The sequence below is a fragment of the Planctomycetota bacterium genome (genome assembly GCA_016207825.1).
In the GTDB taxonomy this organism is placed as follows: domain Bacteria; phylum Planctomycetota; class MHYJ01; order JACQXL01; family JACQZI01; genus JACQZI01.
The window spans coordinates 1-53034 of record JACQZI010000037.1; the positions used below are offsets into that span (position 1 = coordinate 1).

The following is a 53034-nucleotide window of genomic DNA, read 5'->3' on the forward strand; positions in this document are numbered from 1 at the left end:
CCCTATACCCCCTAGCCTATCCCTATCCGGGGTATGCCGAGCGCGAAAAGGGAGTATATAGAATTTCTATTTAAGGGGAACAAAAATAGTTATGCCCTCCTTACAGGGTATCACCACCCCCTCTACCCACCTCCCCTATACTCCCCTCCCTACCCCCATTCGGGGTGAGTAGAAAAACCGGAATAGGGGGTGCGACGGTAAAACGAATCCCCGTCTTTGCGCTGGGACGGCTAAAGCTCGTATATTAATTTCTATTTCAATATAATTAAATTTATCAGGCAGGGAAATAGGATCGGGACACCTGATTGAAAGAACAAGTGGAGGCGCGAGTAGTGAGGGGGGCGGCCTTTGGGTCGCCCCAACTTCATTTATTTTAATGGAGACAGGATATCTGTCAGATTGGGTTTGCCGATTTCTTCGGTCTCGTAACTGACAAATAAATAGGGCTTATTCAGCTTCAGATACCTTCCCAAATCCGTCGGGGTCGCCATTAGGACCAAATCGCACGGCACGGCGTTAATCGAATCTTCCATGTCCTTCATCTGTTTGGGGGTATAGCCGATTGCCGGCAGGACCGAAGATGTCTGTTTGTATTTTTCGAACGTGTCTTTTATCTCGCCTTTGGCATAAGGTCGCGGGTCAATGATTTCCTTGGCTCCGTATTTCTTCGCCGCAAGATACCCGGCGCCATAGCCCATTTCACCGTGGGTAACGGTCGGGCCGTCTTCGATAACGAGGACTCGTTTCCCCTTGACCTGTTCCTGGTCCGGGACGTAGATTATTGAATTCGCCTTGACGATTTTCGCCTTCGGGTTATATTTCCGGGCATTGGCTTCCACGGAGGCTATCTCTTCCGGCTTGGCGGAATCGACTTTATTGATGATGATGACATCCGCCAGTTCGAAATTCACCCTGCCCGGATAATAGCTTAGTTCATGGCCTGCCCTCAAGGGGTCGGCAACGGTGATATAGATATTGGGCTTGAAGAATGGAATATCGTTATTTCCGCCATCCCAGATGACGACGTCCGCTTCCTTTTCCGCGGCGCGCAGGACCTTTTCGTAATCCACCCCGGCGAATACTATGATGCCGTTCCTGATATGGGGTTCGTAATCTTCCCTTTCCTCGATAGTGCATTTATGCTTATCAAGATCGGCGACGGTTTCATAGCGCTGGACCGTTTGCTCGACCAGATTCCCGTAGGGCATCGGGTGGCGGCAGACAGCTACTTTCTTACCCATGGATTTAAGGATTTTCACGACACATCTGGAGACCGGACTTTTACCCGCGCCGGTCCGGACCGCGCAGACCGCCACGATTGGCTTGGTGGATTTTACCATGAGTCCCTCGGTTTTGGGTAACGTGAAGACAGCCCCAGCCTGTTCCACTTTTTTTCTCTGGACATCGATATAATTATAGGAAACGTCGCTGTAGGCAAAGACGACTTCTTCTACTTTATCCTGTTTAATAAGGTCGGTCAGCATTTTTTCCGGCTTTATGGGGATGCCCTGGGGATATAAATTGCCAGCCAATTCCGGCGGATAGCGCCGGTCGTCTATATGGGGAATCTGGGTTGCCGTAAAAGTGGTCACGTGGATTTGGGGATTATTGCGATAAAGCATGTTAAAAAGGTGGAAATCCTTGCCTGCGGCGCCCATAATTAATACGTTTTTAGTCATAGTCTGTCACTCCTTCCCGCAAGGCGGGATTTCGGGAACGCCCGATTACAGGAACCCCCCTGAATGGGCGCACTCGATTGAGATTATTAGTTTAAAGACAAGAGATTTTATACTGGGAAAAGCCTAAAAGCAAGGAAAATCCGAGTGTTTTTTGTTGCCCCGCAAAGCGGCTTTTCCTATAATCAAGGGCAAGATATGCCAAAATTACTGATTATCGAAGGCATGGGCAAGGGAACCACTTACGAGATAAGCGGAAACACCTCTTTGGGCAGGGCCTCCTCCAACCTTATCCAACTTTTCGGCAAGCAAATCTCGCGCAATCACAGCATCATAGTTAAAAAGGGTAGTAATTTCATCATTCGTGATTTGAACAGCCGCAACGGCATTTTCGTAAACAGCAAGAAGGTTGAAGAACAGGTTTTAAAGGAAGGTGATGAAATAGCCATCGGGACGGTGAAAATGATATACGAGCCTTCTTTTGACATAAAGACCGCTTACGGGAAAGAGGATAGTTTAATCGTCCTTCCGGATGAAGAATCCGTAGCGACCTCCATGATTACCACGTCCATTCCGGAGGCGACCATAGCGCTTGACGAATCCCGCGCCCTGACGCCGATTAAGAAGACCGGGAAAACGATTGACAGCGAGGCAATGAAGCGTCTGGAAGTGGTTAACCAGCGCCTCAAAGCACTTTATGAAATCGCTTCTTTATCCGGCGCCATGATGGAAGAAGAGGAATTGCTCAAACGCGCCTGCGAAATCATATTTTCCGTTATCAAAGCGGAACGGGTGGCGATTATGTTTTCCGATGAAGCGGGCAACGAGGTCCATCCGGCAATCATCCGCTCACCCGAAGGCCCGGGCGGGGACATCACTTTAAGCCAGACCATTTTAAAGGAAGTGATTAAAAACAAGCGGGCGGTTTTCTCGCCCGATATTGAGGTTGATAAGCGTTTCCAGCTAAGCCAGAGCATAAGGCTCGACCAGATAAAATCGATCCTGTGCACGCCGCTGGTGACCAAGAACCGACTCATCGGGGCAATATACCTGGATACGCGCGACCCGCAATATACATTTATCGAAGACGAGCTTCACCTGCTTATTGCCATCAGCCAGCAGGTGGCGATTGCCCTGGAAAACACCCGGCTTTACCACCAGGTTAATGAGGAGGTGAAAATTCTCAGGAAGAAAACCCAGGAAGAAGCCAGCTTAATCGGCGAAGATAAATCCATGCAGGATGTTTTGGATAAGATAAACAAGATTGCGTCTTCGGATGTAACCGTTCTTTTGGGAGGCGAAACGGGAACCGGCAAGGAGCTCATCGCCCATGCCATCCATTATGCCGGTAACCGGCGCGACAAGCCGTTTATTGCCGTGGATTGCTCCACCATCCCCGTGACATTGCTGGAAAGCGAACTCTTCGGACACGAGCGCGGGGCTTTTACCGGCGCCAGCCGCATGAAGGTTGGAAAATTCGAGCTTGCCGAAGGCGGGACAATTTTCCTTGATGAAATTTCCAATATGGATATGGCAACACAGGCGAAGTTCCTGCGGGTACTGGAAGAGCGCAAGTTCACCAGGGTGGGCGGGATAAAAGTGATGTCGATAAACGTCCGGATAATCGCCGCGACCAACGAGGATCTGGAAATGCTGATAAAAGAAGAGAAATTCCGGGAGGATTTATACTATCGTCTGGCGGTCATGCCGATTATCCTGCCGCCCTTGCGCGACCGGAAGAACGATATCCCGCTTCTGGCAAAACATTTCCTGCGTAAGTTTGCCGAGACGAGCAAGAAGAATATCACCAGCATTACGCCGGAGGCCATGAAATATCTCGTTTCTTACAATTGGCCCGGAAACGTCCGGGAGTTGCGTAATATCATCGAGCGCGCGGTGGTTTTAGGGGCCAAGACAATAATTACCCCGGAAGAATTGCCCATGCACATCACCAAAAAGGCGCCTACCCATGAAATGATGATAATGGAAAATCTCAATAAGATGTCTTTGGATAATATCCTCAAGCAAGTGGAAAAACAATGTATCATACAGGCGTTGACCGAGGCAAAAGGGCGCAAAACCGTGGCGGTGAAAATGCTCAGGATATCCCGCCCGACCCTGGATAAGAAGATAAAGGAGTATGATATCCCGGTATGAAACAGACAAAGCCATATATCAGCGAGCTGAAAGACAACGAAACAATAAAGCGGGTTTTCCTGGTCGCTGCCAAGGATGTCAAAAAGGATAAAAACAACCGTCCTTATTTTGACCTGAAACTGGCGGATAAGACCGGGAGCATTCCTGCCAAGATGTGGAATAACGCGAATATTGACAGGCTGGATAAAAGTTTCGCCAAGGACGATTTTATTTATGTCGCCGGGAAGCTGGAAGCGAGCGCCAAATACGGGCGGCAGATAATAGTAGACAGCCTTGACCGGATCGAGGAAACCGATATAGATTTATCTGATTTTGTCCGCCAGTCCGGGCAGGATGTTGAACTCTTGTTTTCCCAGCTGTCCGAGGCGATGGAGGCAATCGAAAATCCACACCTTTCCAAGCTGGGCACTTTGTTCTTTAAGGATAAGGAGTTTATTGATTCTTTCAAGAAGGCACCCGCCTCCATAACGCATCATCAGGGATATTTGGGAGGATTGCTGGAGCATACTGTTGCCATCCTTAGCCTGGCAAAGAATCTTCTGGTGAGCTATCCGAAACTCAATCGCGATTTGCTTCTCTTCGGGGTTTTCCTCCATGATATAGGCAAGGTCAAGGAATATCAGATTAAACTGCGGCCCGACCATACGGATGAAGGCAGGTTAATTGGCCATACGGTTTTAGGAATTTTAATGCTGGAAGAAAGGGCCAAAGCGATCAAGGATTTTCCGGTGGAGTTATTAATGCAGCTGCGGCATCTTATCATCAGCCATCACGGGGAGCGTGAATACGGGGCGCCGGTTGTCCCGATGACCGCCGAGGCAATGGCACTGCATTTCCTGGATAATATAGATGCACGGTTAGCGGAATATTACGAGATTACGGAAACGCTGCCCGCGGAGGCAGTGTGGACCAATTGGCTGCCGTCGCTGGACCGCCGGTTCTACCGCCCTCCAGAAACCGTATAATAAAAGGCGGTTATTTTTTATTTTCTACTCGTTCCCCAATCATTATCTTGGGAGGAGGATTAATATACTCTCTTACCAAGAGGCGCTTGCATTCCAACGGGTAAAATTTATAAGGCGCATAATGGTTTATTAGCAAAGACATATCTTTTAGCTCCCCGGTAATTTTGCCGGTAATTTTCCGGTTATTAATTTTGATGGTTGTTGTTCCGTCTGTTTCATGAAAAAGGGATGCTTTATATATTGCCGGTTCGGCAGGCAAAACGCCGTATTTACAATTAACTTTTTGCTCTCCGGCAATAACCGCGTAAATATCTCCCGTATACATATTCCAGGAATCATTAATTCCCAATGTGATTTCCCGGCTTTTAAGAGATTCGTTTATTTGTTTCAATATATAATTAATACGCATCCTTACTTCCGGGTCCGATGTTTCTTTAAGTGTTTTTGCCAATGATTCAAGGGAAGGCTCGCCGATTTTTATTAAAGCGTTCTGTGCTGATTCCCTTGTTTCCCAATCATCATCGCCGAGACTAACTACAAGTTTATTAAGCCGGTTTTTAAGCTCGTCATTGATTTTAACCGGAGATGTTAGCTTTACATTCAGATAAAATGCTTCAATGTATCCGGCGGTGTCCCCGTAAAGAATGTCACATTCTATCGCGAAACCTTGAAGGGGCGGAATGTTTTTGATTTTTATCGTACGGTTATTCCAATCATTGTCCTTCCCGTCTTTAAGCGAATTGATTACCAGCGAGCTTTTGCCTGCGTTATCTTTGCGGATAGAATAATCGATTTCTTTTTCCGCTTCCCATTTAGCGGCGTCTAATTTGCCGGAACTGAAATCCTCATAAAACGGAAGAAGGTCGAATAGCGTAAAATTAGCCGCCGTGGCGCCGGGATTGCCGTAATAAAGCCAATAATTAGCATCTTTTGATTCCGGCGGAAGAGCTTTTTCCAAATTAAACCACAGTGTCGTTTCTTTAGCCTTTTCGTCTTGGTTTTCGATAACAAAAGGAATTTCCGTCCCTTTATAAACCAGTCTTAGATCGGCTAAAACAGGGGATGCGTTGTTCCCAAATCGGTTTTTATCTATCACGAAATCTATCGTATAATTTTTGTTCAAAGGTGTTTTTGTCTGATTGGTTATTTCTATATTATTTCGGTATGCCCAATCTGCATCCCACCACCCGGATGGTTTATCGCCGCTTGATTGGGAAAGAACGAGAGAGGGATTACGGATAGTGAAAAACAGCAGCGCTAAAAACACTGTAAAAAGGGCAAGTGTTTTTAAGAATTTCTGCGCCGAACTAAAATTAGCGTCTTTCGCCATAAAGAATAAAAAACGGAGATAAGAATATTCCCTTATTCCTTATCGTTGAGATGAAAAGATTTAAAAAGCTCCCCGCGTATCTATAAAGCGGATTATTCCTGCAGCCGTAATAGCCATTGATTATCCGTGCCTTAAATCCTTTTTGTGACAGGGCGTTTCTTAAGCGATAAGGATTCATCAGGTGTTCCATCCAGTTACCAGTATATGGATCACAGGTGTTGGTCGGGTGAGACAGTTGCTTGGGTAGGCAACCGGTTTTTGAGTAGGCATCAACCGCTTTTATGATATCCGGTTTCATCATTCCCCTTGTGGCAATTGCCAGCTTGTCGGTTTCCACTTCAGAAAGGCTTGATACGCGTTCGCGGATGATTTCCTGGCGGATGGTTAAGTAAGCACGGCTGGTATCACGTTCTTTATGCCCGTATTCGGGTTTCCGGTCGCAATGCTCGGCTTCATATTGCTTCCTCGATACGCGCAAGGTATAAAGCTTATTAAACATATTGGCGCCGGACGCCATGATTATCTTTAGCGTCCCATCGGATAAGCCGGGAAGCTTATCAAAAAAAGAGGCGATATCATAGACATGCTCGATTACGTCGTAAGAGGCAATCGTATCGCAGTTAAGTTCATGCTCATGTAAAAAGGAGATGGTTTCATCTATATCACCGCAGACATAATAATCCGCGTCCAGTCCGAGTGCTCTGGCGGTTGTCTTGGCGTCGTTACAGGAAACGTCGTAGATATCATTATAAATCACCGTGCCCAGCCCAAGTTCCTTGGCCAATAAAGAAAGTATGCCCGAACCTCCCCCGTAGTCTATAAAGACGAATTCTTTCAATGGCTTATTGTTTCCAACAAGCACCCATGCCAGAAGATAAGAATACAACTGTAAATTCGCCGTCAGGTTTGCCGTTTTGGATGCAAGATATGTTTTGCCGTAATCGGATATTTGAAGTTCGGTTATTTTAAAAGATTTCAGCTTGATGAAAACCTTTTCCGCGGCCTGATTTATCTTTTCAAGTAACTGCCAATTTATCGGCAGACGGGCGTTTTTATAGATAAATTTCATAACGTTTATTTATTAGGCTTTCGGCAAACACAAATCTTTTCATCTTTCAGCAAGCCGTGTTTTTGGATAAGGGTATCTCCCAGCATGGCCGCGTAGTTATCAGGTGTTACGATAAAACCCGCTTCTTCAAGTCTCTTGAAATAATCTCGTCCGTAAATCCTGACATGGTCCGGATGCCCGAAAACCTTTTCCCGTTCCGCCGCCGGTACCGCAGGGTCTTCAAAGGTTCGTTCTCGCTTAATATCAACCGGTGTTTGCAAGATTCCCCATCCGCCCGGTTTTAATATCCGGCAAATCTCATTCATTGCCTTTCGGTCGTCTGGAATATGTTCAAGCACATGATAACAAATTATGCAATCAAAATGGTTCGCGGGGAACGGTGTTTTTGTCAAATCCACCCTCAGCATAGCCCAAGATGACGAAAGGTCAGCGCTTAAATAATCAAGGTTCGGGCATGCCCGATATTTTCCCTGGAGGAATCGCAAAGGCGCGATGTCAAGAACCTTCAGTGGCGCCCTGAAAAAGTCCGTCTTCTCTTTTAAATACAACCAGAGAAGGCGATGCCGCTCAAACGAGCCGCACCGGGGACAAATCGCATCCGGCTGTTCTTCTGAGAATCCGATAAACTTCCGGAATTCTCCTCCGCAACAAGGGCAAGCGTACTTTTTACCCAGATAAAAAAGCGAATAAATATATCTTACCCGCAGATGACATTTTTCAGGGACAATGCTTTTAAAAATGTTTTTTATAAATCCCATAATTATTTGGAGGAAAAGGATAAGATCCGTTCGGCAACGATCCTCCAAGAAAATAATTTCTCTGCGCATTTGCGGCCGTTATGGCCCAGCTCTAATCGCAGTTTTTCGTCGGTTGACAGTTTTTCCAGCGCGCCAATCAGTTCATCTCGGTTGTTATAAGTCACCAGAATTCCGGCGGTGCAGTTTTTGACTTCCTGCGAAAAAGAAGCTTCCGTTGCCAGAACCGGAATACCGCACGCCATATAAGCAAAAACCTTTAATGGAGAGCAAATCCTTTGGGGAGGCATCAGGGCGACCCCAATATCAAATGTATTAATCCATTCAGGAGCAATATCCTTGTGAACCTTTCCCGGGAATAGGACCTTGTTTTTAATATTAAGCTTCTCAGCAAGCGCGATATAATCGTTGAAATATTCCCCGTCGCCTACAATAACGGCAATTGTTTTATCATGCTTTTTCAGAATCGGAGGCAAACTTTCTATTAAAGTATCAACTCCCTGCCAGCCGGCGAAGTTACCGATAAATCCGATGCAAACCACATTTTCCTCTAAGCCCAGTTGACGGCGGCATTTTATCTTGTCCATCGGTCTATAGAGCTCAATATCTACCCCGTTAGCGACGACAACCGTCTTTTTATCCGGTATCGAAAAAGTGTGGCGGATTTTTTCAGCAAGGCGGCTGTCGATGCAAAACAACCTGCTGGCACGGTTAAAGACTAATTTTTCCAGCCATTTTCCCGCTCGGCGTCGCAGCCACATACAGCTTGATTTCCGGTATGATTCTTCGGCGCTGAAAAAACCGTTAATTTCCAACCAGATGGATTTTCTAACTGGCAAAAATCTTAAGGCTAGGGCAAGATTTGGATGGTGACGGACATAAATTTTATCGTAACGGGTATCCCGGCATTTAAGAATAAGGATAAACCAGGCAATAATGCTTGAAACAATCCCTTCAATCAACCAAAAATTAGTCCATCTGGGTAAAACATAAACAGTCAAATTCTTTTCTTTAATGACGGATGGTTTGGGGCTGATAACAACCACATCTGTCTTTACACCAATTTGCCGAAAGGCCTTGGCTAAATCCAAGAGATGCACTACCCGCGCATCCGTCTGGGACATATCTACCTGTGCTAGCGATAATATTTTCATGACAATTGTTTTTTCCAAACTAGGGCATTTATCCAGCGCCATGGAGTAAAACTAAAAGGCATTTTTCCTTCTAGGATGGATTTAAACTCTTTTTGCAGTTCAGGTCGGATAAAAACAGCATCGTTATCTGGAATAGTTTGTAAAAGATTCTCAAAATTAACCCGCTGGGTTTGGGTTAGCCAGATATCTTCCGGAGTGACAAAACCCATTTTGTCGCGGCGCAGACGTACTTCCTCTGGCAATATTCCTTTCATCGCTTGCCGGTAAAGATACTTGGTCCAGCCGTTCCGGATTTTCTGGTTGTCAGGAGCCGAAAAAACAAACTCGACAATCCTGTAATCCAAAAAAGGAACTCTTGATTCTATGGAAAAAGCCATGGAATTTTTATCTTCATAACGCAGTAACGCCGGCAGGCTGGCGGAAACAAACATCTCGTATAATTTCTTTGTTAAATCCCCTGCGCCTTCATACGGATTTTCCTTTTTAAGCATTTGCAGGTATTTATTATGCGGGGATTGCTTCACTCCCTCTTGCCAGAAATCAGTATTCAGCCATTTTATTTCGTGCCGTACCCTTCGGTCGAAGATGCGGTAAAGCCGACGGCTGAGATAGGCGGAAAATAAATCGCCGGCTATTTTAGCGAGAGAAGACTTTCTGACACGACAATATCCGGAAAGCTCCGCCGATAAAGCTGAAAAGCGCAGTTGTTTCAATAACTGGATAAGATAGACCGCGTAATAAGTAGGATACCCGGCAAAGATTTCGTCTGCCCCCTGCCCGTCCAGCATGACCGTTACCCCGCTTTCCTTTGCCAAGCGGAAAACATTCCATTGCGCGTAAGGGCTGCTGGAAATGACTGGTTCATCCTGATGCCAGACAAACCGTTCGATTTCTTCAAATAGTTTTTTTCCCGACGGGAAGGTATAATAGGGCTTGACTTTTGTAAAACCGGTGATTTTATGTATAAACTGGCGTTCGTCATAGATCCTATTCTCAAAACAGGAAGAAAATGTTTTTTGGAGATCCGTTTTATTTTCCAATTGCAGTAATTTATTTACAACGCAAACTATTCCTGAAGAATCTAATCCGCCTGAAAGGCAGCTTCCGATAGGGACGTCGCTTCTTAGGCGCAGTTTGATGCTATCCTCAAAGAGATTCAGGAAAATCTCTTCATATTCCCGGTCTGAACAGCCGGTCAGTTTGCTATTAAGATTGATATCCCAATAGCGGACTGGTTTCGGCATATAGCCTTGTTTGCCAAGCGGTATTTCCAGATAATGCGCCCCGCGCAGTTGTTTTATACCCTGGTAAAAGGTTTCTTCGGAGTGATCAAGCAAGCCGTAAACCAGGTAATCAAAAAGGACACCTGTCTTTATCTCTTTCGCTACATTCTGATGAGACAAGATTTGCTTTATCTCCGAGCCGAAAATAAAATAATTGCCGTCGAAATAATAATAAAATGGTTTTACCCCGGCACGGTCGCGGCTGCAGAAGAGGATGTTTTTGCGCAAATCCAGTATCGCGAACGACCACATCCCGTTGAATTTGGAAAGGCAGTTCACTCCCCACTCCTCATATGCCGCCATAATCACTTCCGTATCCGTCTGGGATTTGAAGCTATAGCCTTTGGCTTCAAGCTCTTTCCGTAATTCGATATAATTATAAACCTCGCCGTTGTGAATTATCCAGAGCTTGCCATTAGAGTAAGACATTGGCTGGCATCCGGCATCCGTCAAATCTATGATGGACAGTCGGCGGTGCCCCAAGCCGACCGACCAGCTTGTGTTTTTGTATACGGATAAATCGGAGGACTTATCTATTATCCTGTTGCCAGAACTCCCGAACAGCAAAAATCCTTCCCCGTCCGGGCCGCGGTGGCGCACGATATCCGTCATCCGCCCGAGTGCTTCCGCGTCGACAGGTTTATTATTTAATGAAACGATTCCGGCTATTCCGCACATAATTTTTACGCTTACTTTGCTTCTTTAGCGACTAATTTTGCCAGCTCCAGTGCCTGCTTTTTAGTGGAAACAGATTTCTCCAACTGCGTTTCTTCCACCTTCTTCAGTATTACCGAAAATAGCGGGCCCGGTTTCAGCCCGAGCCGGATTAAATCATGCCCGTTTATCAGGAGCTTCGGCTTAAGTTCTTCTTTGGAAAGCTTCTTAAACTTCCGCTGGGCGTAATAATGAGGTTTAAGGTCCAAATCGCTTGCCAGCCGGTCCGCCTTATGGAGCTCGGCAAGTTCAGCGTAATGAGGCTCACGGAAAAGCCGTTTTAAAGTCGCAGTCCGCATCTTTTCGATATCCTTAAAAGCCATGTGTTTATCGACCAGGAACATCACTTTTTCCTTTTCTGCATTGGAAAGCCTGAATCGGTCACATATCTTTCCGGCGATATCGCGGCCTTTGTGTTCGTGCTCGTGGAAACGGATCCGGTCCGTTATCATAAATGTCTTGGGTTTACCGACATCATGCAAAAGCGTGGCAAAAGCGAGCTCGAAAGTTAAAGACACGGGCAGTTTTTCCAAACACCTTAATGTATGAACGTAAACATCTCCTTCCGGATGAAATTCCTTGGGTTGTTTTACGCCTTTCATCTTATGGACTTCCGGAAGCAATATTTTAAGAAGCCCTGTTTTATCCATAAGCCGGATGCTTTCAGCGCGCCTTTTTGAAAGGAGCATTTTTTTGATCTCATCGCGGATGCGTTCGGCGCTGACCACTTTTATCTTCCGGGCGAATTTCTTTATGGCGGAAAAAGTTTTCGGCTCTATTTTAAATCCCAATTGCACGGCAAAGCGGATTGCCCGGAGCATTCGTAGCTTATCTTCTTTGAAACGCTCTACGGGAGCGCCGATGGCGCGTATGAATTTGCGTTTAAGGTCTTTCTTCCCTTCGACCAAATCGACCAGCCGGTTTTCCAGCGGGTCAAAGCCCATACCATTGACTGTGAAGTCGCGCCTCAGGACGTCGTTTTCCAGGGAGGAGAATTTTACTTTGTCCGGATGGCGCCCGTCCGAATAGGGACCTTCGGTGCGGAAGGTGGTTACCTCTATGTTAAACCCCTTCTCGATAACATTGATTACGCCGAAGGCCTTTCCTGTGGCAACGGTTTTCTTAAATATTCGGATGACGTCTTTGGGGTGCGCGCCGGTGGCGATATCATAGTCTTCGGGAATGCGGTGCATCAGCTTATCGCGCACGCACCCTCCTGCGAAATAGGCCGCAAATCCGTGCTTACGGAGCCGCTTTAAGACGCCCAATGCCGTTTCGTATTTGGGGTTTTTGGTTTGCATGACCTAAAACTATATCAAATCCAATGCGGATACTCAAATAAAAACGAAGCGAAATAGCCCCGCAATGTCAATATTTTATTGCATTCCGAACCGGATTTGATATACTTTCTAATCCGCTTGCTTACGAAAGGCAGAAAAGCATGAAAAAGGTTATTGAGCTAATAAAGTCCAAAAAAGCCAAGGTCGGAATCATCGGGATGGGTTATGTCGGGCTGCCCTTAGCACGCCTTTTTGCCCAGAACGGATTCGCCGTCATTGGGTTCGATATCGATAAGGAAAAGATTAAAAACCTTAATGCGGGCAAAAGCTACATTAAGCATATCTCCTCCGATTCCATAAAACAGATGCTCCGACAGGGTTTTCGCCCGAGCAATAATTTCAAGGAGCTTAAAGCCACGGACGCCATCATTATCTGCGTGCCTACCCCCTTGACCAAGATGCGCGAGCCGGATCTTTCCTATATAGTTAATACCGCCGAGGTGATTTCACAGAATTTGCGCAAAGACCACCTGGTCATACTGGAAAGCACTACTTATCCGGGGACAACGGATGAAGATGTCCTGCCGATACTGGAAAAATCAGGCCTCAAATTCGGCAAGGATTTCTATCTGGCATTTTCACCAGAGCGCGAAGACCCGGGTAACCCCGTTTACTCCACGGAGAAAATACCAAAGGTGGTCGGCGGAGTGAATAAAGAATCTGGCGAGCTTGCTGCGCTTTTATACGGGAGCGTGGTCAAAAACATCGTGCCGGTTTCCACAGCGCGCGTTGCCGAGGCAACCAAGCTCTTGGAGAATATCTACCGCTGTATTAATATCGCGATGGTAAACGAGCTTAAGATGCTCTTTGACCGCATGGACATAGATGTTTGGGAAGTAATAAAAGCCGCTTCAACCAAGCCCTTTGGATTCCATCCATTTTATCCGGGGCCGGGGCTGGGCGGGCATTGCATCCCGATAGACCCGTTTTACCTTACCTGGAAAGCGCGTCAGTTTGAAATGCCGACAAGGTTTATTGAACTCGCCGGGGAAATCAATACCAATATGCCTTATTATGTGGTGACTAGGGTGATTGACGCCTTGAACGTGCGAGACAAATCCATTAAAGGTGCCAAGATTCTCATTCTCGGCGTGGCATATAAAAAGGACGTGGATGATATGCGCGAATCGCCGTCCATACGTTTGATAGAAATACTGGAGGAAAAGGGCGCTATCGTGTGCTATAACGACCCCTTTATCCCGAAATTCCCGCACCTGCGCCAGCATAAAATTGGCTTGAAGTCGCAGGCGCTTACCGCGGACCTTTTGAAGAAGCAGGACGCGGTGGTGATTGCTACAGACCATTCGATTTATGATTACCAGTGGATTGTGAAGAATTCCCATCTGGTAGTGGACAGCCGTAACGCCACGGCAAAGGTGACAGTGGGGAAAGAGAAGATAGTTAAGGCTTAAGTACACGGATTGAGTGGATTAATCTGCTTAATCGGTTTAATCAGTGTACAGATTTAAGTATGGGGATTTTTAAAGCGTACGATATCCGCGGGAAATATCCTTCCGAGCTGGATGAACCTAAGGCCTATATCATCGGCCGGGCGATTGCCAGATACTTTAAGGTTAAATCTATCGCCATCGGGCGCGATGTCCGCTTATCCTCAGATTCCATGCGGGACGCTTTAGTCAAGGGCTTAACGGATGAGCAAGTCGCGGTGACGGATATCGGGGTTGCCACCACGCCAATGTCTTATTTTGCCAGTGCCGTCTACGGATTCCCGGCAATGGTTATGGTGACTGCTTCTCACAATCCACCCGAATACAACGGATTCAAAATCTGTCGCGAGAACGCCATTGCTTTGTCAGAGAAAACGGGATTATTAGATATAAAGAGAATTGCGGATGAGATTTCTTTACAGTATAAATATGCTCCGGCAAAGACTAAGACCGCTTTGCTTGATATCAAAGCTGATTACAAGAAACTTATCCTGAATCTGGTCAAGATTCCCAAGCCGGTAAAAATAGTGGTGGATACAGCCAACGGCGCAGTCGGCCCGGTATTTGAAGAGATATTTTCTAAGGCGGAATTCGCCTACACGGCATTATATTTTAAGCCGGACGGAAGGTTTCCTAACCACGAGCCCAATCCAATGAATGACGAGAACATGGTAGATATCAAAAAGGCGATATTGAAGAATAAGGCGGATTTCGGGGTTGCTTTTGATGGGGACGGCGACCGTTGCATGTTCCTGGATGAAAAGGCCGAGCGGATTCCGAGCGACATGGTTTCCGCCCTGATTGCGCGGGAGATGATAGCCGCCGAGCCTGGCGCCGGGATTGTCTACGATCTACGCTCAAGTTGGGCGGTCAAAGAAGAAATCGTTAAAGCCGGAGGCAAGCCGATAAGGGAGCGAGTAGGCCACGCATTTATCAAGGAGATGATGCGGAAATACAATTCGCCTTTTGCCGGCGAATTATCCGGACATTATTATTTCCGCCAAAGTTATCCCAGTCCCAAGGGCGTAGGAACGGTTTACTGGTTCGCGGATTCCGGGATTGTCGCCTTTGTCAATTTTATAAACGCCGTGACGCGTATAGGAAAGCCGGTTTCAGAGATTATCAAGCCATTCAAGCGCTATTTTGCCTCCGGCGAGCAGAACTTTGAGGTGAAGGATAAGGATGCCGTAATGGAAAAGATTACCGTCGAGTTTAAGGACGCTTCGCTAAAGGATAAACTGGATGGTGTGACCATAGAATACCCTGATTGGTGGCTGAATCTACGGCCTTCCAATACCGAGCCGCTTTTGAGACTTAACCTGGAAGCCAAAACCAAGGACAAACTGGATAAAATAACGGACAGGCTGGTGAAGATAATTAAGGAAGGCTAATAGTGAAAAAAGTTATTATTATTGTTTTACTGTTTGTAGGGTTAATGGGATGTAACGGAAAGACTCCGGGGCTTCCGAATTTAAATGGCAAGACGGCGCTGATAATTATCGCGCCGCAGAATTTCCGCGACGAGGAATACCGAATTCCGCTGACGCTCTTGGAAAAAGCGGGCGTCAAGATTACAGTCGCTTCATCCGAACTTGGAGAAGCGCACGGAATGCTCAAGAAGGAAAAGGTAAAACCGGATATTCTACTTAAGGATGCCAAGGCAGATGAATATGACGCGGTTATATTCGTGGGCGGCCTTGGTGCGATGAAGTATTTTCAGGATAGCGATGCCCAAAGGATAGCCAAAGAAGCGGTGGAAAAGAACAAACTCTTGGCGGCAATATGCCTGGCGCCGGCGATACTGGCCAATGCGGATTTACTCAAAGGCAAAAAGGCGACGGTGTATGAATCCGAAGCCGAAACGCTGAAAGCCAAAAGCGCGCTTTATGAAAACAAAACGGTTGTGAAAGACGGGCTGATTATCACTGCCAACGGACCCGAAGCTGCCGGTGAATTTGCCGAGGCGATTGTCAATGCCTTGGCCCAAAGGGCTAAGTAAATACAATTCCAATATTCAGCGAAACATTTCCCCTCCAGCCGTGTTTAATTATATAAGAATAGTCTGTCAATAAATTATAAGACGGATAAATAATATATAAAGAGAAAGGAGCGTGGTATGATAAAAGGGTTAAAAATAGCGATGGTAGCGCTTGCTATTGCCGGGCTGATTTTAATCTGGGCACATGACAGTGTCGCTCAGGGAAACCAGAAAAGGCAGGAACCGCCTGTCGGATATGATGAGATTATGGAGCCTGATAATATGTTCGAGATGGAATTCGAAGAAGGTGAATTAGGAGAAGGAGAAGACAATCCACCCATGCCGTCTGCCGAGGACAAGAACCGGGGGGAAAGAAATAAAGGCGAACGCTTCAGGGGGCAGCACCAGCCGATGCAGGGAGGGCCGGATATATTTATGCAAAACCTGAAGGTGCAGGAAGAAATGAAGCGTCATGGCGAGGCGATGAAGCCTCTCTTTGAAGAGATGAAAGTCCTTAGGGAGAAGATGAGGAAAGAATTGAAGCCGAAAGACGGCGAAACCAAACCTCCGAAAGAACAGCCGGGGAAAGATGCGCCCAAGCCGGATGATAAGATGAGAGAAGATATGGAAAAGCTCATGGACCCATACAAAGCCGAAGCCGAAAAGATTGCCGGGAAGATAACGGCGGAAATGGTTTTACATCACCAGAACCTGGCGAAAATCGTGGAAGCCGAAAAGGAAAATATTACCAAAAAGATTGCCAAAGATATTTTAATGCCACCCCCTCCGGGACAAAGAGGCAATATGGGCGGCCACCAGGAAAATAACCGGGGCGGAATGAGAAGGGGTGGAAACCAGAACGATAATCAGAAACCACCGATGCCGCCGGAGGAAAAGGAAGAATAAACAAATTATTTTAAGCTGACAAACCCCCTCTTTGGACGAACTGTAAGAGGGGGTTTTTATTTGGGACAAATCTGGAAGGCGGTAATTTATAGACAAACCAACCCGATTTCATTATAGTAACCCGAATTAGACTGAGGTAATGGGCGAGATTATCTATGGCAAGAGAAATAACCGCGGCCGAACGCCGCAAGGGATTAAATATATCCATCTGGGACGGGGTGTTTACCACCATACATGGGACTTTGGTTGGCGGTGTGTTTTCTATCGGATATATAAGCGATCTTGGTGCGAAAAACATCCATTTCGCGCTTTGGACTGCCTTGCCTCCGTTGGTAATCGTGGCGCAGATTTTTACCGCTTATTGGCTGCAATCCTTATCGTCACGCAAACCGATTACCGTAATTACCGCGGCCTTATCCAGACTTTGCTGGTTCGCAGTAATATTCCTGCCTTTTCTGTTTATTAAAAACAAGGCATTGAATATTTTCTTCGCCCTTTATGTTTTAGCGGCGATTACCGGGGCGATGGCAGGAAACCCGTGGACTTCCTGGATGTCCGACCTCGTGCCGAGGCAATTGATCGGAAGATATTTTAGCCGACGAAACATGATTTGCGCGATAGTAGGAGCAGTTGTTGGACAGGCAGCTGGGCTTTTTCAAGATTACGGAAAACAGATTGCCGGGTATATCTACAATTTGCTGCCCACAATAGATTATCTGACAAAAGAAGAAGCGCTTAATTTTATTAATCTTGGACTGCTTTCGTTGCTGGGAGCAATAGCGGGCATAATCGCCACGGTATTTCTTATAAAACAGCCCGAACCGTGTTTCGCGATAAGAGAAACTCAGCGCAAGCCCATAATGCTATGGAAATATATAAAAATTACTTTGGCGGATAAAAAATTCAGAATATTTATAATCTTATTTTGCGCCTGGAGCATCATCAACAGTTTTGCCGCGCCGTTTTGGCTGCCGTACCTTAAGAATAATATAAAATGGGGTTATTCCACGATAAAATTCTATGAATCGCTGGCATTATCATTCCGTATCCTGGGGCTGTTAATCTGGGGTAGGCTTATCGACCGCTACGGATGCAAACCTGTAATCATGGTGGTGATATTTTTTGTTTCGCTCCATCCTTTATACTGGGTGGTTTCCGATTCCAATTTCAGCATCATGATTTATCTGGACGGCATTTCTAGCGGTTTTATGTGGGCGGGAATGGAAATCGCGCTTTTAAAGATGCTTCTGGGAAGCGCCCCCAAAGAGCATAAAGAAATGTATTATGCGGTATACGGCGTATTGACAAGCGTTTCCGCGGCGCTTCCGCAATTCCTTATCGGATATGTGGCGGATATAATCCCGCCGGGTTTCGTTTTCCTTTCTCTGGATTTTGTAAAATGGGTATTCTTTTTTACGGCCATCGGAAGATTCGCATTTCTGGTGCCTTTTTCAAAGCTGATAATCGAGCCGAAAAGCAAGCCGGTTTTATATCTTATTGATAATATAGCAGGACGCGTCAAAGGGTTGCTGGGGTTTATGAGCACGGTTTTCGCCCGGGAAGAAAAACCGGGGAAGAGCTCTTAAGTTCAAACGGGGCGCCTATTTTAATTTAGCGATCATTTCCGGGTCCAGCCTCTTCAGTTTTTGTTTGGTATCCACCATGACGATAGTGGTTTCGCCTTCCACCACCAGGCGTTTGGTTTCTTTCTCGGTTATTTTATACTGGAAGACAAAACTGGCACCGCCGAACTTAGAGATCCATGTATCAACCACTATTATTTCTCCATAATGTGAAGGGGAGCGGTAATCAACCCGTGCCGAAGCGACCATAAAGAAAACGCCTTTGTCGTGGTAGGCTTTTAAATCCACCCCGCGCCGGTTCATGTAATCGGTGCGGGCGCGCTCAAAGAACTTAAGGTAGTTCGCGTAATAAACGACGTTGCCGCAGTCGGTGTCTTCATAATAGATTTTTATTTCCATGTTTTCTCCTTTGTATACAGATTAAGCGGGTTCAGTCGATAATTACCTTTTCTTGACTTCGTTACAGGCATAATATAAAATTCCTTAAGCAAAGCAAGAAAATCGTTACGTTATATTGATTCAAAAGTAAGGAGCTCCGCATGAAAATATTTTTAGATACCGCAAACCTGAGAGATATTAAGCAAGCGCAGGATATGGGGATTTTGGACGGGGTGACCACCAATCCGACCCTGATTGCCAAGGAGCAAAAATCTTTTAAGGAGCTGGTTAAAGAGATTTGCGCCATCGTCAAAGGTCCGGTCAACGCGGAAGTGGTCGGGAAAACTGCGGACGAAATGGTTAAAGAGGCGGAGGAGCTAGTAAAAATTGCCAAGAATATCGTGGTGAAAATTCCGATGAATCCCGAAGGGCTCAAGGCCGTGCGGGCCCTTTCCGCGCGCGGGATAAAGACCAATGTAACATTATGCTTCAGTTCACTCCAGGCGATACTGGCCGCCAAGGCCGGGGCGAGTTACATGAGCATTTTTGTCGGGCGGCTGGATGACGCCGGGCACGTCGGGATGGATGTCGTCCGCCAGATCAAGCAGATTTATCTTAATTACAAGTTTCCCACGGAAATAATCGTGGCGAGTATCAGGCATCCTTTGCACGTGGTGGAGACGGCGCTTTCGGGTGCGGATATCGCGACCATTCCTTACGCAGTGTTTGAAAAAATGTTCAAGCACCCCTTAACCGAGGACGGAATCGAGATTTTCCTTAAGGACTGGGCAAAAGTAAAAGTATAACCGCCTTTGGGCATATAAAAATGTATCGTTATCCGGCAATGATTTGTTTATTGGTAATTATTTTCACCGCCTCGGCCTGCCCGAGTGTGCCCAAAAGGGGAGAGTATCCTTCCGACAATAATTTCCTTGAGGGTGATAAGAGTTTTTACGAGGGTGAATACGAAGCCGCGATAACCCGTTACCAGGCTTATTTAGACAATAATTCCGGTTCGGCTTTTGCCGGTGAGGCCTGGATGCGGATGGGATTAAGCCGCCTGGCCTTAGGGGATTACGATAAGGCGCTGTATGATTTGCTTAAGGCGGAGAACAAAACCAAGAGGACTTTTTTGAAGGCGCAGGTCTTCGGGGCAATCGGGCGGTGCTATCTTTTTAAAAGGGAATATGAGCATGCCGCGCGGTATTTTAAGAAGGTGCTGTCTACGGGCGAAGGCGCCCTGCCTGAAGACGAGGTCTTTTTTAACCTGGCGACGGCATTGATGAGAAGCGGACGATGGGATGACGGGATAAATTATTTCAAGCGATTAATAAAGGAACATCCGGAAAGCCGTTATGCCGAAGCAGCCAAGGAGCGTCTTTACTTTCCGCCCAATAATTTTGTGGTCCAGATTTCCAAATATCAGGATAAAGAAAATGCCGAAGAGGAGATGAAAGAATTGAGCGAGGGTAAAGAAATTAAAACTTCTTTGAAAATTATGTTGATAGAAGGCGAGCAATATTATTTTATATGGGCGGGTAGTTTTTCTTCCTGGGAAGAGGCTTTTAAGAAGGCGGAGGAAGTCCAAGCAAAAGGAGTGGAAGCGATAGTGGTGCCGTAATCACGAAAACACGAATTACGATACACGAAACGGCGAAATTTAACAGAAAGGAGTATGTATGCGAAACGACCCTCATACGGGGACTCCCGATTATTCGGGGTCACCCCGAAATGCAATGGAGCGGGGCAGTGAAGTCCCGACCCAATCGGGGCAATACCAGAATATAATGTATGAAGTGAAAGATGGTTTGGCTTTTGTAACGGTTAATCGTCCGGAGAAACTTAACGCGCTTAATGACGAGCTTATAAACGAATTGTTTGAGGCATTTTATAACATAAAAAAAGACAACGACATTAAGGCTGTTTTGATTACCGGATCGGGAGACAAGGCGTTCGTTGCTGGAGCGGATATAAAAGAGCTTTCCCTGTTAAACCCGGTTACCGGTAAAGACAAAATGCTTAAAGGGCAGGCGCTTTTTAGCCTGATTGAGAACGCAGGAAAACCGGTTGTGGCGGCGATTAACGGATTTGCTTTAGGCGGCGGGTGCGAATTGTCTTTAGCATGCACCATCCGGTTTGCATCAGCCGACGCCAAATTTGGGCAGCCGGAAGTGAATCTAGGGATTATCCCGGGTTACGGAGGAACGCAGCGGCTCAGCCGCCTGGTCGGGAAAGGCCGTGCTTTGGAACTGATTCTTTCCGGTGATATGATTGACGCAAACGAAGCTTACCGGATAGGATTGGTTAACAAGGTTTATCCGAAGGAAAAACTATTGGAGGAAACCGAGAGATTCTGCCGCAGGCTTATGTCCAAAGGGACAAAGGCGCTTCAATATGCGCTGGAAGCGGTAAACAAGGGCCTGAACCAGACTCTAGAAGACGGATTTAACCTGGAGGCGAATTTATTCGGAGTGCTTTGCGCAACCGAGGATATGAAGGAAGGGTTGACGGCGTTCTTGGAAAAACGCAAAGCGGAGTTTAAAGGAAAATAATAACACGAAGACGCGAAAGTGTAAATAGGAAAACACGGAAATTATCACGAAATATTTTATTTTCGTGAAACTATGAAAAAAGCGATTATATCAGATATACACGGAAATCTTGAAGCCCTGAAAGCGGTTTTGGCGGATATCAAAGCCAAAGGCGTTTCGGATATCATATGCCTGGGCGATATCGTCGGATACGGACCCAACCCGCGCGAGTGCCTCAAGCTGATTAAAGATAATTGTTCTGTTTGCATCAAGGGAAACCACGAGGAAGCCGTCCTTTATATCGGCATAAACTTTAATATCGAAGCTGGTTTGGCGGTTGATTGGACTAGGAATGAGATAAACTCAATGAAGTATGACCCGGCGGAAACCGAAATGATGTGGAATTTTATCGGGGAATTGCCCCGCCTGCATGAAGGGGATGACTTTTTGTATGTTCATGCCTCGCCGAAAGAACCGGTCCGTGAATACCTGAGGCCTTCCGATGCCGCTAACGCTGAAAAGATGGCGGATAATTTTAACCTTATCCGGCAGAAATGCTTTTGCGGGCATACGCATGAGCCGGGGGTTTTTGTCCAGTATACGGATGAATCGGTCTCTTTTTACCGCCCTGATGATATAAAAGGCGTATATAATCTTGATGAGAATAAATGCATAATTAATGTCGGCTCGGTCGGACAGCCGCGGGATAACGATAACCGGGCTTGTTATGTAATAATGGAAGATGGCCGGGTTTCTTTCCAACGCCTGGTGTATAATTATAAGGAGACAATGAAGAAAATCCTGAATACAAAAGTCTTGCCCAAAATGCTGGCGGCGAGATTGCATGCCGGAAAATAAAAAAAGGAAATTGCCACGAAGACACCAAGGCACGAAGAGACATGAAAATTATTAAAGAGCTTCCGCGCTTACCTAAACGTCCCCGAAACAGCCACAAGGGTGATTATGGTAGAGTATTAATCATTGCCGGTTCGCGCGGGATGGCCGGTGCGGCCCGGCTGGCGGCGGAAGCCGCTTTGCGTTCCGGCTCAGGGCTGGTTACGGTTGCCACGCCCAAAAGCCAGCAGCCGATTCTCGCCAAAAAAATAACCTGCCAGATGACATACGCCCTTCCGGAGACAAAAGACGGGACAATCGCATTTTCCGCAAGAAACCCGTTGCTTAACCTGGCGAAAAAGCAGGGTGTTATAGCGATTGGTCCCGGGCTTTCCCAAAATCCGCAAACGATAAAATTAGTTTTATTATTGGTGCCTGATTTAAAAGTTCCGACAGTTATTGACGCCGACGGGTTGAACGCTCTAAGCAAGAACGTAAATACTTTAAAGAAAGCTAAAGCGCCGCTTATCCTAACGCCTCATCCGGGGGAAATGGCGAAACTAATTGGTTCAAAGGTTCAATGGTCCAAGAGTTCAAGGGATAAAATTGCCGTGGATTTTGCCAAGCGATATAAGGTGATTGTGGTGCTCAAAGGACATCAAACCGTTGTTACGGACGGGGAAAAAGTATATATTAATAAAACCGGTAATCCCGGAATGGCCACCGCCGGAAGCGGCGATGTCTTGACAGGCGTGATTGCCGGGTTATTAGGGCAGGACCTGCGGCCTTTTGAAGCCGCCCAACTCGGCGTTTATATCCACGGACTGGCGGGCGATTTAGCCGCCAAGAAAATCGGGGAGCTTTCGCTTATTGCAACAGATATTTTAGAGTTTTTACCGAGTGCGTTTAGGAGGATAATAAAATGAAATACGTAATAATGGTTGTGCTTGTAGTAAGCAGTTGCGTTTTGCTTTTAGCGCAAGATAAAGATACTGCGCAAGTTAATCCGGCCTTTGAAGACGTTACGGAAAAAGCCGGGATAAAACTCGGCAACGGGCAGGCGCGCCATGTCGCCTGGGGCGATTACGATAACGACGGCTTCGATGATTTGCTCCTTAACGGAAGCCGCCTTTTTAAGAATAATAAGGACGGCGTGTTTACCGATACGACCCAAAAAGCAAAGATAACCGAGCCCGCCGGCGGAGGCATCTGGGGCGATTACGATAACGACGGACACCTGGATATTTTTGCCTATGATTACAATAAATATATATTGTGGCATAATAATAAAGACGGGACTTTTACAAGTGTTGCAAAAGAAGCCGGTTTAGGGATTAATCCCTATCCGACGCAGGCCGCCGCCTGGGTGGATATTAATAATGACGCTTACCTTGATTTATACGTGGTGAATTATGAATGGAACGATAAGGAGTTGATATCGGTCGGGGCGCCGGATGTCCTGTGGCTCAATAATAAAAACGGAACTTTTGATAATGTGTCTTTGCAATCCGGAATAACAAAATCCGAGCCGCCCAAATGCGGCTACGGCGTTGCGCCGGCCGATTTCAACAACGACGGTTTCGCGGATATCTACGTGACCAATTACCGCCTTCAGCCGAATTATTTGTGGAAAAACGACGGCAAAGGATTTTTTATTGATGTCGCGCGCGAAGCAAGAGTCCAGGATAAGGAAAGCAAGGTAGATGATAACGGCGGCGTTTTCCTTTCTTACGGCCATTCCATCGGCGCCTGCTGGGGCGATATTAATAACGACGGCTTGCTGGATTTATTTTGCGCCAACCTGGCGCACGGCGGAAGGTTTTTGGAGTTCTCCGATATCTCCGCGCTTTATATCAACCAGGGCGCGCCGAAATGGGATTTTATAAATATCCAGAAAGAATCCGGCATCCCGTATGCCGAAACGCATTCCGAGCCGTCCTTCGGCGATTATGATAAAGACGGGTTTTTGGATTTGTATTTATCCATCTGTTACAAAGACCGTTATGTCTTGTTTTACCGCAACCAGGGCAATTGCACTTTTAAAGACATGACAAAGGAAGCCGGCATCAGCCAGCAGGATGGCTGGAGCGCGGCCTGGTGCGATTACGACAACGACGGCAACCTGGATTTGGCGGTAGGCGGCGGATGGGAATCGGCACTCAAGCTTTATCGCAACAAGGGGAATAAAAACGCGTATCTTAAAGTGAAGGTTGCCGGGAAAGACTGCAATAAATCCGGGATTGGAACGAAAATAAAGGTTACGGCCGGCAAGCTTGTCCAGGCAAGGGAAATCTTCAATTGCCACGGGTTGGCTTCGCAGGATTCTATGAGCGCGTTTTTCGGCTTTGGGGATTATAAAGGCAAGGTAGAGGTTGAGGTGAAATTCCCCTGCGGAAAAGTGAAAACACTTAAAGCGCAGGATTTGAATAAGATTATCACGGTTAATGAATAAAAGTTTCCCCGAAAGAGGAAATAATTTTAAGAGGCAATAAAAATATACCGGCGCCTGATTAACTACGCGCATGCACCGGATTAATTCATTCCGGATTCATGTCCCGCTAAAGATACCGTCTGGTTTTATCAAATGGTTGCTTACGATTCACAAGTTACGGGTAAGGATTTAAATACCCCGTCGGCATAGCTTAATTCATAACCCGAATATGCGTTATTTAATCATAGGGCAGGTATCATTAGATGCCGGTTTAGGTATGGCCGGAACGAGGGGTTGGTTCAACGAAAAGGATGGTTAGGTAAAACCAAAGGCTCCCCATTGGTTTTGAAGTCAGCCGGAAAGGGAAATCTCCTCCCACCCCCACCACCCCCCGGTGGTACCCCTGCCAAAACGAAATAAAGGAATTTTCATCTTAATATATTCGTTTTACGTCTTTTTTGGGTATTGAAATGTCAGTATTGGCCATAAACGAGGGGTGTTATTAGCCAAAAGCAGTGTTACCAAACGGTAATTTTGTAACCTTTTAAGCAGCCTAAAACACCCCAAAACCGTTATATTAGCTATGGCTAAAAGTGTTTCCGTATGGTAACGCTTGTTACCGGTTGGTAATGCGGATTTTAGTGTCTAAGTGATTTATTTATAAGGAGTTGGGTGGTTACGAAATAGTCATCCAGTACATAATTTATGTGCTGGATGGCACGCTTTTTGCTATGTAAATCAACCACAAAGGCACGAAGGGCACAAAGATAAGATAAAATAAGGTGATTTATGGATGAATTAGGGAAAAAAAGAAGCAATGAATTATCTAACAGGATAATCGGAGCGGGGATTGAGGTTCACCGCGTTCTTGGCCCAGGTTTATTAGAATCCGCTTATGAGGAGTGCCTTTGTTATGAGCTAAAGCAATCTAAGCTTTCATTTGAAAGACAGAAAGCTTTGCCGGTCATATACAAAGAAATTCATCTTGATTGCGGTTATCGCATTGATATTCTGGTGGAAAAACTGGTGATTATAGAATTAAAATCGGTCGAACAAATCGAACCGGTGCATGACGCCCAGTTATTGACTTATCTTAAACTATCCGGGTTATGGCTTGGATTGATAATAAACTTTAATGTCCCAATCCTAAAAGATGGGATTAAACGAGTAGTTAATTAGATAATAAAAATGGAGAAATGTATGTTGAGCGAAGCGAAATCCCGATTAGCATCGGGGCGGAAATCGAAACTGATTACTGGAATTCTTAGTGCTCTTTGTGCCTTTGTGGTTAGTCTCTCTCCCGTTTTTGCCTTTGAAAGCGAGCCGCCCCCGATTGTCAAAAAAGCGCAGTTTGAATCGGTCAAAGACGGCGCCTGGAGTGACCAGAACACCTGGGACCCGATAGGCGTCCCGGATACCGGCGATACCGCAACGATAAAACATGCCGTAACGATTAATGGACCCGGCACAACCAAGTGCGGTAATATTACGGTAAATGCCGGGAAAAGCCTGACTATCGTTGGTCCTGCAACTCTGGAAATTGATGACGGTTCCCAAGTTGTAAATAATGGAACATTTACGGTAAACAGCGCCGGCGGCCTGGCTAAGCTGACCTCAGGCGGGACAGCCAGTTTTAGCGGGTCTGCCGCGACATGGGCTGGGAATAACCTTGCCTTTACCAAATTTTCTTATCCCTTTGCCCTAGATACTACGGGTGTTACTTTTAGCGAAATAGGCACTCTTACTACCGGTGCGTTTACGGTTGGAAGCGCCGTTACCCTTAGCGGTAACCTTGCCTCAAGCGGATTGATTACGGTTAGCGCTAATTTAAATATCGGATTGAACACCTTAACCGCAGGCGCCGGCATTACCATTACCGCCAGCACGCTTTCTGTCGCAAGCGGCGGGACGATTAATTGCAATGGTGGCAGTTTCGGATTCACTGCAAACTCTACCGCGCGTTTAACTTTAGCGCCCGGCAGCAAGGTTTACCTGAATCCGTCAGCCGACGGACAGTACGGATTTAACCTGGTAGACGGCGGCCAGATTTCCGCCACCGGGACAGCAGGCAACCTCGTAACAATCGCTTCTTCCACCGCGTATAAAACGTATATACTTTTAAAGAATACCGCGACGGCCGGCACGCCCGCGGCTTTATTCCAATACTGCGATATCACCGGTTGCGGAGTGTCTGTTACGGATAAATGGGGTATTACTGCCTATGATGTAAACGGTAATAACGATAGCGGCGTTGCCGCCCAGGGGTTGACAGTTGACAACTGCCAAATCCATAACGGTAGCGCGTGGGCTGTGGTGCTTAATACCATTACCGGCGGATGCCTTAATAACCGCATTACCAATAACACCATGTATAGCCTGTCCACCGGCGGTATTTATATCGGGCCGAATACTACAGGCAACAACGGCCACCTCATCGGAGGCAATACGATTTATAGCAGTAATTACGGGATGCAGTTTGTCGGCGCTAATGTTGCGGGGTCTTATTGCTTTAGTACGAACCCCATTACTAATACCACGATTTATAGTTGTGCCTATGGATTGTTCATTGACCGGGGTATTTGCGGAGGTTCGTATACGAACGAGCAAATCTTCCGTAATTGTAATTTCGGAACGTTGGGACAGAATACTACCGCGGATATCGGGTTTTTCTATTGGGCAGGCCGGACTATCCCCAACGCATTGCGCCTGGAAAATTGCATTCTGGCTTCACCGGTCGAAGTTGAAACAGCTAATATTCATGTTGCCAACGACCGGATTGTTTCCTATAAGCACGACAGCGTTCCCGGTTTAGTCAGGGCTTGGGGCGATTGGCGCCCGCTTGGTGTTGCAGGCCAGGTGAAGGCCAGATACGATACGGCCTTGGTTGCCGGAGTGACTAATGATGCCAATACCCAAAAGATAGTGGAGTTCGGGCCTTGTTCTACAACGATGGCTGCAATCGGGACCTTGCCTTACCAGATACCCGCCGGTAAAAGCCGTTTGAGGATTGACCCCAGCCAAAATGGCGGCGCATTGATAGAATTTGTCGGTATTACCACACCCAGCTGGGCGCCGGTCCTCGTTCGTTCTACCGGTGCGGACACCTACGGCATCCTCATAGAAGGCGGCGCCAATCCTAACCAGGGAAAATTCTCTGTATATGCAGTCGAATTCCAGAACTTGGTTACCGGCACGCTCATCTCATCTACAGGCAGTATCCCGAACGAAACGACCAACAACCTTCCGTCATTAGACTATTGCACATGGAAGAACAACACGGCCGGCACAACACATCTGGTATTAGCGGTTGGCGGTAATATTACCAGGACCGGTTGCTCCTTTGATACTTCTACGACATGGGATGTCCGGGTGGATAATACTACCAATATCACATTCACCAATTTTACCAATTCCCGCGCTAATACGGCTGATAACGAGGTTTCCGGAACAGTTACATGGTCCGGTGGCGGGACGACCTATTATGCGGTTGCTAATGGTGCTTGGAATAATGCTTTTACTTGGGATATAACTCCTGGCGGCGGCGGCGGATTTGGTCCGCCTACTATTAACGATAATGTGGTTATTACTAACGTAACAGTAACAATTAGTTCTGCTCCTGGCACTGTTTCTTGTACAAACCTGACGGTTAGTAATACGGGGATACTGATATTCAATCCTTTAGCCGCGGCTCGTTCTTTAATTATTAAAAACGGGGGTATTATATCGAATACCGCTACGATTGATTTCCAGAGTAATACGAATCCTGTTACCATCACGGCAGAAAGCCTGACTAATCCAAATAGGGTTATATATAAAGGCAATGATTTAACCTGGCTGGCCGGCTTGAACCTGACCTTTGCCGGTATGGATTACCAGCGAGCGATGAACCCCTCGACGAATGTTAATATTACTTTTAGTAACAGCATGCAGACTCAGACTGTAACAATTATCAATGGCAGCACCTTAAAACTGGATGGCAGCGGGACGGCTATTACCTGGACCGCGGCAGGGGATGTCGCGATTGGCTCGGCAGCCACTACAGGCCTTTTAGAGCTCCAGCCGGAGACCGCTCTTAAAATCCAATGCGCCTCTAACGGCCAATACGGCCTGATTGTGGATTCGCTCGGCACCCTGACCGCGACTGGAACTTCCACGGCAGACCGCGACTGTATAATCACTTCGGCTTCCTCTTTCCGCTCGTATATCTATTTGAAACCCGGTTCGCTCTCCAAATTCCAGTATTGTAATATATATGAATTGGGTTATGCCCAAGGGTCTCCTTATACAAAGGAAGGCATATTTGTAGACGCGGTTAAGAATCAGGCGAATGATGGTTTTACCGTCGATGGCTGCGATATACATAACAACTATCAGGGAATTCGTGCCAGTAATATTACGAGCACCTCTATCGCAAATTCTAAAATCTATAATAATAGTTCAAGAGGCATATATTTTTACTCTCCTAATTGGGATGCACGGAGTGCAAATAATAATATCAGTAATACAGAAATATATAATAACCCAACCGGGATAGAGATTGTAATTGATTCAAGTATTAGTATTTATAATAACACAAAGGTCTATAATAATACTTATGGTTTAATAGTCCGGTCGGTAGACCCCCTTACTTTTGACGGCGGTTCGATTTATGGCAATACGTATGGAATAGAAATCCAGGAGTGGAGCAGCAGTGATAATTTTATCAATGTTCAATTTGGTACGCCTGTCGTTAACAGCGTCTGCGATGTCAATTTGAACCCGGGGACAACCCCGACGAGTAACAGAATCAATTACTTCAGGAATTGCCTTTTTAACAGTGCTACTGAATTTAGGTGGGCGAACCCCGCTAATGTCCATGTGGGTTTTGCGGCTGTTTCCTACAAACACGACCAGGTGGCCGGTGATATAAGAATCTGGGGGGATTATGTTAAATCGGCCGGGACAGAGAATTGGAACTATACTAATCATGGATATACGCCGGTTGCCCCTGATGCCGGCCAGGCAAACACCCCCAAGGTAGTAACTTTCATGCCTGGCGCTTCAGGGCTTAATGGCGGGACATCACGTTTCCGTTTGGATGCCGCCGCAACACTGGATATGGCAAGCGGGAATACCACGCCCGTTAATATCACCTCGGTTAAGTCGTCAGTCGCCGGCGTTTATTATAACATGATTCTTTCGGGCACCATCAATGCCAATTGTTATAAGTTTGAGAATTTGGGATACGACGCCGCAAACTCAAATTACGGCCTGGAAATACGCTCGACCGCGGCGCAAATCACCTCTTTAAATAACGGTATTTATGCCAACTGTAAGGCAGACGGGCAGCATCTCTATTTCAATAATACCGCCTTCGGTGGCAATAAGACTATAAGCGGGTGTTCCTTTGATAATTCCGCCTGGTATGATGTCTGGACGAATATCGGCGCGGCGCAGTATATTACTTTTACCAATTACAGCAATGACTATGCCGGCACCAAGGATTTTGAAGAGCAGGGTTACGCAGATTGGTTCACTGCAGGCGCATGGATAACCGTAAAAGACGGTAACTGGCATGATGGAAGCACCTGGAATAACGCCTCGGTTCCTCCGGATTGGAACGATGTAACGATTAACCATACCGTGAACGTAACCGGCACGGTCAAGACCGGAAACATCGCGATTAATGCCGGAGGCCTGGGATTAAATGGAGGACCGCAAGCCATGACCCTGCAGGTTTTGGCCGGAATGACGATTACGAACAACGCCTCTATTAGTGTAACGGATGACACCAATACGGTAGAACTAACATCTTCCGGAGCAGGCGCGCCGGACTATTTTATCCTTGCCGGGAACAATTCACTTAACCTGAACGGTAAGGACCTGACCATAGGCTTGGTGCAGGTCGGGACTCCTATAACCGTCCCGAACCTTTCTGTTTTAACGATAGATAACGATTTACGGACGATTACCACCACCATATCAGACGGCGGCGAATTGAAACACCAGACTGCAGGAAAAGAATGGTCGGCAACTGGAAATATTTCTGTATCCGGTATACTGCGTTTGGGCGCAAATACTTTGACCAGGATTAATTCGTTATCTTCAGACGGGCAATATGGGTTAGAGGTGGAATCAACCGGCTACTTAGAGGCCCTTGGCACATCTTCCGCATCGCGCGATTGTATTATTTCCAATGGTGGTCCGGGGTCTTATAAATTATATCTGTTGCTTAAAAATGGTTCGGAAAGCAAGTTCCAATATGCAACGCTTTGTTATATAGGGACAGCTACAGATAGCAACAAAAGGGGGATACGTGCTTCTTCGGTAGACGGTAACGTGGCGGGCGAAGGATTAACCGTAGATACGTGTAATATTTACGGCTGTTATTTCGCTTTCTATTTAAGTTCATGTACTTACAACACCGTCAAAAATAATAACATCTATGATAACTCGCGCGGTATTAGCGTAGATGGAACTACTAATAATAATACGATTGATAATAATTATGTCTATTCAAATACTGATAACGGTGTTAGTTTTGGCTGGGCTGGAGTTAATCAAACTTTTACTAATATGTGGATAAGTAAAAACCCGGTTGGAATATCGGTAGGTAATGGGACTCCAGCCACTACAGCATATGCGGTGTTTATTAATTCGGTTATTACGAACAGTTCCACAGCAGATGTTGTATCTTATGGTGGTTATGTTGGCGCGCAGAGATTAACCTTGCAGAATTGTATTTTAGGCTCTACTACCGAAGTTCAAAACACTATTGATAAAACAGGCGATTGGGTCATTTCCCAAAAACATGACCAGGCGGCTGGAACAACGGTAATCTGGGGGGATTATTCGCCAGCAGCAGGTGCGACCTTGAAATTCAACTATGCGGATGAAAGTTATACCGGCGCCGGAGACCAGAATGTCCAGAAAACTGTTTTAATAGGACCTTCTTCCATAGTTGCTTTCGGTAATCGCTCAAGGTTGCAAATACCGGCGACTTCGGTCCTGCAGATGAAAGGAGGCGTCGGTTTAGCCCAGGCAACATTAGTTTCTGCCACGGCCGCGGCCGGTTATTTCTATGTTATCGGGGTTTCGGGAACTATAGATGCCAATAACGTTAAGATATCAGGCCCGGCGGTCGGAGGCATTTACGTGCCCTCGACCGGCACATTAGCTGATTTTAATAATATTACTTTTACAAATCCGAGCCCGATTAACGTAAATTATCTTAAGGTTTTTAGCGGGCAGCAAAAAACCTTAAGCGGTATATCATTTGACGACAACACGAGTAGTAAAGATGTTGAGGTCGGGTGGAACGGAATAACGCCGACACAACTGACTTTTATTGATTATACTAATACTAATGCCGGGACCAAAGATTTAGAAACAGACGGTAGCCAGGCAATCTGGAAAAGCACGATAGCGCTTTTTAACGGGGCAACCCAAATCCCGGGAACCATCTATCAAGGCGATGCCAATGTCCCGATGCTGAAATTTAATATTGCTCCTTCATTGCCCGCGGGAGTTGTTTGCAGTGAAACCCTGCTTACTTATGTCGCCGTGACGCTAACCGGCGCAGGCGCTTTTAGCGACTCAGATATTAGTGCCGTCAAGATATACCGGGACACTGATGGAAGTAATAATTTTGACGCAACCAAAGATCTACTGATTTCCAATCCTGTTTCCTTCACCAATTGGTATGTAAATATTCAGTTAATTCCGGCGCAGAATGTTCTTACCGCTAACAATAATACGTTCTTTGTGGTTTATGATATATCGAAAACGGCGAATTTAGTGCCTATTGGTGCGCGTTTGGTGGATAATAATTATTTTACAGTAAGCGCCCCCCATGATAAAGCGGCGATGGCAACGCTCTCCTCGGGCAATACGGTACTTACCGTAGTTGATTGGAAATCCGACCTGCAATTAAGAAAGGATCCGGCTGGCGGATGGACAGGTAATGATATCTATACCATGGATGGGCAAAATCAGAGCATCATTAGCAACACAGATAATGCCAAAGTTGCCTCGTATTATATCAGGATACAGAACGACGGAGGTTCGCTCGGTGACTTTTCTGTTACCGGCGATGCCGGCTTGGCAGGACAATGGTGGGTTACTTATTACAGCACTATTAGCGGTGACATTACTTCCAGCATCACAGGTCCGGGTATTTTATTAAACTTAGCTGCCGGGGCAACCTGGGATTTTGCGGTTGGGGTGGAGCCACAAGGACAAGCCACCGCTTCCTCTAAAGAACTAAAGATTTGGTCCAGGCCTAAAAATGATGCAACAACGACATTACAGGATTTGGTTAAATTTACTACCTATGTCTACCCGAATCGTGCGGATTTGGCAGTAAAGGCGCAGGGAGGTAGTTATTCTACCGACGACACCTTTGACCCGCCTGCCGAACAGAAACTTTCCGCGACTATAAATAAGAACACCCTGGTGACTTACTATGTCCAGTTGCAAAACGATGGCACCGGCAACGACCAGATAACTGTCACCGGGACATCCTCTGCTACGCTCGGAACCGGCTGGACGGTAAAATATTACGATTCCGGCAATACGGATATTACCACGAATATAACCAACGGCTTAGGTTGGCTTAGCCCGGTATTAACATCTACCGGCACGACCGAAATCCGCGTTGAGGCAACGGCTACCGATACCGCGGTTGCTGGCATATATACTATTACCGTGGGTGGAAAATGTTATAACGATGCCACAAAGACCGACCAGGTAAAAATAGCCCTAACGATTAATTCGACATACCGTTCGGATGTCATGGTTAAGAAATCATCTGAAGCCGATGGTTTCTATCTCACGGACAACACTTACGAAACTATCCCCGCCGCCCAGATAAAAAACACCTCTATTGATATCGGCGGCATTACTTCATATTATATTAAGCTGCAAAACGACGGTAACGTTACTGACAACTTCACCATAACCGGCACCAACGCCGCCTTTGGCCAATCAGGGCCTGCCGCTACGTGGTGGGTGACGTATTACTATGGAACCGTTGATATTACCTCTGACGTAACTTCCAATAAATGGCTCTCTCCGCCGGTGACAGTGGGCGGCAATATTGTTTTAACCGCATATATATATAACCAGCTTGGGGCAAGCGGAAGTGCCAAGGAAGACTACCTTACCGCCATATCTTACAACGATTCCGCGAAGAAAGACGCGGTGAAAATGATAACTTCCTGCGGGCAGCTTTACCAGCCGGATCTCATGGTGTCCAAAGACGGGCTTCCTCCCTGGAATACGGATGAAGCATACGATACCTCTCTTACTCCCACGACTACCGCGCAGGTCATAACACAAACTGTTCCTTCCTATGTGTCGGTTCCTGACGCGGAAGTAACCTATTATATCCAAATACAAAATGACAGTATTAACAACGATACTTATTCAATCACCGCGGCATCTCCAACCGGCGCCGCTACGGGTGCGGGATGGTTCATTACATATTATGATTCTATTACCCGTGCTACGGATATCACCCCGATGATCATCGGGGCAGGCGGTTACGGCACCCCTATCCTTACTGCTAATGGCGGAGCTATTACCATGACCGCCGTGATTGGATACGATTCTGCCCTAATCGGGCCGAATGTTACCAAAGACATATATATATATGTAAACTCGGGCGTTGATTTAGCGAAGCGCGATGTAGTAAAATGTGTCGTCAAAACCGCAAACTACCAGCCGGACCTTTATTCTTCGGCTACTATCGGCGGATTCCCCGGACCGTATAATAACGTCTATAATGCCAATCCGGCAACCCAGGCGCAGACCAAAATCGTTGATAACGGGATGACCGTTACTTATTATTATAAAATCCAGAACGACGGCAGTTATTCTACCGGAGGATTATTGCCTTACTCAATAACCGGGAATGACGGCACCGTGGGCCCCTGGACGATTACTTACTATTATGATGGCGCCGTTACTCTTAACGATTTACCTGATGACGGGGAAGAGATTGATATTACCGATGGATGGTCGGTCGGTAATTTCAACGTCGGCGAAACCAAACAGTTGATTGTCCTGATAAGTGCATCAGGCGCAGCACGGGGTGCTACCCAGAATTTCGACCTATATGCCACGAGGCTTGAAACAGGCGAAACAGATACCGGAAGGATAACGGTCGAGGTTCCTTCGCCAGATTTATGGATAAATAGAGACAACGGCGTAACATGGGTCGGCCAGGACCAATATGCGCCTACAGCACAGGTTACCAGCACCCTTATCGCAGGTTCTACCGTTGTCACATATTATATTACATTGGAAAACGAAGCAGCGCTTGCCGATTCGTTCTCAATAACAGCCAATGGCTCAAGCGGTGCGGGCTGGTTCATTACATACTATGATCAGGCCGCCGCTCCGGGAAATAATATTACCGGTCAAATAACCACTCCTGTTACCGGCTGGTCGCCGGGCAGTTTGAATGGCGGGGCAACAGGTATTATGAGGGTTGAGGTGGAATACAATGCCGGGGTGGTTCCTGTAAATGAAACCAAACCAATCACTATCTATGCCTTCTCCATAGTAGGTGCGCCTGCGTCTTTGTATGATGAGGTTGCCGGGCAGACTACGAGCGCTTCTTATAAGCCAGATATCCTTGTTAAAAAGGCGGGTGAAGCATACAATTTTGATAATGTTTACAGCAGCGATTCGAGTGTCCAAAACCTGCAGGCGACGGTCAGTAATAACCAGGTGGCAACATATTATTACCAATTACAAAATGACGGAACATATACTGCAACAAGTTACTCTATTACCGGAGACGATGGTAACGTAGGTAATTGGTGGGTAACATATTATATAGACCCCGACGGCGATGATGGGGAATTAGATGGCGCGCAGACCTCTATTACCACCCCCGGAATAGCAACGAGTGCGATTACCCCTACGGGTATAGCATATTTAAGGGCTAATATATATGTAAACGCCTTTGAACCTCCCGGACAAAATAAGATTTTTAAGATATATGCAACCAAGACGGATACGGGTGAGGTGGATTCTGTCCAACTTACAGCGCAGGTTCCGGGAACGGATGCGATGGTCGCGCTCGATTTCGATCCTCTTGTAACATCATCCACATGGAAGACAAATAACGTTTATGAAACCGCTATTCCAAACAGCGAGCAGATTGTCAGCCGGACAATCGCGGCGAATATGGTGGCTACTTATTACATAATGATACAAAACGACGGCGGTGCGCTGGATACAATCTCCGTGACAGGAGTCTCTTCCGCCGACCTTGGCGCCGGGTGGTGGGTGACATATTACAGTTCTTATGACGGGGCCGGTGATGTGACCGGGCAGGTAACAAGCGCAGGTGGATATCCGATAATTAACCTGGCCGAAGGCGCGACCTCTACCATGCGGTGCGAAGTTTGTTACGACAATCCCGTTTTGACGGAACAGACTAAAAACATCTATATCGTAACAAATTCAACCACAATAGTTGGGTCAAGCGATGTTGTAAACGCACAGATACTTACCGCAAACTATAAGCCTGATTTATTATCCAAACCTGCTGGTGGTGGGTATACGGGAGGCGATAGCTACTCGTCCGACCCGGCTAACTTAAGCCAGGCAACCAATATCAATAACTACCAAGTACTTACATATTATTACCAGTTACAGAATGACGGCAACTATGACTCACCAGGATATACCATAACGGCGGATGCCGGTAATATTGCGGATAAATGGTTTGTGACGTATTATTGGGGTAATACCCAAGTGGAAAGTGAAAACGATGCCAATATTATTCCTGCGGCGACAATTACGCCTACCGGTTGGTTTAGCGGCGTTCTTAACAAAGGCTATAGCAAAATATTACGGGTTAATCTCTACGTTACAAATGATTCCGCGGCGGTTGCAAAGACATTCAAGATATGGGCAACCAAGGTGGATACAGGCGAAACTGACGCCGGACAAATAGTGGCGACAGTGACTAATTCTTACACGGTAGATTTAATGTACCAGAAGGCTTCCGGAGGAAGTTATGCCAATACGGATAACGTTTACGAACCGCCGGCTACAGAAGATGCTACTCAAAACCAGAATATAGCAAGAGCGTATCCAATGATAGGCACGGCAACTTATTATATCAGGATTGAAAATGAAGGCAATACAGATACGGTTTATACGGTAACGGGAATAGCCGATGAAGGTAGTTTGACTGGTTCTTGGACAATAAGCTGTTACAATTCTACCACGGTATTTAACGGGACGACTGATATTACTGCCGACATAGCCGGAGGCGGCTGGGTGACGCCAAGCCTTGAAAGAGCTGCTTTATACGGAGGCGCTTCAAACTGGCAGGACATCACGGTTGTGACCACTCCTTCCATGGATATTACCGGAAATACAACTTGTACGGTGATTGCCAGGGTTCGTTACAGCGACGGTGGTCCGGCCGATTCCATTAAGCTTACTTCAACCATGGATGCCGAATACAAACCAGATGCCCATATTTCTAACGGCGGCGCTTATACGGGTGATGATGTTTGGAATACGGACGGTTCCGGAGCGAATAACCAGGCTAATACAACCAACCGTAATGTTGCCGCAACCTATAAAGTGCAGGTTCAAAATGACGGCAATATTAATGAAACGTTTACACTGACCGGAACTTCCTCGGCGACGCTCGGGGCCGGATGGACCGTGTCGTATTACAGCGATGCCGGGTATTTAACCGATGTGACGAATCAAATGGTGAGTACCGGCCATGTTACTGCAGTGATTAACCTCGGCGCACCGGGAGTTCCGGTTGAGGTGTTATGGATTAAAGTGACGCCGGATGATACGGTTGCCGGAAATACAACAGTAACCGCAACTGTTACGGCGATATCCTCAAATGATAGTTCCGAAAAAGATACGGTATCTATGGCAACTACCGTTAACAATGCTTATCAGGTGGATGCGCTTATTAACCAGAGCGGTTGGGTTGGGGAAGACCAATATTATCCGCCGACCAATCAAACGGCAAGCGGCGCTTTTACGAATAGGCAGACGCTTACATATTATATAAAGATACAAAATGAAGGTAATACTAACGAAACAATAACTTTAACCGGCGTTGGAAGCGATAGCAAATGGACGATCAGTTATTATGACAATTCAGGAAGCGGCAGAACGGATATCTCCCAGGGCGTAATAACTGATTTGAACTATACAATAGTTCTTAATAGATATGGGCAGGCAGGCTCTCAGACAACCGATACGCAGATATGGATGGAAATGACGGCGCTTACTTATACACCGGGTGCTGATATAAAAACCGCCAATATCTGGGCAACGCTCCAAAAAGGCACTGCCAATGAGAAATCAGATTTGGTTGTAGCCCAAGGGACGGTTAATAATATTTATCAGGCAGACGCCATGGTAAAATTAGAAGGTGAATTAGATGCCGAGTATTTCAGAAACGGTGTCCCACCGGAAAGCTGGGGCAATGTCAGTTACTACAACACTGTTCCTGCTACCGACCAGGTAAAAGGGAAATCTATAGATAATGGAACTTACGCCACCTATTATATCCGTGTTCAAAATGACGGCAATACAGATGATACCATAAGTATAAGCGGGACCGGGACATGGGTAGGGCCTTACGCTTCATTAGATACTTGGGGAACGGTGACGTATTATGACGTAACAGGAGGCGAACCTGGTGCGGATATTACGCAGGCCGTTATCCAGGGACTTGGTGCGGCGCAATGGGCTCTTGTGAAATTTGAAGGAGATTATAAGCTTATTAAAGTAATCGTGCGTCCCTATGCCGGCCAGTCAGGGATCCGTAATGTATATGTTCAGGCAAACTCACTCGGCGGAGGAGCGGTTAAAACCGATGCCGTTAAAACAATCAACCAATACCAAAATATATTCCAACCTGATTTATACGTTAAGGTTTCGAGTGGTTCGTATGTGCGCACCGGACCTCCATATTTTTCCGACCCGTCGCCGGATGACCAGTTTGCATCTGCTACCTTAAACAATCGTGGAGTGACTTACCCCAGCATAGTAACTTATTATATTACCCTGAAAAATGACGGCTCAACTAATCCTGATACCATTACTATCAGACAGCTTAATACTGCGCCTGCCGGATGGTTTATATCATATTACGATCTTGCTTCCGGACTTGAATCGGAAATTCCCGGTACGCCTAATTATAGTATAACCACTGCAACAGGAGCAAATTACTCTATAAACACCAATGACACGAAACTATTCCGTTTAGTGGTAAGCATAGATAATTCCGTAGCCGGAACCGATACGTTTACCGCGGTAATCAAAGGAACTTCCAGTAATACCGCTTATTTCGACCAGGTAAACGCGCAAACATCTAATAGCGTTACCCGCCGGCCAGATATATGGTTATCAGATACTATAACATGGACAGGTGATACTGTTTATGAAACCTCGCTACCCGGAGATCCTGAATTACTCTCACAGAAACAATACGCGACGCTTATGGGTATTGGGAGTGCCGCGACCTACTATGTCAAAATAGAAAACGATGGTAACTACACCGAAGGTATTTCATTATATGGTTATGGCGGTAACGCTAACTGGATAGTATCGTATTATTATGATACGGGTAAAGACGGTGTTTGGGACGGAACGGGGAGCGAAATAACCTCTCAGGTAACTAATGCCGGTTGGATGCCCTCGGTTGCTCCTTATACCACTGGTGATTACCAGCAAGTGTTTGTGGTCGTATCGCCCAACTTGACCAGCCTCCCGGCGAATAACTCTTCTTATATTGCAGTGGTAAATCTTAAAGCAGCGGGTGACGCGGCAAAACTGGATTATGGCATGGTTAAGACCACATTTAGCGCGATAATATATCAGCCGGATATTATGGTGCAAGAATCAGGAGGGAGTTCTTATTACGGAGACAATTATTACGACAGTTCTCTGCCGATTACCACGCAGGCAAGGTCCTTAACAGCTTACCGTGACTGCGCGGTTACTTATTATTTAAAGATCCAGAATGATGGAACCGTGGTTGATTCGTTCTCAATAACCGGTACAAGCGGAGACGCTAACTGGAGTATCTATTATTACGTAGATAACGGAACTACCGGTGTTTATGAATCGGGTGTTGATACTAATATTACTTCCAGCGTTACAGGTACTGGTTACGCTTGGACCAATGTAGCAAAAGATGATTATAGGTACCTGATTGTTAGGGTGTTCCCAAGATGGACGACTTCTTACAATGATACAAAAGATGTTTATATCTATGCGAATTCTACCAACGTGACGACTTCTACCGATGTGGGATTAGTAACCACAACCGTAACAGCGGGTTATCAACCGGATACATGGGTAAGGACTTCTTCCGGAACGTATGATGACCTTTGCGACTCCGGGCAACCCAGCAAAGACCGGTATGCCCTGCCTTCGTATGTAATTATACAACAGAGCTGGTTCGGAGTGGAACAAAAGAAAACCCAAACTATTACGGAATCAATCAGGACGGTTACGTATTATATCACTCTCGAAAACGATGGTAATACAGCAGATAGTTTCACTCTTTCCGCAACGGTTAACACGGGACCTGATTGGTTTATCACGTATTATGATGAAGGTGCAGGCGGGGTTGTGATTCCCAATGCAAACCTGTCGAATGGCAGTTGGAGCGTGCCGGCTTTGCCTCGTGAAATAAGAGCGGAAATTACGGCTCGCAATGCATTGACTGGGACAAGTACGACTATTGCAACCATTCAATCGGGTTCTGTAAATGATACTTCTAAATATGATACAGTTAAGTGTCAGGTGGATGTCCAGGTTTTCTCCAAACCGAACGGCCTGGTAAAAGAAGATGGGGATGGGGTATATCTCGGAGATAGCGATTATAATACCACGGCGCTAAACCAAACCAGAGGCCCTATCAGCGTAGCGAATTCGGCAACCGTGACATATTACGTGCAGGTTAGAAACGACGGTAACCTTATGGAAAGTTATTCAATCACTGCCGTAAGAACAACCGGTTGGTTCGTTACTTTCTATGATGATCCGGATGGTGATGATAATAACTTTGACGGTACAATAATTAATTACACCGCTCCAACATTTACTTGGACTACCGGTAATATAGGTATCGGTTCTTCGAAGTATTTAAGGATAAACGTCACTCCAGATAACCAATACGGTTCTATCCCGCAGTATCTTTATGTCACCGCATCTTCTTCTGCAGCCGTAAACGATGTCGTAATGGCATGGACGGCAGTAAGCAACAGCAATAGACCGGATACCTTGCTTACAAAGGAAGGATACGGTGATACATCGGTTAAAGAAACGTATCAGTATAATGATACATACTATCCGCCTGCCTGGCAGATTTCCACGACATCCATTGCTAATAACCAGGTCCTTACATATTATATTTGGATAGAAAATGACGGTAATACTGATGAGACGTATCTGGTTACGGGAAGCTCGGCGTCCGCCGGTTGGTGGATTACTTATTATGAAGATGCAAGCGGAACAACGGATATTACCACAGAAGTTCAGAATGGTATATATAATGCGGGGAACCCGGCTAATTCAGATAAGATGGAGCCATATTCCATAACAACTTGGAAACGTATTATTCGGATGGTGGTAGAAGCCGGAAATACGCTTAACGGAACTGACAGCGCAACTTATATCGTTAAGGCAACCGATTCAACCTTAGCAACGGATACGGTCGGAGTGACATTCACTGTAAATACTACATATAAAGTTAATACATCTATCGGCAGTATTTCCGGCGGTCCGTATACAGGGGAGGCGGTTTACACACCTCCGACGGCTTTAGACCCGAACCAGGCGGTTTCCCGAACAGCCAACACAAATAAAATAGTTACTTATTATGTAAAAATCGTTAATGAGGCTAATGTAACCGATACGATTACTTTAGCCACCGCAGGTTCTGGCAGTGGATGGTGGATTACTTATTATGACCCGACCAGTGCAAATATTACCGCCAATATTACCAATCCGGTAACCGGATGGGCGACCTCCTTTACCCGTAACCAGGCCAAGGAAATCAGGATTGAAGTTACTCCCGATGGTTCGGTAATAGGAACGGAGCTTTTGCCGATAACCATTACTGCAACGGCTTCCGGCGGTGCTGCATCCACGGATTCTGTTCTGGCTAAAGCTACGGCGCAAAGACCCGATGCCTTGCTTACAAAAGAAAGTTATGGGGATCCGAATCTTAAAGCCACTTATCAATATGATAATAGTTACGACCCGACATCCCAGATAACCACGACTACAATTGCAAATAATGCCGCCCTTACGTATTATATCTGGCTGGAAAATGACGGAAATGCCAACGAAACAGCCTATGCCGTTACAGGCACGTCGTCCTATGGCGGATGGATTGTGTCTTATTATGATGGGGTAAGCGGAGAGGATGATAGTATTACCACCGCTGTTTCCCAGGGGACATTTAACCCCGGAACGGTGGGCGTGATGGAGCCGTATTCTGTAACAGGATGGAAACGCATAATTCGTATGCGTGTAACAGCTACCAGTAATTTATCCGGCAGCGATACAGGCTCGTTTATTGTCCGCGTGACCAATTCCAGCAACAATACGGATACTGTTCAGGTGAATGCCACAGTGGCTACCACTTACCAGGTTAATACCGCCGTGAAGACGGAATCCGCCCCTTACGTAGGAGAAACCAAGTATACGCCTCCAGATGCATTGGACCCTGACCAGACCGTGACGAATACAGTTTCTACTAATTCTATTTTGACATATTACTTTAAGGTGGTTAATGAAGCCAACGTTACGGATACCATTTCGGTAACAGGTATTGGAAACAGCGCTGGATGGTGGGTAAGTTACTATATGGTGCCGGGAGGCGCGGATATTACCGCCAATATTACCAACCCGGCAACCGGATGGGCGACCTCCTTTACCCGTAACGAGATAAAAGAAGTCAAGATACTTGTCCAACCTGATAACACTCCCGATGGAGGTAATACCAAGGCGATAAGCGTTACCGCCTGGTCAACGCTTTCCGGTTTTAGCAAGTATGATTCCGTGTTAGCGAAGGCAATTATAGTGACGACGCGCAGGCCGGATCTTTTAATCAGTTTGGATAACAGCGTGTTTAGCGGCGACGGGGATTACGAGGATGAGATTCCGCCGATTTCCGCTAACCAAACTAAGCAAGGCTCGGCTAAAAACAATGAAGTAATTACTTATTATGTTAAATTACAGAATGATGGTAATTTAGGGGAAACATTTACCATTTCTGCGACTTTACCCGGTAGCGGTTGGTTTATAACTTTCTACGATAATACAGATACCCAAAGGCTATTGCCCTGGGAAACCACCGGAGCTATAACTAAGACGGATTCTATCACAGTTAAGTTTTTAGTTATGCCAATCGGCAAAAATAATGGAGATAGCGGTGATTTGATTATCTACGCTAAATCGACTGCCGATACTGCCAGCGTGGATGCGGTGGATGCCAAAACAACGGTAAGCGCATCAGATATTTTATACCCACAGGATTATAAGCAGGTCGGTCCCACCCCGGTGTTTATGGGGTTGGCCGCTCCTTCTGTAACGGTTGAATTATGGGATATCACCGGCGGCCTGCCCGGGACTCAAGTTTTGACGACCACTTCCGATGCAAACGGTTATTGGATGATGAAAGTTACAGGTGCCTTAAGCGTAGGCGGCCATATCTTTAAACCGATTGCAGGCGGCGTGGAAGGCCAGCCCAGGCCGATTACTGTCGAAGCGGTCGCTCCGGCAACCGTCCCGTCGATAATTTCCCCGGTGGAAAATGAGTATATTGTTACGACAAACCGCCCTGATATATCAGGGAATGCCGGTGTCACTAATGCCGGTCAGGCAATAACCGCTACGGTTAATATCAATACGACTGCCACACTTTTGTATGATATGAATATTGGTACGGCTTTTGTGCAGGCTGATGGTTCGTATACGATAAATCTTACTCAACCGTTGCCCAGAGGCACACGCCAGATCGCCCTGATTTGTAACGGCGTCGTGAGCGATTTAAGGACTATCATACTGGTTGACCCGATAGGTATCTTGTTTGATGAGCAAACCAACCAGCCTCTTGACGGCATGGAAGTAAGCTTGTGGCGTTCCACGACCGACGGAACATTCACCTGGGTGTTATGCCCGGTTGGCGGATTACCCGGTGAAATCGGCGGTCCGGTCGGCGTGACTAACCCGCAAACATCAGGCTGGACAGGTGTAACAGGCCAGTACCAGTTCCTCTTGAACCAGCCGGCAGTCGGCGTGGCGTATAATTACAAGATAATAGTTACGAATTCGTCCGGTTATACTTTCCCGGCAAGCCTGCCTGCTTACCAGACGGCGACATCCACCATCATCGGTTCGGCAGGCACGGCAAGTATTCCGGCGTTTATTAACCTCTTCCCGGGGGACCCCGTGACCAGGACGATTTACGTTGACGATACGACTTTCTTAGGGGTGGCTCCATCCGTCGCGCGCAACTTGTCGGTCGGCGGTTATTTCGAAATGGATAATTCAGAACTTGATTTGATATATGCGGATATTCCGCTGGCTCCTACCGCCACTCTCTTAAGGATTACCAAAGCATCGAACAAGCCCGATGTGTCTATCGGCGATATCCTGACGTATGAAATCAAGATTGTTAACAGCAATGCCTCGCCGGTTAAGAATGTTTATATCAGGGATATCATGCCGGCCGGCTTTAAATATATTGACGGTTCGACCATGATAGATAATACAACCAAACTGGCTGACCCAACGGGCGGTCGGACAAGGATTTTCAATGTCGGAACAATCAATGCGAACTCAACGAAGATAATCAGGTATCAACTGGTAGTCGGTACGGCCGTTACCTTCGGTGAGTACAAAAATACCGCCCAGGCAGAATATGTCGGCGGGATGGTAATATCAAACAAAGCCCAGGTAAAGGTCAGGGTAATTCCCGATCCGGTATTCGATTACGCCACGATAATAGGTAAGGTGTTTAACGATTATAACGGTGATGGCGTCCAGGATGAAAACGAACCCGGTGTCGGTAGGGTAAAGATCATGACCGAAGACGGAATCGTGGTTGAAACCGACCAGCATGGTAAATATCACTTAGCCGGATTAAAACCCAAGACCAAGCTTTTAAAGGTGGATGAAAACTCATTGCCAATAGGGGCGGAATTTAGTACGCCTAACCCGGTATTGGTGCGCTTTACTTTAGGAGGCCACCTGGAAAAGGTTAATTTCGGATTAAAGCTTGCCCAGTCGGCTGAGTCGTTGGAAAGGCGTATTGTAAGGGTAAATATCAAGGTGGTAACCACACCCGAAGGAAATCCCCAGATATCGGTAGCCGGCCAGCAGGTAAGGATGATGTTCCCGCCGAAGAGCGAAGGGCGTACCGAACGCCGGGTGAGGGTGCAGGTCGGTTATACTATGCTGCCGCTTGATGAAAATGGCAATTACAATGGTGATTACACACTGCCTCCGGGCGAGACTACCTTAAAGATCTGGGCGGAAAACAGGTGGGGATACGAGAAAGAAGAACGCCATTCGGTTTCCTTGCCTTCTCTTGAAGTCAAGGTCTACCGCGAGGATGACCGCCCCGCTTTAACACCTGAATTGGGATTGGTGGTAGCGCCGGAAATATTAAACATAAAAGGCGGCCGCCTGGCAGAATCAGCCCGGTTCAAGATACTAACTAACTACAGCCAGTTTATCACTAAATGGAAACTGGTAATATATGAACCGGTGAGGGGCGGTGCTTGGATTCCCGAAGAAGATGACAAAGAAAATCTGGTGGCTTCCAGGGAAAATGGAGTGAAATCAGATACTTTAATCGCCGGGGAATTCGGAGATGCAACTCCTCCTGCCGGATATCAGGTATTCTATGAAAAAACCGGGACAAGCGCAGATATCGAAAAAGATATCGTTTGGGAAGGTCGTTCTTCCATAGACCGGAACAGGATGGTCGAGCAGGATAAAGCTTATAAGTATAAGCTGATTGTGGAAGGCAAAGACGGTAATGTGGATATGACCAAAGACGGCCAGTTGATTGTGGTCTCCTTCTGGGCGGAAAAATTGAGGAAGACCTTTAAGATAGAAGCGCCGCTGGTCGGAGGGGTAAAACCCGTTCCGGCTATCGGGCCGACGCCGGTCGCAAATATAAATACGTCCGGCAAGGTGTATTCAATCAGCGGTAAGACAGACCCCAAAAATAAGATTGCCATTTCGACCCCGGGTTCTAAGGCAGCCGGGTTTGAAGTCGAGCCGTTTGAAGACGGCACTTTCGAAACCGAAGTCTACGTTTCGGCGACCGAAGGCAGGATGTTGATAGAAGCCATTACGCCCGATAAACAGCGGCGCGTCCAGATGTCGGAAAATATCAAGGCGCCAGAAAAGAGGCAGGAAGGCTACTTAGTCCTGAACGGCTTAATTGATACCCAGTTCGGCAGTAATTCTACCTCCGGCGTCCTTGATGCCACCCGTAACGACAAGACCATGCGCGATGGCGCTTACGGGACAGGCAGGGCTTCGCTCTTCTTAAAAGCTCGCCTGGGCGAATACCAGCTGACTTCATCCTTTGACAGCCAGCGCGAAGAAAAGGATTTGTTCAAGTTCATAGACCCGGATAAGTTCTATCCGCTCTATGGAGATGATTCTGTCCGGACCGACGTGGCGGATAATACCCAGGGCATGTTCTACGTCAGGGTGGAACGCGAACAGTCAAGCGCCATGTGGGGAAATTACTCGACCGGCTTCAGCGGGACCGAATTGGCCCAGTATAACCGCGGATTCTACGGGGCAAAGATACAGTTAGCCAAGCCGTTCTTCTCCACTACCAAGGCGACCTTGTTCGTGGCAGAAGCCAAACAATTGGCAAGCCATAACGAAATCCGGGCAACCGGCGGCTCATTATATTACTTGAAAGACAGGTACCTGATGGACGGCAGTGAAAAGATAACCGTTGAGGTGCGCGATAAAGTAAACGGCATGACAATCTCTTCCACCGTAATGAATGCCGGAGCGGATTATGAAATAGATTACAAGAACGGCCGTATTCTCTTCTACCACCCGATTGCTTCCGTCTCCACCAGCAACACGATAATTTCAACGGAACTCTTGGATGGTAATCCGGTGTATATCATAGTGGATTACGAATACGACGCCTCAAGGCACTCTACGAGGAACGCCACCGGCTTAAGGGTAACACAACCGGTCGGAAAAAATATCGATTTAGGCGCAACCTATGTTACCGAGGAAAAACCGCTGGAGGATTACAGCTTGATGGGCACGGATGTTAAATTCAGGTTTGCCCCGTACGGGGATATAGGCTTTGAATACGCCTCGAGCGAATCGGAAAGCACCCCAGGGTTTATATCATATGACGGCGGTTTTGATTTCGCAACACTGCCTACCGCCCAGACAGCGGACGGCGCGGCTTATAAGCTGAACCTTAACTTTGACCTCGGCCTTGCATTTACCAAGGTGCCCAACGAAGTAATGTTTGCCGGATATTTCCAGAATATAGAAAAGGGATTCTCATCCGGACAGAGCGTATTCCAGCAGGGCACGACCAAATTCGGGTTTACGACCTCGGCAAAACTCACCCAGCGGGATAACCTCCTGGTCAGGTTTGACGGCCAGCAGCTTGATGAAAACGGCAACACCGCTTCCGCTACCCAGGTCGGGGCGGATTCCAGCCAGTCCTTGAATATCCAGGTAACGCATGACCAGGCGCCGTTGAAGCTGACCGGTTCGTACCAGTATCAGACAACCGACAAACCGATATATAGTTCTCTCCTGCGCGATGAAGGCTCGCAGATATTGGCCGCACGGGCGGATTATCAGGTGAATAAGGAATGGACGCTGTCCGTTGAACAGCAGGGAGTGCTCGCCGGAAAACCCAATAACCAGACGACCCTGGGCGGCGTATTGAAGCTGACCGAAAAAGAGCGGATGGATATTTCCACCACCATGGGAACGCTCGGCAATTCGGTCCAGGCAGGGATAACCAGCCAGGTAAGCGACAAGCACGCGCTTTATACCAAGTATCAGGTGAGCGAAGATAAAGCCGGCAACAAATCTTATTCCACGATATTCGGGGAACGGAAACAGGTCTCTAAAGATGTCGGCATATACCGTGAAGAAAGATTCACCGGCAGGAATTCCGCCGAGGATACACAGTATACGGGTTTAATGGGATTGGATTATGTCCTGAACCAGTATTGGTCAATGGGCGCCAATTACGAAAGAAGCCAGGTGGATAATGTCCACGGCACGCTAACCTCGCGCGATGTGGCATCCGTTGGGCTGGCTTATAACTCGCATCCGAGGGAAAAAGACCCCAGCGAGCTAAAAGGATATATGCGTTTCAACACCCGCCTGGAATACCGGATGGACAAAGGCGCTCCGGACAGAACTTCAATCCTGACCGCCAATAAGCTCTATTACCAGTTTAACGGAGACGCCTCCAGCATCGTCAAGATGAATTACAGCAAGACCAATAACGATACGACCGGGGATGTGGAAGCGGAGTTCACGGAAGTGAGCCTGGGGCTGGCGTATCGCCCGATAAATAACGATAAATACAACCTGTTAACCAAGGTCACTTACCAGTCCGACCGCACGCCGAGGAACCTGGAGCCGATGGTAAGCAATTTGGAAAGCGCGATGATACTCTCCCTGGAAGGCGCAGTGGATTTGAATGCCAAGATGCAGGTTTTAGGGAAGCTCGCGTATAAGCAGGCGACCGAAGAAACCGGCAACCACGGCTCATTGACGAGCTCCACCTACTTGATTGCGCCGCGCTTTAACTATAAGATAGAATCGGATAGCGAGATAATCAATAACTGGATAGTCGGTGTCGAATACCGGATGCTCGTGGCACAGCTGGCAAAAGACCAGAAGGCCGGGTTTGTCCTGGAGTTTGAAAAGGAACTGACCAAGTACCACAGCCCGGTCGGGCCGATGGGCGTCAACCTGGGATTCGGCTATAACTTCACCGATTTCACGGATGATTTATCGGTTTACGATGATGATTATAACGTGAGCGGGTTCTTTATCAGGTTAAGCACAAAGTTCTAAGCAAGTTAGTTGTTTTTGTAAAAGGGGAAGCGGAATAACGGCTCCGTTTCCCCTTTTTGTTTCATATCCCTTGTTTCAAATATATTCTGAACTTGACAAGCAATCTTTTTTCCTGTATAACCAATATCATGAAAACCGGAAAAAGATTATCCGATTATCTGGAACGGATAAAAGCCTCGAATACACGGCGTGATTATCGGATATCCCAACGGATAGGCGAATGGTGTCTGAAAAATATTGCTCACCTCACCGGTTCTCCCAACGAAAAATACCTCTTGTATTACCGTTTGGGGTATGCTTATTACCAATTAATGGATTACTCCCGTTCGATTGATTCCTTTTATAAAGCCACACTTGTCGCCGTTAAAGACCATTTACCGCCGGTGGAATTATTTGATGCTTCCTTAATACTGGGTCATAGTTTTATTGGTATCCGTGCCACCGGGCAGGCGCTTCGGCAATTCCAGAAAGCCGAGCGGTATTACCGGACATATCAATATCAATTCGGCACCACCAAACAATCAGAATATTTCAGCCTTTTTCTCGGGCAGGCTTATTGCTTTTTACTCCAAAATGACCTGTCGGTCGTCTGGGAGATTCTGGAGAGAAAGTTATCTCCCATTTTGTCATCGGTTAGTAATAAGGGATTTCTGATTGATTATTACCATCTTAAAGGGGAATATGAAGTCGCCAATAAACAGTATGCCCCGGCGCGGCAGTCTTTTCAGCAGGTTGTTGCCTTAAGCGACGAGCTTCATCTCGAGCGCAGTGGCCTGGAAGCCCAAATCCATCTGGCAATGATTGACTTAGTCGCCGGCCAATTAGAAACAGCTTGGGTCTTATTATCCCGGATTAACCGAACCGCCCGGGCGCTTAAATTTGATGATATGACCTGTGAATCCATCCTGCTTTTAGGCAAGTACTATTTATTAGAAGACCAGCCGACACACGCCGCGAGGTTAGAAAAGCAAATAAAACCACTCTTAAAGAAAGTGGATATTGTCTGGTTATACGAAAAGATCAGAGAATTTGATGAGTTTTATTGGAAATTGAAACTTCCTGAGAAAAATAATACGCCGTCCATCCCGAAAATTATTACTCAAACTATCAATCAGCATTACGTTACCTCCGCCGGTAAAGATATGGTTATCGGTAATTCTGCGGCGATGAGAGAAACATGGCAATTAGTTGAGAAAATTGCCCTGACAGATTTACCGGTATTAATTCAGGGGGAAACCGGAACAGGCAAAGAACTTATTGCCAATGCTATACATGCAAATAGCCAACGTGTAAATAAAACCTACCTTCCTTTTAATTGCGGAGCGTTTCCAGAAACACTTATAGAAAGCACACTTTTCGGCCATGCCAAAGGCGCTTTTACCGGGGCAACCGAAGAGAAAAAAGGCTATATTGAACTCGCTTCAGGCGGCACACTTTTTATAGATGAAATTGGTAATATGTCTCCGTCTATGCAGCAAAAATTACTTCGGGTTATGGAAGAAAAACTTCTCTGGAAAGTGGGCGGACAAAAACCTATTCCGGTTGATACCCGCTTTATCTTCGCCAGCAATCAGGATATTGAGCAGATGGTCAAAAACAAATTATTCCGTGAAGACTTATTCTATCGTATCAATACTATTGTGATTAACTTACCGCCCTTGCGCGACCGTAAAGATGACATCCTTCTACTAACCCAGCGCTTCCTCGCTAAATATAGGTCTCTTAAAACTAACAACCAACAACTAACTACTAACAACTTAAATATTTCTCCCAGCGCTTTAGCGCTTCTGGTTGCTTATTCATGGCCTGGGAATGTAAGAGAGCTTGAAAACGAGATAAAACGTATTTGTGTTTTATACCCTGATGCTAAAACAATTACAGAAACAATGCTTTCTGAAACAATCAGAACTTATCGGGGGACAACCTCGTTTAGTTGCTCTGGCCGAATACTCAAAGACGCAACCCGTGATTTCCAGAAGAGGTTTATCCAAAATGCCATCCAAAAACACCCGGCTAACCTTACGGTGGTCGCCCGGGAATTGGGGCTTACCCGTTGGGGATTCTATAAGAAAATGAGGGAGCTCAAAATCTCTACGGACCGGAGAGAAAGTGGACAAAAATAGACATCTGTCAACTTTAGTTGTCACTTGCTATCAAAACTCTGCCCCGCCTAATTTAATTACCTTGTCCTAACCACTTACTCCGCATAAAGTTATACGATTTTATCCATTCCGCGATAATAACCATGCCTTGGCACGTTATTTGCTATACATTGAAATACAGATATTAACCGCTAAGGCGCAAAAGAGGATGAAAATTATATGAAAATCAGGAAATTGGTCATTGGGATTTGCTCATTGGTCATTGTTTGGTCATTGCTCATTGGTCATTGGAATTTCGCTTACAGCGATTCCTGGTCCGAAACCACCTTCACATCCGGCACTTTTAACAGCACTATGACTTCTACAGGCGGCAGCGATGTAACTCTTTTGGTGTCTATTGATACCGGTAATGGCGCGGATGGAGCGTTGAATGTTTCAGCCGCGGATTTTAACATCAATACCCAGACCCAGCAGGCCGGCCGGGCAGGTATCGCCGATGCGGTTAATTTCTCCGCTGATGCCTCAAACGGCGTGATAAATAACGCGGATAGCTCTGTTATATTATCAGCCGTTCCAAACGGTTTGGCTATCAATGATGAAATCCTGATTATTAACCTCAAAGGAACTTCCGGTGATTATACGAATGTGGGTAATTACGAGACTAAAAAAATCTCCGCGATAAATGCCAACACGATTACATTTACCCAGCCTGTCTCCAATACCTACGGCGATGCCGCAACCCAGAAAATAATGGTTCAACGGGTGCCGAATTATACGGATGTCACCGTGGCTACAGGGCGTGTCTTAAATGCTAACGGTTGGGATGGAACTAAAGGAGGGGCATTGTTTTTCCGGGCGACCGGAACAGTCACCGTTACCGGTTCAATCAGCGTGAATGCCAAAGGGTTTATTGGCGGTGTGGCTGAAGCAGGCAGTTATAAAGGCGGCTATGGCGGCGAAACCTATAATGGCCAAGGCGGGAAAGGCGGAAATAGCGGGGTTGACGGCTCTTCACTCCAGGGAGGAGGCGGCGGTGGCGGGCTAACTCGCTTGGGCGCTGGGGGAACCGTTGGCAGTGGCGGTGGCGGCGGCGGTTATGGATCTTCAGGCGGATTTACTTACGGCGGTGGCGCTGGAGGCGGTGGTTACGGAACTGCCGGTAATTATGGCCAAGGATACAATAATGGCGCTTCTGGAAATACCGGCCAATACGCCTCGGGAGGAGGAGGAGGAAACGCCGGCCCTGCTGGCTCTAATGGCGGCGGCGGCGGCGGTGCCGGAACTGTTGGGACATCAGACCTGTCAAAATTATATTTGGGCAGTGCCGGTGGCGCGGGAGGGGATAAGGATACTATAAAGGGAGGAACAGGCGGTAACGGCGGAGGAATAATATTTATTAAAGCCGCCAATATAATTATTAGCGGATCTGTTCAATCCAAAGGAGGGGCTGGCAATAATGGAGTAAGCTATTCCGGTGGTGGCGGCGGAGGAAGCGGCGGCTCAATTTATCTAACAGCTGCTACTGTTACGATAGGCGCATCGCTGGTCGCGGCAACAGGAGGCGCCGGAGGAACATCCGCATATAATGGCGGCGCCGGCGGTGCGGGCCGGATTCGGATAGATTATATTTCTCTTTCAGGCAGTTCTAACCCGGCCGCTTCCGCTAATTTCATTCTATACCCGTCCCCGGGCACTTATATCTCCGGCGCGATTCAGCCTGCCGGCGTTTCTTACTGGGGATTCGTTACTTATACCAAAACCACCCCGGCCAATACCATCTTAACCGTTGACGTCTTGAGTTCTTCCAATAATTCCCTGTTAGTGGCGAATGTTCCTGCTGGCACAGATCTTATGGCGGCTTATCCGGCGACATTTGACAATATTACCGGTATTAAACTAAGAGGTAATTTCTCAACTTCCGATGGTCTCAATACCCCGCTCCTTTCCGATTGGGGGATGGAATATGTTAGAGGGACGGCTGTTACCACCACCAACTGGACGAGTTTGACTCAGGCTGATCGGGCGGTTCAGATGGGACAATCCGTTGCTTATGTAAAGTTTGAAATGAAAACTATTTCTGGTGCGGCTTTATGGAAAAGATTCCGTATAGATAAAGGTTTAAAGACATATACCAACATCGCCTGCCCGGATTCAAAGATAGAAGTCCAGGTCTGGTGCGATACGAATACTAACGGCTTCTGGGACGCAGGTGATACTTTTATCAGCAAAGGTAATTTTACCAACGGCACGTGTTACCTCAACATGAACCGCTGGCAGGTAACAACCACTCCCAAG

Annotated in this window: 25 protein-coding genes; 17 read left to right on the forward strand and 8 right to left on the reverse strand. The window is 46.7% G+C overall.

Annotated features, from left to right (window positions below):
* Positions 1–368: 368 nt before the first annotated feature.
* Entirely contained in the window at positions 369–1679 is a 1311-nt protein-coding gene (locus HY811_11395) for a GTPase (protein ID MBI4835404.1), read from the reverse strand.
* A 195-nt stretch (positions 1680–1874) separates the two neighbouring features.
* Here HY811_11395 and HY811_11400 point away from each other — a divergent pair, with 195 nt between their 5' ends.
* Together HY811_11400 and HY811_11405 are read left to right on the forward strand one after the other, a co-directional pair.
* The gene (locus HY811_11400; protein ID MBI4835405.1) at positions 1875–3833 is read left to right on the forward strand and encodes a sigma 54-interacting transcriptional regulator; all 1959 of its coding nucleotides are present in this window, start codon (positions 1875–1877) and stop codon (positions 3831–3833) included.
* Positions 3830–4798: an HD domain-containing protein gene (locus HY811_11405; protein MBI4835406.1), complete on the forward strand. Its 969-nt coding sequence runs from the start codon at positions 3830–3832 to the stop codon at positions 4796–4798. The genes HY811_11400 and HY811_11405 overlap by 4 nt, the downstream gene beginning before the upstream one ends.
* A 10-nt stretch (positions 4799–4808) precedes the next feature.
* Here the strand turns inward: HY811_11405 and HY811_11410 are convergent, their stop codons facing one another.
* The 6 genes from HY811_11410 to HY811_11435 are packed head-to-tail and all read right to left on the reverse strand — an operon-like array spanning position 4809 to position 12404.
* Positions 4809–6128 (reverse strand): DUF2341 domain-containing protein, encoded by a 1320-nt coding sequence (locus HY811_11410; GenBank protein ID MBI4835407.1) that lies wholly within the window; start codon positions 6126–6128, stop codon positions 4809–4811.
* On the reverse strand, positions 6112–7197 hold the full coding sequence (locus HY811_11415) for a hypothetical protein (protein MBI4835408.1): 1086 nt from the start codon (positions 7195–7197) through the stop codon (positions 6112–6114). The genes HY811_11410 and HY811_11415 overlap by 17 nt, the downstream gene beginning before the upstream one ends.
* A 5-nt stretch (positions 7198–7202) precedes the next feature.
* On the reverse strand, positions 7203–7955 hold the full coding sequence (locus tag HY811_11420) for a methyltransferase domain-containing protein (GenBank protein ID MBI4835409.1): 753 nt from the start codon (positions 7953–7955) through the stop codon (positions 7203–7205).
* 2 nt (positions 7956–7957) lie between these two features.
* Positions 7958–9106 carry a glycosyltransferase family 4 protein gene (locus HY811_11425; GenBank protein ID MBI4835410.1) on the reverse strand — a complete coding sequence of 383 codons (1149 nt, stop codon included), beginning with the start codon at positions 9104–9106 and terminating at the stop codon, positions 7958–7960.
* On the reverse strand, positions 9103–11067 hold the full coding sequence (gene asnB / locus HY811_11430) for an asparagine synthase (glutamine-hydrolyzing) (protein MBI4835411.1): 1965 nt from the start codon (positions 11065–11067) through the stop codon (positions 9103–9105). The genes HY811_11425 and asnB overlap by 4 nt, the downstream gene beginning before the upstream one ends.
* An 11-nt stretch (positions 11068–11078) precedes the next feature.
* Entirely contained in the window at positions 11079–12404 is a 1326-nt protein-coding gene (locus tag HY811_11435) for a CCA tRNA nucleotidyltransferase (GenBank protein ID MBI4835412.1), read from the reverse strand.
* Positions 12405–12544: 140 nt separating this feature from the next.
* Between HY811_11435 and HY811_11440 the strand changes: the two genes are divergently transcribed.
* The 5 genes from HY811_11440 to HY811_11460 all read left to right on the forward strand — a co-directional run bounded on the left by HY811_11440 (position 12545) and on the right by HY811_11460 (position 18361).
* Positions 12545–13855: a nucleotide sugar dehydrogenase gene (locus tag HY811_11440; protein ID MBI4835413.1), complete on the forward strand. Its 1311-nt coding sequence runs from the start codon at positions 12545–12547 to the stop codon at positions 13853–13855.
* A gap of 59 nt (positions 13856–13914) precedes the next feature.
* Positions 13915–15282 carry a phosphomannomutase/phosphoglucomutase gene (locus HY811_11445; protein ID MBI4835414.1) on the forward strand — a complete coding sequence of 456 codons (1368 nt, stop codon included), beginning with the start codon at positions 13915–13917 and terminating at the stop codon, positions 15280–15282.
* Between the two features lie 2 nt (positions 15283–15284).
* The gene (locus tag HY811_11450; GenBank protein MBI4835415.1) at positions 15285–15890 is read left to right on the forward strand and encodes a DJ-1/PfpI family protein; all 606 of its coding nucleotides are present in this window, start codon (positions 15285–15287) and stop codon (positions 15888–15890) included.
* A gap of 117 nt (positions 15891–16007) precedes the next feature.
* Positions 16008–16775, forward strand: coding sequence for a hypothetical protein (locus HY811_11455; GenBank protein ID MBI4835416.1), 768 nt, complete (start codon positions 16008–16010; stop codon positions 16773–16775).
* 155 nt (positions 16776–16930) lie between these two features.
* Complete coding sequence (locus HY811_11460) at positions 16931–18361, forward strand: MFS transporter (GenBank protein MBI4835417.1); 1431 nt, start codon at positions 16931–16933, stop codon at positions 18359–18361.
* Between the two features lie 15 nt (positions 18362–18376).
* Here HY811_11460 and HY811_11465 read toward each other — a convergent pair whose 3' ends face one another.
* Positions 18377–18757 (reverse strand): acyl-CoA thioesterase, encoded by a 381-nt coding sequence (locus tag HY811_11465; protein ID MBI4835418.1) that lies wholly within the window; start codon positions 18755–18757, stop codon positions 18377–18379.
* 140 nt (positions 18758–18897) lie between these two features.
* On the opposite strand from HY811_11465, the gene fsa reads away from it, so the two are divergent.
* The 10 genes from fsa to HY811_11515 form a co-directional block, all read left to right on the forward strand.
* Positions 18898–19542, forward strand: coding sequence for a fructose-6-phosphate aldolase (gene fsa / locus HY811_11470; GenBank protein ID MBI4835419.1), 645 nt, complete (start codon positions 18898–18900; stop codon positions 19540–19542).
* Positions 19543–19580: 38 nt separating this feature from the next.
* Positions 19581–20357, forward strand: coding sequence for a tetratricopeptide repeat protein (locus HY811_11475; GenBank protein MBI4835420.1), 777 nt, complete (start codon positions 19581–19583; stop codon positions 20355–20357).
* A gap of 166 nt (positions 20358–20523) precedes the next feature.
* Positions 20524–21288: an enoyl-CoA hydratase/isomerase family protein gene (locus tag HY811_11480; GenBank protein MBI4835421.1), complete on the forward strand. Its 765-nt coding sequence runs from the start codon at positions 20524–20526 to the stop codon at positions 21286–21288.
* A gap of 72 nt (positions 21289–21360) precedes the next feature.
* Positions 21361–22125 (forward strand): metallophosphoesterase family protein, encoded by a 765-nt coding sequence (locus tag HY811_11485; protein ID MBI4835422.1) that lies wholly within the window; start codon positions 21361–21363, stop codon positions 22123–22125.
* A 41-nt stretch (positions 22126–22166) separates the two neighbouring features.
* A complete protein-coding gene (locus tag HY811_11490; GenBank protein ID MBI4835423.1) occupies positions 22167–23027 on the forward strand; it encodes an NAD(P)H-hydrate dehydratase in 861 nt (286 codons plus the stop codon).
* Positions 23024–24553, forward strand: coding sequence for a CRTAC1 family protein (locus tag HY811_11495; GenBank protein ID MBI4835424.1), 1530 nt, complete (start codon positions 23024–23026; stop codon positions 24551–24553). Before HY811_11490 ends, HY811_11495 begins: the two co-directional genes overlap by 4 nt.
* A 768-nt stretch (positions 24554–25321) precedes the next feature.
* Positions 25322–25711 carry a GxxExxY protein gene (locus HY811_11500; protein ID MBI4835425.1) on the forward strand — a complete coding sequence of 130 codons (390 nt, stop codon included), beginning with the start codon at positions 25322–25324 and terminating at the stop codon, positions 25709–25711.
* Positions 25712–25732: 21 nt separating this feature from the next.
* Positions 25733–48637 (forward strand): right-handed parallel beta-helix repeat-containing protein, encoded by a 22905-nt coding sequence (locus tag HY811_11505; GenBank protein MBI4835426.1) that lies wholly within the window; start codon positions 25733–25735, stop codon positions 48635–48637.
* Positions 48638–48765: 128 nt separating this feature from the next.
* A complete protein-coding gene (locus HY811_11510) occupies positions 48766–50760 on the forward strand; it encodes a sigma 54-interacting transcriptional regulator (GenBank protein MBI4835427.1) in 1995 nt (664 codons plus the stop codon).
* Between the two features lie 198 nt (positions 50761–50958).
* The coding region (locus HY811_11515; protein MBI4835428.1) for a hypothetical protein at positions 50959–53034 on the forward strand (2076 nt) is incomplete at its 3' end.

Excerpts from the sequence above, each read along its gene's own strand:
- HY811_11395 (MBI4835404.1), bottom strand. The coding sequence starts at position 1,679 with ATGACTAAAAACGTATTAATTATGGGCGCCGCAGGCAAGGATTTCCAC.
- HY811_11400 (MBI4835405.1), top strand. The coding sequence starts at position 1,875 with ATGCCAAAATTACTGATTATCGAAGGCATGGGCAAGGGAACCACTTAC.
- HY811_11405 (MBI4835406.1), top strand. The coding sequence starts at position 3,830 with ATGAAACAGACAAAGCCATATATCAGCGAGCTGAAAGACAACGAAACA.
- HY811_11410 (MBI4835407.1), bottom strand. The coding sequence starts at position 6,128 with ATGGCGAAAGACGCTAATTTTAGTTCGGCGCAGAAATTCTTAAAAACA.
- HY811_11415 (MBI4835408.1), bottom strand. The coding sequence starts at position 7,197 with ATGAAATTTATCTATAAAAACGCCCGTCTGCCGATAAATTGGCAGTTA.
- HY811_11420 (MBI4835409.1), bottom strand. The coding sequence starts at position 7,955 with ATGGGATTTATAAAAAACATTTTTAAAAGCATTGTCCCTGAAAAATGT.
- HY811_11425 (MBI4835410.1), bottom strand. The coding sequence starts at position 9,106 with ATGAAAATATTATCGCTAGCACAGGTAGATATGTCCCAGACGGATGCG.
- asnB (MBI4835411.1), bottom strand. The coding sequence starts at position 11,067 with ATGTGCGGAATAGCCGGAATCGTTTCATTAAATAATAAACCTGTCGAC.
- HY811_11435 (MBI4835412.1), bottom strand. The coding sequence starts at position 12,404 with ATGCAAACCAAAAACCCCAAATACGAAACGGCATTGGGCGTCTTAAAG.
- HY811_11440 (MBI4835413.1), top strand. The coding sequence starts at position 12,545 with ATGAAAAAGGTTATTGAGCTAATAAAGTCCAAAAAAGCCAAGGTCGGA.
- HY811_11445 (MBI4835414.1), top strand. The coding sequence starts at position 13,915 with ATGGGGATTTTTAAAGCGTACGATATCCGCGGGAAATATCCTTCCGAG.
- HY811_11455 (MBI4835416.1), top strand. The coding sequence starts at position 16,008 with ATGATAAAAGGGTTAAAAATAGCGATGGTAGCGCTTGCTATTGCCGGG.
- HY811_11460 (MBI4835417.1), top strand. The coding sequence starts at position 16,931 with ATGGCAAGAGAAATAACCGCGGCCGAACGCCGCAAGGGATTAAATATA.
- HY811_11465 (MBI4835418.1), bottom strand. The coding sequence starts at position 18,757 with ATGGAAATAAAAATCTATTATGAAGACACCGACTGCGGCAACGTCGTT.
- fsa (MBI4835419.1), top strand. The coding sequence starts at position 18,898 with ATGAAAATATTTTTAGATACCGCAAACCTGAGAGATATTAAGCAAGCG.
- HY811_11475 (MBI4835420.1), top strand. The coding sequence starts at position 19,581 with ATGATTTGTTTATTGGTAATTATTTTCACCGCCTCGGCCTGCCCGAGT.
- HY811_11480 (MBI4835421.1), top strand. The coding sequence starts at position 20,524 with ATGTATGAAGTGAAAGATGGTTTGGCTTTTGTAACGGTTAATCGTCCG.
- HY811_11485 (MBI4835422.1), top strand. The coding sequence starts at position 21,361 with ATGAAAAAAGCGATTATATCAGATATACACGGAAATCTTGAAGCCCTG.
- HY811_11490 (MBI4835423.1), top strand. The coding sequence starts at position 22,167 with ATGAAAATTATTAAAGAGCTTCCGCGCTTACCTAAACGTCCCCGAAAC.
- HY811_11495 (MBI4835424.1), top strand. The coding sequence starts at position 23,024 with ATGAAATACGTAATAATGGTTGTGCTTGTAGTAAGCAGTTGCGTTTTG.
- HY811_11500 (MBI4835425.1), top strand. The coding sequence starts at position 25,322 with ATGGATGAATTAGGGAAAAAAAGAAGCAATGAATTATCTAACAGGATA.
- HY811_11505 (MBI4835426.1), top strand. The coding sequence starts at position 25,733 with ATGTTGAGCGAAGCGAAATCCCGATTAGCATCGGGGCGGAAATCGAAA.
- HY811_11510 (MBI4835427.1), top strand. The coding sequence starts at position 48,766 with ATGAAAACCGGAAAAAGATTATCCGATTATCTGGAACGGATAAAAGCC.